Annotated in this window: 53 protein-coding genes (2 of these 53 only partly in view); 34 read left to right on the top strand and 19 right to left on the bottom strand. The window is 66.9% G+C overall.

What is annotated here, in order from left to right:
• Positions 1 to 62, bottom strand: partial view of a FadR/GntR family transcriptional regulator gene (locus AC1RM6_RS07085; RefSeq protein ID WP_493099460.1) — the 5' end (the start) only. It extends 640 nt beyond the left edge of the window; only the first 62 of its 702 coding nucleotides appear in the window; the start codon lies at positions 60 to 62; its stop codon lies beyond the left edge, outside the window.
• Positions 63 to 303: 241 nt separating this feature from the next.
• Between AC1RM6_RS07085 and AC1RM6_RS07080 the strand changes: the two genes are divergently transcribed.
• Positions 304 to 1,107, top strand: coding sequence for an SDR family NAD(P)-dependent oxidoreductase (locus AC1RM6_RS07080; RefSeq protein ID WP_493099458.1), 804 nt, complete (start codon positions 304 to 306; stop codon positions 1,105 to 1,107).
• 34 nt (positions 1,108 to 1,141) lie between these two features.
• On the opposite strand, the gene AC1RM6_RS07075 is transcribed toward AC1RM6_RS07080, so the two are convergent.
• Entirely contained in the window at positions 1,142 to 2,056 is a 915-nt protein-coding gene (locus AC1RM6_RS07075) for a LysR family transcriptional regulator (RefSeq protein ID WP_493099456.1), read from the bottom strand.
• A gap of 201 nt (positions 2,057 to 2,257) precedes the next feature.
• Between AC1RM6_RS07075 and AC1RM6_RS07070 the strand changes: the two genes are divergently transcribed.
• The 7 genes from AC1RM6_RS07070 to AC1RM6_RS07040 all read left to right on the top strand — a co-directional run bounded on the left by AC1RM6_RS07070 (position 2,258) and on the right by AC1RM6_RS07040 (position 10,163).
• Positions 2,258 to 3,394, top strand: a complete 1,137-nt coding sequence (locus AC1RM6_RS07070; RefSeq protein ID WP_493099572.1) for an HlyD family secretion protein — start codon at positions 2,258 to 2,260, stop codon at positions 3,392 to 3,394.
• Positions 3,391 to 4,941, top strand: a complete 1,551-nt coding sequence (locus tag AC1RM6_RS07065; protein WP_493099454.1) for a DHA2 family efflux MFS transporter permease subunit — start codon at positions 3,391 to 3,393, stop codon at positions 4,939 to 4,941. Before AC1RM6_RS07070 ends, AC1RM6_RS07065 begins: the two co-directional genes overlap by 4 nt.
• A 172-nt stretch (positions 4,942 to 5,113) precedes the next feature.
• On the top strand, positions 5,114 to 6,535 hold the full coding sequence (locus tag AC1RM6_RS07060) for an efflux transporter outer membrane subunit (RefSeq protein ID WP_493099452.1): 1,422 nt from the start codon (positions 5,114 to 5,116) through the stop codon (positions 6,533 to 6,535).
• 63 nt (positions 6,536 to 6,598) lie between these two features.
• On the top strand, positions 6,599 to 7,108 hold the full coding sequence (locus AC1RM6_RS07055; protein ID WP_493099450.1) for a cysteine hydrolase family protein: 510 nt from the start codon (positions 6,599 to 6,601) through the stop codon (positions 7,106 to 7,108).
• A 191-nt stretch (positions 7,109 to 7,299) separates the two neighbouring features.
• A complete protein-coding gene (locus AC1RM6_RS07050) occupies positions 7,300 to 8,802 on the top strand; it encodes a CoA-acylating methylmalonate-semialdehyde dehydrogenase (protein ID WP_493099448.1) in 1,503 nt (500 codons plus the stop codon).
• 356 nt (positions 8,803 to 9,158) lie between these two features.
• Positions 9,159 to 9,650, top strand: a complete 492-nt coding sequence (locus tag AC1RM6_RS07045; RefSeq protein ID WP_493099446.1) for a flavin reductase family protein — start codon at positions 9,159 to 9,161, stop codon at positions 9,648 to 9,650.
• Positions 9,651 to 9,728: 78 nt separating this feature from the next.
• Entirely contained in the window at positions 9,729 to 10,163 is a 435-nt protein-coding gene (locus AC1RM6_RS07040; RefSeq protein WP_493099444.1) for a DMP19 family protein, read from the top strand.
• 161 nt (positions 10,164 to 10,324) lie between these two features.
• Here AC1RM6_RS07040 and AC1RM6_RS07035 read toward each other — a convergent pair whose 3' ends face one another.
• A complete protein-coding gene (locus AC1RM6_RS07035) occupies positions 10,325 to 10,669 on the bottom strand; it encodes a hypothetical protein (RefSeq protein WP_493099442.1) in 345 nt (114 codons plus the stop codon).
• A 757-nt stretch (positions 10,670 to 11,426) separates the two neighbouring features.
• Between AC1RM6_RS07035 and AC1RM6_RS07030 the strand changes: the two genes are divergently transcribed.
• The 7 genes from AC1RM6_RS07030 to AC1RM6_RS07000 all read left to right on the top strand — a co-directional run bounded on the left by AC1RM6_RS07030 (position 11,427) and on the right by AC1RM6_RS07000 (position 18,955).
• Entirely contained in the window at positions 11,427 to 12,182 is a 756-nt protein-coding gene (locus AC1RM6_RS07030; RefSeq protein WP_493099440.1) for a helix-turn-helix domain-containing protein, read from the top strand.
• Positions 12,183 to 12,230: 48 nt separating this feature from the next.
• Complete coding sequence (locus AC1RM6_RS07025) at positions 12,231 to 13,079, top strand: PhzF family phenazine biosynthesis protein (protein ID WP_493099438.1); 849 nt, start codon at positions 12,231 to 12,233, stop codon at positions 13,077 to 13,079.
• Positions 13,076 to 13,534 (top strand): RidA family protein, encoded by a 459-nt coding sequence (locus AC1RM6_RS07020; RefSeq protein WP_493099436.1) that lies wholly within the window; start codon positions 13,076 to 13,078, stop codon positions 13,532 to 13,534. Before AC1RM6_RS07025 ends, AC1RM6_RS07020 begins: the two co-directional genes overlap by 4 nt.
• Before the next feature lie 3 nt (positions 13,535 to 13,537).
• The gene (locus tag AC1RM6_RS07015; protein WP_493099434.1) at positions 13,538 to 14,740 is read left to right on the top strand and encodes a serine hydrolase domain-containing protein; all 1,203 of its coding nucleotides are present in this window, start codon (positions 13,538 to 13,540) and stop codon (positions 14,738 to 14,740) included.
• A gap of 70 nt (positions 14,741 to 14,810) precedes the next feature.
• Entirely contained in the window at positions 14,811 to 15,563 is a 753-nt protein-coding gene (locus AC1RM6_RS07010; RefSeq protein ID WP_493099432.1) for a response regulator, read from the top strand.
• A gap of 59 nt (positions 15,564 to 15,622) precedes the next feature.
• Positions 15,623 to 17,779, top strand: coding sequence for a sensor histidine kinase (locus AC1RM6_RS07005; protein WP_493099430.1), 2,157 nt, complete (start codon positions 15,623 to 15,625; stop codon positions 17,777 to 17,779).
• Positions 17,780 to 17,902: 123 nt separating this feature from the next.
• Entirely contained in the window at positions 17,903 to 18,955 is a 1,053-nt protein-coding gene (locus AC1RM6_RS07000; RefSeq protein WP_493099428.1) for a hypothetical protein, read from the top strand.
• Positions 18,956 to 18,985: 30 nt separating this feature from the next.
• On the opposite strand, the gene AC1RM6_RS06995 is transcribed toward AC1RM6_RS07000, so the two are convergent.
• Positions 18,986 to 19,849: a helix-turn-helix transcriptional regulator gene (locus tag AC1RM6_RS06995; RefSeq protein WP_493099570.1), complete on the bottom strand. Its 864-nt coding sequence runs from the start codon at positions 19,847 to 19,849 to the stop codon at positions 18,986 to 18,988.
• A gap of 98 nt (positions 19,850 to 19,947) precedes the next feature.
• Here AC1RM6_RS06995 and AC1RM6_RS06990 point away from each other — a divergent pair, with 98 nt between their 5' ends.
• Positions 19,948 to 20,841: an SDR family oxidoreductase gene (locus tag AC1RM6_RS06990; protein WP_493099426.1), complete on the top strand. Its 894-nt coding sequence runs from the start codon at positions 19,948 to 19,950 to the stop codon at positions 20,839 to 20,841.
• A gap of 13 nt (positions 20,842 to 20,854) precedes the next feature.
• Here AC1RM6_RS06990 and AC1RM6_RS06985 read toward each other — a convergent pair whose 3' ends face one another.
• Both AC1RM6_RS06985 and AC1RM6_RS06980 read right to left on the bottom strand, forming a co-directional pair.
• Positions 20,855 to 21,193, bottom strand: coding sequence for a hypothetical protein (locus AC1RM6_RS06985; RefSeq protein ID WP_493099424.1), 339 nt, complete (start codon positions 21,191 to 21,193; stop codon positions 20,855 to 20,857).
• Between the two features lie 576 nt (positions 21,194 to 21,769).
• The gene (locus tag AC1RM6_RS06980; protein ID WP_493099422.1) at positions 21,770 to 22,231 is read right to left on the bottom strand and encodes a GbsR/MarR family transcriptional regulator; all 462 of its coding nucleotides are present in this window, start codon (positions 22,229 to 22,231) and stop codon (positions 21,770 to 21,772) included.
• Positions 22,232 to 22,342: 111 nt separating this feature from the next.
• Here AC1RM6_RS06980 and AC1RM6_RS06975 point away from each other — a divergent pair, with 111 nt between their 5' ends.
• A complete protein-coding gene (locus AC1RM6_RS06975) occupies positions 22,343 to 23,839 on the top strand; it encodes an aldehyde dehydrogenase family protein (protein ID WP_493099420.1) in 1,497 nt (498 codons plus the stop codon).
• A gap of 291 nt (positions 23,840 to 24,130) precedes the next feature.
• Here the strand turns inward: AC1RM6_RS06975 and AC1RM6_RS06970 are convergent, their stop codons facing one another.
• From AC1RM6_RS06970 to AC1RM6_RS06945, 6 genes are all read right to left on the bottom strand, one after another.
• Positions 24,131 to 25,759: an FAD-dependent oxidoreductase gene (locus tag AC1RM6_RS06970; protein WP_493099418.1), complete on the bottom strand. Its 1,629-nt coding sequence runs from the start codon at positions 25,757 to 25,759 to the stop codon at positions 24,131 to 24,133.
• Positions 25,760 to 25,886: 127 nt separating this feature from the next.
• On the bottom strand, positions 25,887 to 26,993 hold the full coding sequence (locus AC1RM6_RS06965; protein ID WP_493099416.1) for a Gfo/Idh/MocA family protein: 1,107 nt from the start codon (positions 26,991 to 26,993) through the stop codon (positions 25,887 to 25,889).
• A gap of 188 nt (positions 26,994 to 27,181) precedes the next feature.
• Positions 27,182 to 27,412, bottom strand: a complete 231-nt coding sequence (locus AC1RM6_RS06960; RefSeq protein ID WP_493099414.1) for a biotin/lipoyl-containing protein — start codon at positions 27,410 to 27,412, stop codon at positions 27,182 to 27,184.
• Positions 27,413 to 27,415: 3 nt separating this feature from the next.
• A complete protein-coding gene (locus AC1RM6_RS06955) occupies positions 27,416 to 28,441 on the bottom strand; it encodes an alpha-ketoacid dehydrogenase subunit beta (protein WP_493099412.1) in 1,026 nt (341 codons plus the stop codon).
• Positions 28,438 to 29,436 carry a thiamine pyrophosphate-dependent dehydrogenase E1 component subunit alpha gene (locus AC1RM6_RS06950; protein WP_493099410.1) on the bottom strand — a complete coding sequence of 333 codons (999 nt, stop codon included), beginning with the start codon at positions 29,434 to 29,436 and terminating at the stop codon, positions 28,438 to 28,440. The genes AC1RM6_RS06955 and AC1RM6_RS06950 overlap by 4 nt, the downstream gene beginning before the upstream one ends.
• A 140-nt stretch (positions 29,437 to 29,576) precedes the next feature.
• The gene (locus AC1RM6_RS06945; RefSeq protein WP_493099408.1) at positions 29,577 to 30,434 is read right to left on the bottom strand and encodes an alpha/beta fold hydrolase; all 858 of its coding nucleotides are present in this window, start codon (positions 30,432 to 30,434) and stop codon (positions 29,577 to 29,579) included.
• 249 nt (positions 30,435 to 30,683) lie between these two features.
• On the opposite strand from AC1RM6_RS06945, the gene AC1RM6_RS06940 reads away from it, so the two are divergent.
• The 6 genes from AC1RM6_RS06940 (at position 30,684) to AC1RM6_RS06915 (ending at position 36,820) form a co-directional block, all read left to right on the top strand.
• A complete protein-coding gene (locus tag AC1RM6_RS06940; protein WP_493099406.1) occupies positions 30,684 to 31,403 on the top strand; it encodes a TetR/AcrR family transcriptional regulator in 720 nt (239 codons plus the stop codon).
• Positions 31,404 to 31,545: 142 nt separating this feature from the next.
• Positions 31,546 to 32,529, top strand: a complete 984-nt coding sequence (gene acuI / locus AC1RM6_RS06935; RefSeq protein WP_493099404.1) for an acrylyl-CoA reductase (NADPH) — start codon at positions 31,546 to 31,548, stop codon at positions 32,527 to 32,529.
• Positions 32,530 to 32,564: 35 nt separating this feature from the next.
• On the top strand, positions 32,565 to 34,253 hold the full coding sequence (locus AC1RM6_RS06930) for a class I adenylate-forming enzyme family protein (RefSeq protein ID WP_493099402.1): 1,689 nt from the start codon (positions 32,565 to 32,567) through the stop codon (positions 34,251 to 34,253).
• A 39-nt stretch (positions 34,254 to 34,292) separates the two neighbouring features.
• Positions 34,293 to 35,063 carry a hypothetical protein gene (locus AC1RM6_RS06925; RefSeq protein ID WP_493099400.1) on the top strand — a complete coding sequence of 257 codons (771 nt, stop codon included), beginning with the start codon at positions 34,293 to 34,295 and terminating at the stop codon, positions 35,061 to 35,063.
• Between the two features lie 138 nt (positions 35,064 to 35,201).
• Complete coding sequence (locus tag AC1RM6_RS06920; RefSeq protein ID WP_493099398.1) at positions 35,202 to 35,936, top strand: SDR family oxidoreductase; 735 nt, start codon at positions 35,202 to 35,204, stop codon at positions 35,934 to 35,936.
• A gap of 158 nt (positions 35,937 to 36,094) precedes the next feature.
• Positions 36,095 to 36,820 (top strand): TetR/AcrR family transcriptional regulator, encoded by a 726-nt coding sequence (locus tag AC1RM6_RS06915; RefSeq protein ID WP_493099396.1) that lies wholly within the window; start codon positions 36,095 to 36,097, stop codon positions 36,818 to 36,820.
• Between the two features lie 45 nt (positions 36,821 to 36,865).
• On the opposite strand, the gene AC1RM6_RS06910 is transcribed toward AC1RM6_RS06915, so the two are convergent.
• Positions 36,866 to 37,666 carry an enoyl-CoA hydratase/isomerase family protein gene (locus AC1RM6_RS06910; RefSeq protein WP_493099394.1) on the bottom strand — a complete coding sequence of 267 codons (801 nt, stop codon included), beginning with the start codon at positions 37,664 to 37,666 and terminating at the stop codon, positions 36,866 to 36,868.
• Positions 37,667 to 38,225: 559 nt separating this feature from the next.
• Here AC1RM6_RS06910 and AC1RM6_RS06905 point away from each other — a divergent pair.
• The 4 genes from AC1RM6_RS06905 to AC1RM6_RS06890 are packed head-to-tail and all read left to right on the top strand — an operon-like array spanning position 38,226 to position 41,886.
• Positions 38,226 to 38,630, top strand: a complete 405-nt coding sequence (locus AC1RM6_RS06905; protein ID WP_493099392.1) for a Zn-ribbon domain-containing OB-fold protein — start codon at positions 38,226 to 38,228, stop codon at positions 38,628 to 38,630.
• A 2-nt stretch (positions 38,631 to 38,632) separates the two neighbouring features.
• Entirely contained in the window at positions 38,633 to 39,793 is a 1,161-nt protein-coding gene (locus tag AC1RM6_RS06900; protein WP_493099390.1) for a thiolase family protein, read from the top strand.
• 2 nt (positions 39,794 to 39,795) lie between these two features.
• Positions 39,796 to 40,551, top strand: coding sequence for a DUF2889 domain-containing protein (locus AC1RM6_RS06895; protein ID WP_493099388.1), 756 nt, complete (start codon positions 39,796 to 39,798; stop codon positions 40,549 to 40,551).
• Positions 40,552 to 40,581: 30 nt separating this feature from the next.
• A complete protein-coding gene (locus AC1RM6_RS06890; protein ID WP_493099386.1) occupies positions 40,582 to 41,886 on the top strand; it encodes an amidohydrolase family protein in 1,305 nt (434 codons plus the stop codon).
• Between the two features lie 199 nt (positions 41,887 to 42,085).
• Here AC1RM6_RS06890 and AC1RM6_RS06885 read toward each other — a convergent pair whose 3' ends face one another.
• Positions 42,086 to 43,030, bottom strand: coding sequence for an alpha/beta fold hydrolase (locus tag AC1RM6_RS06885; protein WP_493099384.1), 945 nt, complete (start codon positions 43,028 to 43,030; stop codon positions 42,086 to 42,088).
• Positions 43,031 to 43,326: 296 nt separating this feature from the next.
• Entirely contained in the window at positions 43,327 to 44,223 is an 897-nt protein-coding gene (locus AC1RM6_RS06880) for a LysR family transcriptional regulator (protein ID WP_493099382.1), read from the bottom strand.
• 221 nt (positions 44,224 to 44,444) lie between these two features.
• Here AC1RM6_RS06880 and AC1RM6_RS06875 point away from each other — a divergent pair, with 221 nt between their 5' ends.
• The 3 genes from AC1RM6_RS06875 to AC1RM6_RS06865 are packed head-to-tail and all read left to right on the top strand — an operon-like array spanning position 44,445 to position 46,612.
• Positions 44,445 to 45,179: an SDR family NAD(P)-dependent oxidoreductase gene (locus AC1RM6_RS06875; RefSeq protein WP_493099380.1), complete on the top strand. Its 735-nt coding sequence runs from the start codon at positions 44,445 to 44,447 to the stop codon at positions 45,177 to 45,179.
• Between the two features lie 48 nt (positions 45,180 to 45,227).
• A complete protein-coding gene (locus tag AC1RM6_RS06870; protein ID WP_493099378.1) occupies positions 45,228 to 45,980 on the top strand; it encodes an SDR family NAD(P)-dependent oxidoreductase in 753 nt (250 codons plus the stop codon).
• 32 nt (positions 45,981 to 46,012) lie between these two features.
• The gene (locus AC1RM6_RS06865) at positions 46,013 to 46,612 is read left to right on the top strand and encodes an NADPH-dependent F420 reductase (RefSeq protein ID WP_493099376.1); all 600 of its coding nucleotides are present in this window, start codon (positions 46,013 to 46,015) and stop codon (positions 46,610 to 46,612) included.
• A 247-nt stretch (positions 46,613 to 46,859) separates the two neighbouring features.
• Here the strand turns inward: AC1RM6_RS06865 and AC1RM6_RS06860 are convergent, their stop codons facing one another.
• Positions 46,860 to 48,209: a S41 family peptidase gene (locus AC1RM6_RS06860; RefSeq protein ID WP_493099374.1), complete on the bottom strand. Its 1,350-nt coding sequence runs from the start codon at positions 48,207 to 48,209 to the stop codon at positions 46,860 to 46,862.
• Between the two features lie 362 nt (positions 48,210 to 48,571).
• Here AC1RM6_RS06860 and AC1RM6_RS06855 point away from each other — a divergent pair, with 362 nt between their 5' ends.
• On the top strand, positions 48,572 to 49,402 hold the full coding sequence (locus AC1RM6_RS06855) for a 23S rRNA (adenine(2030)-N(6))-methyltransferase RlmJ (RefSeq protein ID WP_493099372.1): 831 nt from the start codon (positions 48,572 to 48,574) through the stop codon (positions 49,400 to 49,402).
• Positions 49,403 to 49,525: 123 nt separating this feature from the next.
• Here AC1RM6_RS06855 and AC1RM6_RS06850 read toward each other — a convergent pair whose 3' ends face one another.
• The gene (locus AC1RM6_RS06850) at positions 49,526 to 50,806 is read right to left on the bottom strand and encodes a DEAD/DEAH box helicase (RefSeq protein WP_493099568.1); all 1,281 of its coding nucleotides are present in this window, start codon (positions 50,804 to 50,806) and stop codon (positions 49,526 to 49,528) included.
• A gap of 280 nt (positions 50,807 to 51,086) precedes the next feature.
• Entirely contained in the window at positions 51,087 to 52,058 is a 972-nt protein-coding gene (gene tehA / locus AC1RM6_RS06845; protein WP_493099370.1) for a dicarboxylate transporter/tellurite-resistance protein TehA, read from the bottom strand.
• Positions 52,059 to 52,123: 65 nt separating this feature from the next.
• Between tehA and AC1RM6_RS06840 the strand changes: the two genes are divergently transcribed.
• A complete protein-coding gene (locus tag AC1RM6_RS06840; RefSeq protein ID WP_493099368.1) occupies positions 52,124 to 53,239 on the top strand; it encodes a hypothetical protein in 1,116 nt (371 codons plus the stop codon).
• A 45-nt stretch (positions 53,240 to 53,284) separates the two neighbouring features.
• Here AC1RM6_RS06840 and AC1RM6_RS06835 read toward each other — a convergent pair whose 3' ends face one another.
• On the bottom strand, positions 53,285 to 53,614 hold the full coding sequence (locus tag AC1RM6_RS06835) for a YciI family protein (RefSeq protein ID WP_493099366.1): 330 nt from the start codon (positions 53,612 to 53,614) through the stop codon (positions 53,285 to 53,287).
• Positions 53,615 to 54,007: 393 nt separating this feature from the next.
• On the opposite strand from AC1RM6_RS06835, the gene AC1RM6_RS06830 reads away from it, so the two are divergent.
• Complete coding sequence (locus AC1RM6_RS06830) at positions 54,008 to 54,772, top strand: SDR family NAD(P)-dependent oxidoreductase (protein ID WP_493099364.1); 765 nt, start codon at positions 54,008 to 54,010, stop codon at positions 54,770 to 54,772.
• 307 nt (positions 54,773 to 55,079) lie between these two features.
• Positions 55,080 to 55,667 carry the 5' portion of a LysR family transcriptional regulator gene (locus AC1RM6_RS06825; protein WP_493099362.1) on the top strand. The gene runs 318 nt beyond the window's last position, so only the first 588 of its 906 coding nucleotides appear in the window; the start codon lies at positions 55,080 to 55,082; its stop codon lies beyond the right edge, outside the window.

Below are 55,667 nucleotides of genomic sequence, written 5' to 3'. Positions count from 1 at the left end.
TTGTCGGCACTCGCCTGGACGAGGCGCTGCGGGGGGATTTTCTCGATGGCGGCGTCCTGCATTCATTCCCTGCGATGCGATGTTTCAACCGGTCTAGCACCGGCGATCGCGTCTGAACATGGTTCGCCGGGGCGATGTCCCGCGATCATAGGCGCATCTTATTGACCTGACCGGTGCCGCGGGCGACCCTCGATGGGACATGTCGGGCCCGTCGATGCGCGATTATAGGCACATGATCGCGCCGCGCATGCCCCCGATAATAGCACGCTGCATATAAGTCTTTTGCACATAAGGAGGATGGAGATGATCGGGAACGACCCGCTGGATCTGGGCGGCCAGGTGGCCTTCGTCACCGGCGCGGGGCAGGGTGCCGGCCGCGCGATCGCGCTGGCGCTCGCGCACCACAATGCTGGCGGTGTCGCGGTCAACGACTTCGTCCCCGAACGCGCGGCCGAGGTCGTCGCCGAGATCGAGGCATTGGGCGTCCCCGGCTTCGCCGCCCCCGCCGATGTCGGCGATCACGCCGCGGTGAAGGCCGCGATGGCGGCGACGGCAGAGAAGCTCGGACCGATCGGTCTGCTCGTGAACAACGCCGGCAATGCCGGTCCGAACATGCAGATGGGCCCGTCGCCTTTGTTCTGGGATACCGATCCGGGCGACTGGGACCGCTATTTCCACACCAATGTCCGCGGGGTGATGAACTGCTGCCACGCCGCGATCCCGCAGATGATCGGGCAGGGCAAGGGCCGGATCGTCACGGTGGTGTCCGACGCCGGCCGGATCGGCGAGGCGCGGCTCGCGGTCTATGCCGCCGCCAAGGCCAGCGCCGCCGGCTTCGTCCGGGCGATCGCCAAGGAAGTCGGGCGCTACGCCATCACCTGCAACGCGATCTCGCTGTCGGCGCTCGAACCCCCGCTCGACGAACCGACCAAGGCCGCCTTCCTCGCCAGCGACCAGGCCAAGGCGATTACCGCCCGCTACGCGATCCGCCGCATGGGCCGCCCCGACGACGTCGCGGCGATGGCGCTGTTCCTCTGCTCGGACGGCGCCGAGTGGATCACCGGGCAGACCTACCCGGTCAATGGCGGGTATAGTTTCGCGGTCTAGCAAGATCCTCCCCACGCTGCGCGCAGGGAGGATCTTAAGGACCACCCCGTCCCTCGATCTCCGCCGCGGTCTTCGCCATGATCCCGCGCAGCCAGCCATGCGCCGCGTCGGCGGTGGCGCGGCTGTGCCAGATCATCGACAGCGCGATATCGTCCTGGTCGCTGTTCTCGAGCACCTTGAGCCCCGCGCGGTCGCTGACGAGGCGGACGAGCTGCGCCGGCAGCAGCGCGACGAGGTCGCTGTTGGCGATGAACGCGCCGGCGCTCAGCGCGTCATGGATGATCACCGGATTGAGCCCGGGCTCGGCGCCCTCGGGCAGCGTCGCGATCCGCCGTTCGAGCGTGCCCAGCCCGCTGGCGGGCTCGGCCGAAGCCGCGCGGCTGCGCGCGACCGCCAGCCGCGCGCGGGCCCCGACCGGCCCGTCGGGGCCGTCGGCACGGCCGACCCAGACCAGCTTCTCCTTGTAGAGCGGCCGCATCACGAACCGCGACGGCACCTTGTCGAAGCTGCTGAAGGCGAGGTCGACCGACCCGTCCTCGATACCGCCCAGCGGATCGTCCCCCGGCGCAACGATCCGGAACTGGGCGAGCGGCGCCTCGCGCCGCGCCAGGCTGATCGCGCGCGGCAGCAGCGACACGCAGAAATAGCTGCTCGCCGCCAGCGTGAAGATCCGCGTCGTCGTCGCCGGATCGAACAGCGGATGCAGCACCGCGTCGCGCAGCAGCGACAGCCCCTCGCGCACCTTGGCGGCGATCTCGATCGCGCGCGGGGTCGGCCGCAATCCGCCCTGCGCGCGCACGAACAGCGGATCGTCGAGCTGCTCGCGCAATCGGCCCAGCGCATGGCTGACCGCCGACTGGGTGAGGCCGAGCCGGTCGGCGGCGCGGCTGACGCTGCCCAGCTCGATCAGCACGTCGAACACCCGCAACAGGTTGAGATCGGTCTTCATGAATCTGGCTCATACCATGTCGCCCGAATATTCATTAGGCCCGATGTGCCGCGCGTAATAGGGGAAATGAACATTACACTTCGGGCAGGGTCCGGGGTTTTCTGCGGCGAAGGCCCAGAGGTCGAAGGTGGGACAGTGGACAGGGCAGGCGCCGGGGTAGCGGCAACCGACAGGCAGGACGATCATGGCTATGGCCATGACATGATCGGCGACGAGCTGATCCCCGACGGTGGATCGGCCGCGGCGGTCAACGCCGCGGTTACCGACACGCAACGGCGGTGGAGCGGCCGCGCGCGGCTGCGCGCCTGGCTGCTGCTCGGCGGGCTGGCGGTGCTGCTGCTCGGCGCCTTGGCGGTCTGGCTCCATGGCGGCCGCTACGAGAGCACCGACAATGCCGCGATCCAGGCGGGGCAGGTCGCGATCGCCGCCAATGTCAGCGGCCAGGTCGTCGCGATCGCGGTCCAGGAGAACCAGGCGGTCAGGGCCGGCCAGATCCTGTTCCGGATCGACCCCAGGCCGTATCAGGCGGCGATCGACGAGGCCGCGGCCCGGCTCGCCGATGCCCGCGCCCAGATCCGCGCCCGCCGCGCCGACGTCCGCGAGGGCGAGGCCGGGATCGAAGCGGCGCGCGCGAAGCTCGCTTATGCGGTCGGCGAGGCCGCGCGCCAGAAACAGCTTCTCGCCGAGGGCATCTCGTCGCAGAACCAGTATGAACAGGCGGTGCTCGCGCTGCAGACCGCGCGCCAGGCGGTCGCCACCAGCGAGCAGTCGACCGAGAGCAGCCGCGCGACCCTGACCGGCGACGGCAGCGATATCGCGCCGGCGGTCCAGGCCGCCCAGGCGGTGCTCGACCGCGCCCGGCTCAACCTGGCCTATGCGACGGTGCGGGCGCCGCAGGACGGCGTCGTCACCCGCGTCGATCAGCTCCAGCTCGGCAGCTATGTCGCCGCCGCGCGACCGGTCTTCACCCTGGTTGGCCGGCGGATCTGGGTCGCCGCCAATTTCAAGGAGAACCAGCTGCGCTACATGCGGATCGGCCAGCGCGCGACGGTGAAGGTCGATGCCTTTCCCGACGTCGCGATCACCGCCCGCGTCGCCAGCTTCAGCCCCGGCACCGGCAGCAGCTTCGCGCTGCTCCCCGCCGAGAATGCCACCGGCAACTGGGTCAAGGTCGTCCAGCGGCTGCCGGTCCGGCTCGATCTCGACCGGGTGCCCGCCGGTCTGCCGCTCCAGGCCGGGCTCAGCGCCGATGTCGAGGTCGACACCGGCCATGTCCGGCGGCTGTTCGGCTCGGCAACGCCGCCGGAAACGTTGCCGGAAATGTCGGCCGCGCGATGAGCGGAGCGCCAGGTCGCGCGGGCGCCTATCCCGATCCCGTCCGGCGCCGTCTGATCACGATGACGCTGATGGCGGCGACGATCATGAGCGCGCTCGACACGACGATCGCCAATGTCGCGCTCCCGCACATCCAGGGCAGCGTCTCCGCCTCGCAGGAGGAGATCACCTGGGTGCTGACCTCCTATATCGTCGCCTCGGCGATCGCGATCCCGCTGTGCGGCTGGCTCGCCAACCGCTTCGGGCGCAAGCGGCTGATGCTGGTGTCGATCCTCGGTTTCACCGTCACCTCGGTGCTGTGCGGGATCGCGACCAATCTCGACGAACTGGTGATCTTCCGGCTGCTCCAGGGGGTGTTCGGGGCGGCTTTGGTGCCGATGAGCCAGGCGATCCTGCTCGACATCAACCCGCCCGAACGCCACGGCCAGGCGATGGCGATCTTCGGCATGGGGTCGGTGCTCGCGCCGATCGTCGGGCCGCTGCTCGGCGGCTGGCTGACCGACAGCCTGAGCTGGCGCTGGGTGTTCTTCGTCAACGTGCCGGTCGGCATCGCCACCTTCTTCGCGATGTCGGCTTTCGTCGCCGAGAGCCGCGACGAGCATGTCCGGCGGCTCGACTTTTTCGGCTTCGCGATGCTCGCGCTGGCGATCGCCTCGCTCCAGCTGATGCTCGACCGCGGCCAGCAGCTCGACTGGTTCAACGCGACCGAAATCTGCGTCGAGGCGGCGCTGGCGGGGTTCTTCTTCTACGCCTTCGTCGTCCATATGCTGACCGCCCGGCTGCCCTTCGTCGATCTCAAGCTGTTCCGCGACCGCAACTTCACCGTCGCCTGCTTCCTCGGCTTCATGGTCGGGGTGATGCTGTTCTCGGTGCTGGCGCTGCTGCCGTCGATGCTCCAGCAGCTGATGGGCTATTCGGTGATCCTGACCGGCTTCGCCACCGCCCCGCGCGGGGTCGGCACGATGCTGTCGATGCTGCTGGTCGGCCCGCTGATGCAGCGGGTCGATGCGCGGCTGCTGATGGGCGTGGGGCTCAGCATCACCGCCATCTCGATGTTTCTGATGTCGGGCTTCTCGCTGCAGATGGACGACGGCCAGGTGATGGTCTCGGGCTTCCTCAGCGGGATCGGCAACGGGCTGCTGTTCGTGCCGCTGTCGACGATGGCGTTTGCGACGCTGTCGCCGCATTTCCGCAACGAGGGCGCGGCGATCTACACCCTGATCCGCAACATGGGCTCGGCGGTCGGCATCTCGGTGCTCCAGACGATGACCTATCGCAACGCCGCCACCGTCCATGCCCGGCTCGTCGAGGGGGTGCGCCCCGACAACCCCGCGCTCGACCTGCGCCTCCCCGGCTTCGACTTCGACGCCCCCGGCGCGGTCGTCGCGCTCAACGCCGAGATCAGCCGCCAGGCGAGCATGGTCTCCTATGTCGACGGCTATTGGGCGCTGTTCGTGACGATGCTGGCGATCGCCCCCCTGATCCTGATGATGCGCCCGCCGCGGCGCCGGCGGGGCAATGACGAAACGGTGATGATGCATGTGGAATAGAGCCGAAACCATGCCCGTCGCCCCGGCGGAGGCCGGGGCCGCCCAAGGTAAGGACAGCATCAGCCGACGCGAACGCCGAGAGCATCCGATCCAGATCGGGTTCGCGTGCGGAGCCCGCGTGCTCTTGCCTTGGGCGGCCCCGGCCTCCGCCGGGGCGACGTTGGTTTCCGCCATGCTCCTCGTCGGCTGCACCGTCGGCCCGAACTTCGAACGCCCGGCCGCCCCCCCGACCACCGCCGCCTATCGCGCCCCCGACGACGCCACCGCTCCAAACCCCATCGCCCCCCAGGCCACCCTCGGCACCGCCCCCGCGCGCGCCTGGTGGAAGGCGTTCGGTTCGCCCGCGCTCGACGCGCTCGTCGACCGCGCGATCGCCGGCAACCCGAGCCTCGCCGCGAGCAATGCCACGCTCGCCCGTGCCCGCGCCCAGATCGCCGCGGTCGCGGGCAGGGGGCTGCCCCAGGTCGACGCCAATGCCCGGATCGAGCGCGAGCAGGTCAATCTCGCCGCGTTCGGCTTCGACGGCGGCGGCGTGCCCGGCGCGTCGATCGATAACCCGACCTTCAACCTCTACACCGTCGGCGGCGGGGTGAGTTACGATCTCGACCTGTTCGGCGCCAACCGCCGCCGGGTCGAACAGGCGCGCGCCCAGGCCGAGGCGCAGTTGCGCCAGACCGAGGCCGCGCATCTGACGATCGCCGGGCGGGTGGTCACCCAGGTGCTGACGATCGCCGCGATCCGCGCCCGCATCGCCACCGCCGAACATCTGCTCGACGAGGACCGCCATCTCGTCGACCTCACCGATGCCCGCCGCCGCGCCGGCGACGGCACGATGGTGGAGGTGCTCAACGTCCAGGCCCAGCTCGCCAATGATCGCGGCGACCTGCCCCAGCTCCGCCAGCAGCTCGACGAGGCGCGGCACATGCTGGCGACCCTGATCGGGGTGGCGCCCGCCGATCTCGGGCCGACCGATTATGATCTCGCCGGCTTCGCGCTGCCGGCCGACGTGCCGGTCGCGCTGCCGTCGCAGCTGGTGCGCAACCGGCCCGACATCCTCCAGGCCGAGGCCGATCTCCACGCCGCCACCGCCGCGGTCGGGATCGCCACCGCGCAGCTCTATCCCGATATCTCGATCGGCGCGACGATCAGCTATGCCGCCCCCGGTGCCGGCGACCTGTTCTCGAGCGGCTTTCGCGGCTTCGATATCTTCTCGGGGCTGACCGCGCCGATCTTCCATGGCGGCACCCTCAAGGCGCAGCGCCAGGCCGCGGTCGAAACCGCCCGCGCCAACGCCGCCACCTATCGCCAGACCGTGCTCGCCTCGTTCCAGCAGGTCGCCGACTTGCTCGCGGCGCTCCAGAGCGACCAGCGCTCGGTCGCGAACCAGCAGGACGCGGTCGACATCGCCGGGCGCAGCCGTGACCTGTCGCAGCGCAGCTTCAAGGTTGGCAATACGGGAATCCTGACCGTGCTCGACGCCGAACGCCTCTACCAGCGCGCCCGCCTCGCTTTGGTCGACGCCCGCGCCCGCCAATATCTCAATGTCGCGCGGCTCTATGTCGCGACCGCGGGCGGTTGGACCGGGCCGGCCTGAGCCGGGGGGCGCGCAACGCGAACCGACGCTTCCACCGACCGCGATATCGCCCTAAGCCGAACCATGACGGAGCTCTCCACCGACCACCTCACGCCCCGACGACAGGCCCTGCTGGTCGTCGACGTCCAGCCGAGCTTCGACGTCCCCGACACGATCGTCGCGCAGATCAGGACATTGGCGACCAGGCTCTACACCGTCGCGACCGTCGAACGGCATGACGAGGCGGCGACCCCGTTCGAGCGCCAGCTCGGCTGGAAACCGGGCGCAAACGACGACAGCCTCGTCGACGCCGACCGCATCTTCGTCAAACATGGCTATCTGCCGCCGGTTGCGCTGATCGATCATCTCCGGGCGCTCGCGGTCGAGCGCGTGTTCGTCTGCGGCATCCAGGCCGAGACATGCTGCCTCGCCGCGGGCTTCATGCTGTTCGACGCCGGTCTCCACCCGACCTTGCTCAAATGGCTGAGCGTCGGTTCGTCGCTCGACCGCTCCGCCAATCTCGGCGCCGATCTCTGGAAGCATCATTTCGGCAGCGTGCTCCACCGCGAGAGCGAGCTTCGACTGACGCCATAATCGCCTGATGGGTTTCGATATCGAGCGAAGCTGCGCGCCTTCGGCGTCATATTGCTCTTCGGATGACCATGATCGGTTCGATCCATCCCGACGGCGATATGTGTCGATCGGTGCGGACCCTCGCGGCGGTTCGCGCTTGCCTCGCCGCGAAAAGCGGAAGATTGGCATCGCCATTGTCACAGGAGGGCTTGATGGCCGGGATACGGGAATTGTCGCACAAGATCGCGGGCTCGCCCACGTTCGAGACCACGCGTTTTTCGGACGTGTTCAATCCGAACACCGGCCAGGTCCAGGCGCGGCTGACGCTGGGCAACCAGGCGGTGCTCGATGCGGCGGTGGCGGCGGCGCAGAAGGCGCAGCCGGCCTGGGCGGCGACCAACCCGCAGCGGCGCGCCCGGGTGATGTTCCGCTTCAAGGAACTGATCGAGAAGAACATGGACGAGCTGGCGGCGATGCTGAGCGCCGAACATGGCAAGGTGATCGCGGATTCGAAGGGCGACATCCAGCGCGGGCTCGAAGTGGTCGAGTTCGCCTGCGGTATCCCCCATGCCCTGAAGGGCGAATATACCCAGGGCGCGGGCCCCGGCATCGACGTCTATTCGATGCGCCAGCCGCTCGGCATCGGCGCCGGCATCACCCCGTTCAACTTTCCCGGGATGATCCCGCTGTGGATGTCGGGGGTCGCGCTCGCGGTCGGCAACGCCTTCATCCTCAAGCCCTCCGAACGTGACCCGTCGGTGCCGAACCGGCTCGCCGAGCTGTTCCTCGAGGCGGGGCTCCCCGAGGGGGTGTTCCAGGTCGTCCACGGCGACAAGGAGATGGTCGACGCGATCCTCGATCATCCGGCGATCGGCGCGGTCAGCTTCGTCGGCTCGTCCGACATCGCCCAATATGTCTACAGCCGCGGCGTCGCCGCCGGCAAGCGCGTCCAGGCGATGGGCGGCGCCAAGAACCATGGCATCGTCATGCCCGACGCCGATCTCGACCAGGCGGTCGAGGAACTGTGCGGCGCGGCCTTCGGGTCGGCGGGCGAGCGCTGCATGGCGCTGCCGGTGGTGGTCCCGGTCGGCCAGGACACCGCCGAGCGGCTGCGCGCCAAGCTGATCCCGGCGATCGAGGCGCTCAAGGTCGGCGTGTCGACCGACAAGGACGCCCATTATGGCCCGGTCGTCACCGCGATCCACAAGGCGAAGATCGAAGGCTGGATCCAGACCGGGGTCGACGAGGGCGCCGAACTGGTCATCGACGGCCGCGGCTTCAAGCTGCAGGGGCACGAGGAAGGCTTCTTCGTCGGCCCGTCGCTGTTCGACCATGTGAAGCCCGGCATGTCGGCCTATCGGGAAGAGATCTTCGGTCCCGTCCTGCAGATGGTCCGCGCCGACACGTTCGAGGAGGCGATCGCGCTGCCGAGCCAGCACCAATATGGCAACGGCGTCGCGATCTTCACCCGCAACGGCCACGCCGCGCGCGAATTCGCCTCGCGGGTCAATGTCGGCATGGTCGGCATCAACGTCCCGATCCCGGTGCCGGTCGCCTATCACAGCTTCGGCGGCTGGAAGCGCTCGGGCTTCGGCGATCACAACCAATATGGCATGGAAGGCGTGCGCTTCTGGACCAAGGTCAAGACCGTCACCCAGCGCTGGCCCGACGGCGGCGCCGGCGACAGCGCCTTCATCATCCCCACCATGGGGTGAGCCTGGGCGGGTGAGCTTGGGGCAGGGCGGTCGCCCTGCTCCAAATCGCCCGCCAATCTGTTCGGACGTGGCGCCATGGGCGCCAACTTACCCTCGTCATCCCGGACTTGATCCGGGATCTCTCTTCTTCTTTCGTTGCGAAAGGCAGGGAGATTCCGGGTCGAGCCCGGAATGACGGAGGAAAGGGAGGCCCAGACCCGTTCAGGTGAGCAACTGGCGGACACAGGCACCGAATCAGGCCCGTCATAACGAAAACTCATATGCCAATCGCGCGCAATCCCGCGCGAGGCCCTCTTGCGAAGCCGATCCCCCTCCGGCTACCGCCTTCACAACCACATCAGCGGAAAGAGCGACCGATGAGCAGCCCGAGCTTCGACAATGCGACCTTCCGGCGCGTGCTCGGCCATTACCCGACCGGGGTCTGCGTGATCACCGCGGTCGAGCCCGATGGCGAGGCCACCGGGCTGGTGGTCGGCTCCTTCACCTCGGTCTCGCTCGACCCACCTCTGGTCGCCTTCTTCCCCGACAAGCGCTCGACGAGCTGGCCGAAGATCGAGCGGATCGGCAAATTCTGCGTCAACATCCTGTCGAGCGAGCAGCAGGCGCTGTGCAAGATATTCTCGTCGAGCGGCGGCGACAAATTCGCCGGCGTCTCGCACCGCCACTCGGCCAACGGCTCGCCGATCCTCGACGACGTCGTTGCCTGGATCGACTGCACCCTCGACGCGGTCCACGAGGCCGGCGACCATTATATCGTGCTGGGCAAGGTCGTCGCGCTCGAGGTCGAGACACCGGGTCGGCCGCTGCTGTTCTTCCAGGGCGCCTACGGAGAATTCGCGTCGCTGTGAGGAGGAGTATACTTTAACAAAGAACTGTTCACGCTAGGCCTTGTTGACAAATCAGCCAAGTCGCTGCTTTGTGAGTAGATGATCGTGCTTGCCGCTCTCGATCCGGCGTTGGGCGTGCCGGATGCGCTTTATGAGGTGCTCCACTGGGAGCCGAGTACAGAGGAGGAGGAGCGCGCGGGACGCGTGCTGCGCGTGCACCGAGACTGGTTGAACGGCGGGCTTGAGCAGGCGCTATCAAATCTCGAAGCTATCGATGAGCCCGCCGAGGCGTATATCGACGCCTACCGGTTGCTCGGCCTCGCCGAAGAAGCCGATGTCGTTCAGGAAGCTGCGCATGGAGCTACCGGCAGCGGCTTCACCGAAGCGCAGTGGGACGCTTTGGACGACCGATATGACCATCTCACCTATGGCGATGACCGTGACCAGCCCGACGCCATAGAAGAAGCAGTGGTGCTCTTCGCCCAGCGTATGGCTGATCGGTTCAGGGAGGCCGTCGCGCGTGCGAACGGCTGAACCAAGTCGCTCTGCGAAGGCAAATCGGTAAAACGGTTACAGTGCAGTTTTTGCCGCGCCCGTTAAATCGCTGAGCATAACGGCGATCCAACGCAGCAAACACAAGAAATCCTGTTTATCCGCAATTAGTCAGCCGTTCAAAGCCAAGCCCATGTCTGCAGCTATCGATCTCGCAGATTGGTCGCATCATAGACCATCCGGACCGTTTGTCGAAAGCGACCACGATAACGTATCCCCGCACCCCCCTCTATGGTGTAGACATGTCCGTCGATCAATTTTTCGGGCGTCTTGCGCGTGGTGAATCCTCGTGGTGCCGTGCCGTATGTCAGAGGGAAATCGCCGCGACCCGAGCAGCTACGTTTCGGCGTCTCTTCGATAGCCCACACCACACGCGCTCCGTCGTTTACCGAGAAATCACTGATACACGGAGCCGGACCGAGCCAGCCACCGCCCTTCGAATCCAAAATCAGCTTGTCTCCCTGATAATGCGCATCCACTTCGTACATGTAGGAACAGCCGCAAAGCAGAAGGCAAAGCCCAGCGGCGATAAATGAGCACATGATCCAAGTATGAACAGATAGTGCTGACAATTGACCGAAGGATGATTCTTCTCGACGCATATTCGCAGGGTGGCTGAATCGCTGACACTGGGCAAGCCGCGCGAGCCCCATTGCAGCACCTCGCGGCCGAGACCCGCTATCCGGCGGGATCGAACCGAAGCAGATACTTCCCAAGCCAGAATAAGCGATTATGCAGTCAATCAGCTATCGTAAGCGGCGGTCACTTACGTCGGTGCAAACCGCCCAGATAATTCCGCACACGATCGCGCCCCCGAGACCCGCGCCAACGCGGAACAACGCGTCTCCGACTGACGCGATATGGACGCCCCCACGCACATAACAAATGCCGAAATAGACCACTATGAGGATTGCATAGGCTATCGCAGCCCCAACGACCTGAGGTGCGAGATATGCAAGGTAGCGTTTCACGCCAGCCTCTCGATCAGTTCATGCTGCAGGACGGGGGTCATTCCGTAATGCTGACAGGCACCCCGAATGTCTGCAACCAGCAAAAACGGTGGCAAAAACGTGACGGTGCGCTTTTAGCAGCGGATCAGTCGAGGCCACTTGCGATGACCGGGGCTGGATCACATCGCAAATGCAGGGACACTATACTGAATTCCCAGCCGCTCGACCGACCGGATTCGCCATTCCCCATCCTGCCAGTTCCCCGATCGTCCATCCTCGCTTATCGTGCCCCCCAATGGCAAATCACGCCGATCTCGACTGGACCGACCTAGGCAGGGCAGCGGACCGCTACTGCACCGGCTGGCACATGCACGACAGCGCCATGCTGATCATGCCGCAGATCGGCACGATGATCTGCCAGTTCGCCGAAGGGGCCGCGCCGCGGATGGTGCGTCCCGGCGAGGCGCTGATGGTCGCGCCGCGAATCATGCACCGCACGATTTCGCAGGACGCCGCCTCGCGCCATCTCGCCCTCTATCCCGCCACCTCCCGGATGGCGGGCTGGCTGATGGCCGACGAGATCTTCCGGATCGCGGCGGCGCCCGGGCCGCTGCCGTCGCTGCTCGCTTATCATGCCGCGCTGCCGCCGGGCTCGACCCGCGCGGCGTTGACCGAACGGCTGATCCTCGAAGAGGCGCTGACCGACATGCCCGCGCGCACCGGCGAGGATCATGGCCGTGCGCTCGCCTTCGCGATCGCCGCCTATCTCAAGGGCGGCTTGCGCGAAAAACATCGTCTCGATGCGCTGGCCGCGCGCTTCGGCCTGTCCCGCCGCCATCTCACCCGGCTGTTCCGGCGCCATGTCGGCGTCGGGGTGACCGACTATCTTGCGCAGCAGCGGGTCCGCGAGGCCGAACGGCGGATCGCGGCCGGCCAGGACGTCCTGGCCGCCGCGACCGCGGTCGGGATCGGATCGCCGTCGCACCTCGCGCGCCTGTTTCGGCGCCATGGCGGGCAGCCGCCGTCGATGGCCCGATCGCGCGCCAACTGAGTCCCGATCGGGCGCGCCGGGTCGCGGGCGCGCCGATAGGATCGGGCCATGATCCATTCGCGCGACATCGCCCATATCTCGGTCTTTCCGGCGGCCGAAGGCGGCGGCAATCCCTGCACCATCATCCTCGACGCCGACGGGATGGACGCCGCCGCGATGAAGGCGGTCGCTACGAGCGCCGGGCATGAATGCGGTTTCGTCTTTCCGCCCACCGACGCCGAACAAGCCGATCATCGCTTCCGCTTCTTCGTGCCCGAACATGAGATGGAGATGTGCGGCCATGCGACGCTGGGCGCGGCCTGGCTGCTGTTCGGCCGATCGCCCGCGCGCGCCTCGCTGCGCATCGAGACGCTGTCGGGCCTCGTCATCACCCGGCGCGGTACGCAGCATGTCGAGATCAGCCAGCCTGCCGGATACGGCCTGCCGGTCGATCCCGCACCGGCGCTGCGGGCGCTGGGCCTGACGATGGCGGACCTACATCCCGGCCACGCCGTGCTCAACGCCGCGACCAGCCGCATCAAGACATTGGTGCCGCTCGCATCGCCGGCGAAGCTCCACGCGCTGGCGCCGGACGGCGAGGCCGTGCGGCTTGCCTGCGATCGGATCGGGTCGACCGGCCTCTACCCCTGGGCGCCCGGCGATCCGGGACAGGTCCATGCCCGGCAATTTCCGCGCAGTTCGGGCTATCTCGAGGATCCGGCGACCGGGATCGCCGCGGCGGCGCTCTATCATGGGCTCGGCGCGCCGCGCGACGGACTTGTCGTCTTCCAGGGCGAGGCGATGGGCCGGCCGAGCGCGATCCACATCCGCCCCGATCCGGCGGGGTCGGGCTGCCTCCTGTCGGGGGCGGTCGTGCCCGACCACAGCGGTGGCGCCGCGCTGGAGCATCGGCGGTGAGCCTCCATGACCGGCTGCGGCAGTTGGGCCTGGTGCTTCCGCCCCCACCCGAACCGCAGGGTCTCTATCGCAGCGCGGTCGTCCGCGACGGCATCGTCCATGTCGCGGGCCAGCTCAGCCGCGACGGCGCCAGCGTCATCGAAGGCCCGGTGGACGACGACAGCGATCCCGCAACGATCGCCCGGGCCGCGCGGGCATGCGTGCTGCGCGCGTTGAGTGCGATCGCCGCCGTTATCGATCTCGACCGGATCGACCAGGTGATCTTCGTCCGCGGCTTCGTCCATGCCGTTCCCGGCTTCCGCGATCATTCGCGGGTCGTCGACGAGGCCTCCCGGCTCATCCTCGCGCTCTTCGGTGAGGCCGGGGCGCATGCGCGATCGGCGGTCGGGGTGGCGAGCCTGCCGGCGTCCGGCCTGCTCGAACTCGAACTTGTGGCCGGATTGAGGGAGGTCTGAACGATGATCGGGCGTCATAAGCGGACTATCGCGCTGATGCTGGCCGCGGGCCTGCTGCTGGGCGCCGCGTCGGAGCCGCCGATCGCCACGCTGCCGCAGATGTTCGATGGCGCGATGCGCCCTGACCTCGAAGTGGCGACCTTTTCGCGGATCGATCGGCTGTTTCCTTCTGCTACCGTGGCGAAGGGCGCTCGCTCTTCCGATCTGCCGCGATCGGGCAAGGCGTTTCCGGCAATCCGCTTCACCGATCGCGGCCGTAGCTTCGACATGAATGATTATCTCGCCGACAATCGGGTCGCCGGCCTGCTCGTCCTGAAGAAGGGCGAGATCAGGCTCGAGGATTATGAACTCGGCATCGGTCCCGACACGCGCTGGTCGAGCTTCTCGATGGCGAAGTCGGTGACCTCGACCCTGCTCGGCGCGGCGATCCGCGATGGCTATGTCCAGAGTATCGACGATCCGGTCACCCGCTATGTCCCGGCCTTTCGCGGCGGCGGCTATGACGGGGCCTCGATCCGCGACATTTTGACGATGTCGTCCGGAGCCAAGTGGAGCGAGACCTATACCGATCCGTCGTCCGACCGCCGCAAGCTGCTCGCCCGTCAGATGCTGTTCCGCCCCGGCACGATCGTCGACTATATGCGCGCGCTTCCCCGGGCTGCTGCGCCCGGCACCGTCTGGAACTACAGCACCGGCGAAACCTATGTGCTCGGCGCCGTCGTCGAGGCCGCCACCAAAAGGCCGCTGACCCGCTATCTGTCGGAAAAGATCTGGGCGCAGGCCGGGATGGAACGCGAAGCCCGCTGGTGGACCGAGAATGACGGCGGCCTGACCCTGGCCGGCGGCGGACTCGCCGCGACGCTGCGCGACTATGGGCGCTTCGGCCTCGTCGCCGCCAGCGGCGGCATGGTCGCGGGCAGGCGGATCGTGCCCGACGGGTGGTTCGAGGAGGCTGGGCGCCCGCGCCGGATCGGCGGCAAGCCGGTCGACTATGGCTATATGTGGTGGATTCCCGACCAGTCCGATCCCACCCATGACGGGGCCTATTATGCGACCGGCATCTTCGGCCAGTTCATCTATGTGAATCCGCGCGAGCAGGTGGTGATCGTCGTGCTGAGCGCGCGCCCCAAGCCGAGCCAGCGCTCCCGCCTCGAACTCGACGACTTCGCCTTCTTTGCCGCGGTCACGCGGGCGCTGCAGGAGTGATCGCGCCCGGATCATGGCCATGCGGATCGCCTGATCCTCTCGCTTTCCACCGCATCCCCAGAACAGGGGAGTGCCTCCCGCGGCAAATTCCCTTACGCCCGGCGCTGAAGACAGGCCGTCCGGACCATCGGACGAAACGCCATGGGGAAAGACTATCGAGGATCTGGCTGACACGAGGCAACTCTTCATCCTCGAGGATGTGCCGGCCACCCGCGACTGGCTGACCGCGCTCGTCAAGAGCGCCTGGCCGCTCGGTATCATCGCGACCGCAGGCAGCCTCGCCGAGGCGCGGCGCTGGCTCGCCACCGTGGCGGATGGCCAGGCGCCGCTGTGCCTGATCGATCTCGGCCTGCCCGATGGCTCAGGAGTCGACTTCATCCGCGAACTGCTCGCGCGCCTGCCGGCGGCCCGCCCGGTGGTGACGACCCTGTACGACGACGACGATCATCTGCTCGCGGCGATGGCGGCCGGCGCGCATGGCTATCTGCTCAAGGATCACGAACCCGCCGACATGATCCGCCGGCTGCGCGCGATGGAGCAGGGCGAAAGCCCGATATCGCCGGCGATGGCCGAACGCATCCTCGGCCATTTCCGCAACCATGCACGCCTGCTGACCGGCCAGTCCGCTCTCGCCGAACTGACCCCGCGCGAAACCGACGTGCTGCGGCTGATCGGGCGCGGGCTGAAAGTGTCCGAAGCCGCCGCCTCGCTCGGGATCAGCCATCTGACGGTATCGGGCTATATCAAGACCATCTACCGCAAGCTCGACATCGGCACCCGCGCCGAGGCTGCGGTCGAGGCGGTGCGCCGCGGGCTGGTGTGATCGCGGTCCATCGACAGCGCTGACGCGATGGCTATGCTTCTCCGTGGGGGGAATGGGGCATGACGATCGATACCGGGGCGTTTCGGGGCGGCACCCGCCTGTTCTCGCGTCCGCATCTGCTGCTGCGCGCCTGCGCCTTCGCGATCCTGTGCCTGACCCTCGGCGGCGTCGTGCTGATGCTCCGGATTCCGCTCGCCTCGGTCGATGCCGACATGGGCGACGATGGCGCGATCATCCTGTTCGACCGGTCGCGACAGGCGATCGTCGACGGAACATCGACCGTCGCTTTCCGTTCGCGGCGGACCGGCGAGCAGGTCGCGCTGCCGGCGTCGCTGTTGCCCGGCGTGACCGAACCGCGCGGCACCGCCGCCGAGAACGCGCTTTACTGGCATGATCGCGATCGGCTCGCCGCGATGATCGCCGCCGGCCCGGTCGATATCGTCGCGGGCGACGCGCGGTTCGTCGCCACCGCCCGGGCGCGCAGCCTGTCCGATCTCAGCGTCGGCTTCTGGCTGTCGATGATCGCCGGCGCCGCCGCCGCGCTGGTCGGCCTGTGGGTCTGGGTGCTGCGTCCGCGCGCCTGGGCGCCGGCGATGTTCGCGGCAAGCGGGATCGGGCTACTCGTCGGCTGCGCCACCACCGCGCTCAATATCTCGCCGGGCCTCGGCCTGAGCGGCCGCGTCGATCAGGCGATGCTGGTCGTCAATTATCTCAGTGGCCTGCTCTGCGCCGGAACCTTGACCGCCTTGTTCGCGCGCTTTCCGCTGCCATTGCTGCCGACACGCTGGCTGTGGCTGCTGGCGATCGTCAGTGGCGTCGTCGGCCTGATCGTCCTGTTCGACGCCGCGCCCAACACCGTCGACATCGCGATCCTCGTCGTGTCGCTCGAAAGCGTCGCGATCCTGCTGTTCGTCGGCTTGCAGGGCTGGCGATCGCGCGGCGATCCGGTCCACCGCGCCGGGCTGATGCCGATCGCGATCGGGACCGGCGTCTCGGTGCTGCTGTTCGGCGCCTTGACCCTGATCGGGCAGGTCGGCGGCGGGCGGCCGCTCGTCCAGCCCGACATGACCGCGCCGCTGCTGCTGCTCACCTATCTCGGGCTCGGCATCGCGATCACCCGCGCACGCCTGTTCGCGCTCGGCCGCTGGGCGCTGGGCATGCTGCTGTCGGCTTGCGCGATCCTGCTGTTCGTCGTCCTCGACGCGGTGCTGCTCGCGAAAGTGACCCAGCAACGCGATCTCGCCTTCTTCATCGCGGCGGTGGTGGGGGCCGTTTTCTATCTGCCCGCGCGCGAAGCGCTGCTGCGGCGCGCCGAGCGGCTGCGCGACGGCCAGACCCGCGACTTCCTGCAACATGCCGGCGACATGGCGCTGGCGCCCACCGCTGCGGCCGCGCAGGACGCCTGGCGGGCGGCGGCCGCGGCGATGTTCGATCCGCTCGAGGTCGATCCTGTCGGCTATCGCGACGCGCACCCCGCGATCCGCGACGGTGGCAGCGCGCTCTATTGGCCGTCGCCGATCGGGACGGCGGCCTTGCTGCTGCGCTATCCGGGGGGCGGCGCCCGGATGTTCGCGCCGCCCGATCTCGACATCGCCATCCGCTTCGCCGAGCTGGTCCGGCGGCTGATCGAGGCCCGCGACGGCTATATGCGCGGCGTGTCCGAGGAACGCAGCCGGATCGCGCGCGATCTCCACGACGATGTCAGCGCGCGGCTGCTGACCAGCCTGCACCGCACCGATACCGGCGCGATGCAGGAGGATGTGCGCGGCGCGATGGCCGACATCCGGACGATCGTCACCGGTCTTTCGGGCGAGGGGCAATCGCTGCACGCGCTGCTCGCCAATCTCCGGCACGAAACCCAGATGCGGCTCGAAGCCGTCGGGATCGCGCTCGACTGGCCGCTCACCTCCGCGGGCGAGGACCAGCGCCGGCTCGACTATGGCTGCTATCGCAACATCCTGTCGGTGGTCCGCGAGAGCGTGACCAACATCATCCGTCATGCGGCGGCATCGCAGGCGCGGATCCGCGTCGATCTCGACGAGGACATGCTGGTCATCGTCATCAGCGACGACGGGCGCGGCGTCGAGCGCGCGATATCGCCCGGCAACGGCCTCGCCAATGCCCGGCGACGCGCGGAATCGCTCGGCGGCAGCTTCATGATCGCCCCCGTCGAGACGGGGGGAACCGCGAGCCGGCTTCGCATCCCGCTGAAGTGACCGCGCGGAATGGCGCCCACATGGCCTGCCGCCCCCCTGTTCGAGGGGATGCGGGTGCGCGCTTCCGACCCTAGACGACAGCGCAGGGGCGGGCGCTCGCGCCCCGTCACGGGGAGGTACGCGTTGCATAAGCATATCATTGGGCTCGTCGCCCTGACCGGGCTGTTCGCCGCGACCGCGGCGCAGGCGGAAAAATATCCCAAGCTGATGAAGGAGGTCGCGTTCGCGCCTGCCGCCGATCATGCCGCCGACGCGGCCAGCCTGATCTGGGTCAACCGGCCCGGCGCGGCCAAGGGCGTCAAGACGGTCGTGATCCCGTTCTTTCAGGTGCAGTTCGTCGTCGACAGCGACGTCTCGGCCAATATCAGCGGCGGTTCGACCAGCAAGACGATGGTGCGGCTGGTCGGGCCGACAGCCGAGCAGATGCAGGCGATCACCGACCGGCTCTACGCGAAGCTGCTCGCCGATCTGGCCGCGGCGGGGGTCACCGTGCTGACGCCGCAGGCGGCGGCCGCCTTTCCCAACTATGTCGCGCTGCAGGCCGGCGGCAAGCCGAGCGGCACCAGCGTCGACGGCCATCAGGGCGTCAATTCCAAATTCTTCGTGCCCGCCGGCATGACCTATTATTATCTGCCGACCCAGGACATCGCCTATACCGGCGCGGGCAGCTTCGGCGGCTTCCAGACCGCGATGCTGCCGCCCAGGGAGCAGAAGCTGATGGAGGAATCGGGCGCGGCGGTGCTCGGCTTCCGCGCGGTGGTCGATTTCGCGAGCCTGAAGAGCAGCGACAGCGGCTTTCTCGGCCATTTCCGTTCGGTCGCGCGGACCAGCGGCGATGCCGCGATCGCGATCCGCCCGATCGCGACCCAATTATGGCTGATGACGCCTAACGCCAAACCCGGCGTCACCGACATGATGAACCGGATGCGCTTCGAGGTGCAGGCGCCGCTCGTCGTCGACACCCCCGCCATCCAGCAGATGAAGGACGCCCGCACCGGCGGCGACAAGACCAGCGAGGCGCTGGGCAATGCCGTCGGCCTGCTGCTCGGCGGCGGCATGTCGAAGACCCGCAAATATGATGTCATCGTCGATCCCGCGATCTGGGAACGCGACGTCGAAGGCGCCCTGCACGGTGTCGAGACGATGATGGTGACGCGCCTGGCGAGCGAACTCTGAGGCTGGCCTGCTAAGCGGGGCAGGGCGACCTCAGCTTTCGCCTGCCCCGCGATCGGGCGCCGCTGCCTGGTCCCGATCGCCTATGAACCTCGTGATCCGCTCCGCGACCTCCGCCGTCGCCGGATTATAGACCATCATGTTCAGGTCCGACCGCCCCTCGACCGCGAAGGTCGAAAATTCGAGTTCGATCGGCCCGATCTCGGGATGGTGGAGGCGCTTCAAGCCGTCGCCATGGCCGGCGATCTCATTGTCGCGCCACATCGCCTCGAATTCGGGGCTCGCCCGCGACAGTTCGTCGACGAGCTGCCTGATCTCCGCCCCCGCACCGGCGCGCGCCGCATCGGCCCGGAACGCGCCGACCACGAAGCGCGCGACGCTCAGCCAGTCGTCCTGCGCCGCGCGCACCCGCGAACTCGAAAACATCAGCCGCAATATGTTGCGCTCGTGCCGGGGCAGCTGGGCATAGTCGGTCAGCAGCAGCGCCGCCGGCCGGTTCCAGGCGATCACGTCCCAGGTCGCGGTCCGGATGATCGCCGGGCTGATCGGGATCGCGTCGAGCACCCGCTGCAACCGCGGGGTGACCCCGTCGGGCTCCCGATAGCGTGCCTCGGGCGGATGGCCGAAGGCGAGGATATGGAGATGCTCGCGCTCGGGCTCGGTCAGCATCATGCCGGTCGCGATCCGCTCGATCACGTCCGCCGACGGCGCACCGCCGCGGCCCTGTTCGAGCCAAGTATACCAGGTCGGGCTGATATGCGCGCGCTGCGCCACCTCCTCGCGGCGCAGCCCCGGGGTGCGCCGGCGCCCCGCCGGAAAGCCGAAGCTCGCCGGATCGAGCCGCATGCGGCGGTCGCGCAGGAAGGTGCCGAGCGCATTGTCGATATCGGGGAGCATCGCCAGCCTGTTGATCCTCATACCATGATGAAGTCACTACTTTAACAGGAAGAACATTAGCGCGAGACGGCTTTCCGAACAATGTCGGAGGGTCTTCCATGCATATCTTCCTCACCGGTGCGACCGGCTTCATCGGCACGCACATCCTGCCCGAACTGCTCGCCGCCGGCCATCGGGTGGTCGGCCTGACCCGATCCGCAGCCGGTGCGCAGGCACTCGCCGCGGCGGGGGCCGAGGCGCATCTCGGCACGCTCGAGGATCTCGACAGCATCCGCGCCGGCGCCGCCGATGCCGACGGCGTGATCCACACCGCCTTCGACCATGATTTTTCCAACTTCGCGGCGAATTGCGACAAGGACCGCCGCGTGATCGAAGCGCTCGGTTCGGTGCTCAAGGGCTCGGCGCGGCCGCTGCTGATCACCTCGGGCACCGGCATGGGTGACGCCGGCGATGGCCGGCCGGCCTCCGAAGATGTCATGAACCCGCACCATCCCAACCCGCGCGTCGCGTCCGAACTCGCCGGCGCGGCCCTGCTCGAGGCCGGCGTGAACATCTCCGTGATGCGGCTCCCGCAGGTCCACGACACCGTCAAACAGGGGCTGATCACCCCCTATATCGAGATCTGCCGCGCGAAAGGCGCCGTCGCCTATGTCGGCGAAGGGCTCAACCGCTGGCCCGCCGCACATGTCTTCGACGTCGCCCGGCTTTACGCGCTTGCCTTCGCCAAGGCCGAACCCGGCGCCCGCTATCATGCGGTCGCGGAGGAAGGCGTCACCGCCCGCGCGATCGCCGAAGTGGTCGCCAAGGGGCTCGATCTGCCGCTCGTCTCGCTGTCGCCCGAAGAGGCGGCCGGCCATTTCGGATGGTTCGCGATGTTCGCCGGCCTCGACATGCGCGCATCGAGCGCGAAGACCCGCGCCGGCCTGGGCTGGGATCCGCAGGGGCCGACCCTGCTCGCCGATCTGGCGGCGATGGACTATTTAACCGGGTGACGGGCAGGCGGGCTCAGCGCTGCGCCTCGACCTTCCCGCCCAGCACCCGATAGACATAGGCGGCGGGGTTGGGGGCGAGCGCGTCGCTGATCGGCATCCGTTCGGTCCCGCTCCTCGCGAAGAAGGTCGCGAAGGTCGCATCGAGATCGTCGGTCTCGATATCGTAGATCGCCAGATAGCGATAAGGCTCGGGACCGTCGCCGACCCCGCGGTCGAGCGCGAAGCGCTGCGCGCTGACGATCCCCGGGACGCTGACGACATCGTGCAGATGCTGCTCGTCATACCAGCGATTATACTCGTCCTCGCGGCCCTCGACCGGGTTGGTCATCACGACGAACTTGTACTGGTCCATGGTGTCGCTCTCCTGGGGTGCTGCGCGATGGGTTCGCGTCTTGAGCGGGATGCTATGACGGACCCGCACCAGCGGAAAGAATTTTCGTACGGTCGGGACGATAATACCGAACGGGGCTGGGCGAGGCTGTACCGTCTGGCGGATTCGGTTGCATCGTCCCTGATCGACCTGAGGCGCATGCTCGCCGTCTTCGTCACCCGGACCTGTTTCCATGGGCATGAACTTCGGCGCAACTCATGGAATTGCGGTGGTCATCCCTCCTCCGTCATCCTGATGGAAATCAGGATCCAGATCCGCAACGCTGTGCGTCCAGCCAGCGCGTTGCGTTCAGGTCCTTACTTGCGCGTCTGGATGCCGACCTCCGTCAGCATGACGGGTTCGGCCGCGGCGCCTGTGCTCTTATCCTGGTGTCTATGGGAACGCGTCCGGAGTGACGAGGTGGGGCAGGCTCGACCGTAGAACGAAATTGGAATGTGTCACTGTCTGGATATCGAGTCCGGGAAGACAAAAGGAAAGGCGATCGCCCCGCCACATCCCGCCGCGACGCGGCCAGGCACCGTCGCTGCGATGCGGCGTTTAGCCTTGCCTGTCGGTCGGCTCCGGGTCGATCACGTCCTGCATGGCCCGCTGCAGGCGCGCGTGGAAATGCGCGAGACGCACGAGCCGCGCGGCGGCTTCGCCCGTGGCGACCTGCGATGCCGATGCGGTGATCAGCTCGGACATCTTGCCGAGCGTGATCGCCTGCGGCCGCAACGGCGTGGCGGGATCGTCGCCGCAGACATAGACGATGCGCTTGCTGCCCCGGGTCGCAACGCCTCTGGCGTTGCCATGCGCCTCGAGCATCCGCGCTGCCGTGTGTGCGTGACTGCGACTGATCTCCAGATCGATCGCGATATCGTCGAGGCTCACCGGCTCGTTCATGATCTGCAGATAGCCGTAGAGCCGGGCGGCGTTGGGCGTAAGGCTCCAGGTCGTCAGCAAGCCGGTGAGACGATCGATGAACCGGGATTGCTCGGGCGTGAGGCGGCTGCTTGACATATCTTCTATCTACTGGATATAACGGACATAGGACATAACCAGCTATGCGGCTTGTTGGCGCGGGAATCAACCGCGCGGCAAAGCCAATCCTGGATAACGACGGAGAGACCGATGGCCACGCTTCCCGAACCAGCCCCGACGACGATGATCCTCCCCGAAGCGATGCTGCTCATCGACGGATGCCTGCGGCGTGCCAAGGGCGACAGAACCTATGACAATATCGGACCGTGGACGGGGGAGGTGGTCGGCGTGGCGGCGGATGCCTCGCCCGCGGACATCGAGGAGGCGATCGCCGCCGCCCGCCGCGCCTTCGATACGACCGACTGGTCGACCAATCACGAAAAACGCTTCGCTCTGGTGCAGAAACTCTACGACCTGTTCGTCGCCAATCAGGCGCGGCTGGTCGATATCGCGCGACACGAGGTCGGCGCGCCGATGGTTGCCGTCAACCGCGCCCAGGTCGCCAATTGCCTGAACAGCTGGCGCGATCTGATGGAAGTCTATCCCAGCCTCGCATGGGAGAAGGACCACGGCGTCCGCGCGACCGCGTTCGGCACCAGCCAGCGCACGTCCTTCTATGAGGCGATTGGCGTGGTCGCGGCGATCACGCCATGGAATTTCCCGCTCTACGTCAATGCCGAGAAGGTGGTTTCGGCGCTGCTCGCCGGCTGTACGGTGATCCTGAAGCCCGCGCCCGACACGCCGCTGGCCGGCGCGATTTTCGGCGAGCTTGCGGCAGAGGCCGGTTTCCCCGCCGGGGTGATCAACGTCGTCACCGCCAGCGATCCCGCCGAAGCCGGCGAGATGCTGGTCACCGACCAGCGGGTCGACCTGATCACTTTCACCGGATCCACCGCGATCGGCAAGCATATCGTGCGCCAGGGCGCCGAGACGATGAAGCGCGCCTTCCTCGAACTCGGCGGCAAATCGGTAAAGATCGTCCTCGATGACGCGCCGAACTTCGCGCAGGAGGTCGCGCAGTCGATCCTCGTTTTTCATGCGGGCCAGGGATGCGCGGTCCAGTCGCGGTTGTTGGTGCCGCGCAGCCGCTATGCCGAGGCCGTCGCCGCGCTCAAGGGCGCCTATGACGCCTTCGCCGACAAATGGGGCCATTTCGACGATCCGGCCTGCACGATGGGGCCGGTGGTGTCGAAGAAGCAGCTCGAGCGCGTGAAGACCTATGTCGATGTCGGCGTTGCCGAGGGCGCGACATTGCTCGCCGGCGGCGATCTGCGGCCCGACATCGGCAGCGGCTGGTTCATCGAGCCGACCTGCTTCGTCGACGTCACCAACGACATGCGCATCGCCCAGGAGGAGATTTTCGGCCCCGTTCTGGTCGTGATCCCGTTCGACGACGACGAGGACGCGATCCGCATCGCCAACGACAGCGTCTACGGCCTGTCCGGCGGCATCCATTCGGCCGATTTCGATCGCGCGCTGGCGATCGGCAAGCGCATCCGCACCGGCACCTTCGGCGTGAATGGCGGCGTTCCGATCAACGGCGACCTGCCGTTCGGCGGCTACAAGCATAGCGGGATCGGGCGCGCCTGGGGCGTCGAGGGCATCGAGGAATATCTCGAAACCAAGACGATGGCCTGGCCTGCCTGACATCGCGCGCCCTTCGTCGACCGTCCCGGACGTGATCCGATAGGCGAGAACCTCGCTTCTTCTGAAGCCTTCTCCCGCTCTTTGCGGGAGAAGGTTTGGATGAGGGTCTTCTTCTGCTAGTTCCTGCTGTGCAGATTCTCAACGCGTGCGCAGCAGGGAATGTGACTTGCGTTCGTTGGGGTCTGCCGGGGGCAGAACCGGCCGCCGCACGCGCCGCAAAGAGCGCAAGAGGAGCAGAAGAAGGGCTCTTGCGCCTGAGTTAAGGCCTATGGGATCGCGAAGCAAAGCTGATCAGCCCGCCACATCCTTCGCCGCGACATAGCCGAACACCGCTGACGCTGCGATGCTGAGCCCTGCACCGATATAATAAGGACCGGCGATCGGTGCGGTGCAGTTGCCCGCGGCGTAGAGCCCCTCGATCGCGGTGCCGTCGGCGCGCATCACCTGGGCGCGGTCGTTGGTGACGACGCCACCGCAGGTGCCGACGTCGCCGGGGACCAGCGGCGCCGCCCAATAAGGCGGCTTGGCGATCGGGCCGAGGGTCGGGTTGGGCCTGTTGGTCGGATCGGCGAAATAGCGGTCATAGACATTGTTGCCGCGCCCGAAATCATCGTCCTTGCCCGCCGCGGCGAAGCCGTTGAAGCGCGCGACCGTCGCCTCGAGCCCGGCCGGGTCGATCCCGCACTGGCGGGCGAGATCGGCGATCGTGTCGGCGACCTTGATATCGCCGCTGGCGACCAGATCCTTGGGGAAACCGCCCGGCGGGCGGGTGCCGAAGAAATAGCGCTTGCGGGCATCGGCGTCGCGGATGAGCCAGGCGGGGACCACGCCGCGTTCGAAACAGGCCTGGCCGATCTCCATATAGGACCCCGCCTCGTTGACGAAGCGCTGGCCGGCGGTGTCGACCAGGATGCCGCGCGGCTTGGCGAGGTCGGCGACGATCATGTCGATCGGCTTGCCCGGCGGCGCGAAGGTCATCGTCCACCAGCTTTCCCGCATCTGGGCAAGGTCGGCGCCGAGCGCCGCCATCGCCGCCAGCGCCTCGCCGGTGTCGCCGGGGTTGGACGAGGTCCAGGCGTCGGTGATCGGCCCGCGCTGATATTGCTCGCGCATCGCCTTGTTGTGCGAGAAGCCGCCGGCGGCGATCAGCACCCCGCGCCGCGCCGCGATCGTCTCCTGCCGGCCCGCGCTCGTCACATGGATGCCGGCGACCCGGCCGCCCGCCATGTCGAAGCCGGCAAAGGCGGTGCCGGTGCGGATATCGACCCCGAGCCGCACCGCGATCTCGAGCAGATTGCCCTGCAGCGCGGCGCCGCCGGTGTAGAGCGTCTGGCCCTTGAGCTTCGACAGCAGGAAGCGGCCGACCACCCGCGCCAGCGTCTTCTTGCCGCCCGGGGTCGCGGCGAAGGTCAGCATCGACGGGCCCTCGGAGGTGCGGACGGGCAGGGGCACCGCCGGCGGACGCAGCCGGTCCTTCCACTTGCCGAGCCGCTTGGCATTATAGGGCGGCACCTCGATCGACCGGCCCGCGGCGATTCCGCCAGGGCGGTCGTCATAATAGTCCGAATAGCCGGGGCAATGCTCGAAGCGCATGCCCTGCGCCTCGTACATCTCGATCAGCGGCTTCGCGGCATCGACGAAGGTCTCGCGGCGCTTCACCGTCGACCAGGCCGGATCGCCCTCGACGAAATTGGCGAGATAGATGAGGCCCGCCTCGCGCGAGTCGGCGACGCCTTCGCGGATCATCGGCGGGCTGTGCGGCAGCCACAACACCCCGCCCGACAGCGCCGACGACCCGCCGAGCAGATCGGTCTTCTCGATCAGCAGCGGCTCGAGCCCCGCCAGCTTCGCGGTGATCGCCGCGGTCAGCCCGCCGACGCCGCTGCCGACGATGACGAGGTCATAGATGGTGTCGGCCATGTGCGTTCCTTGTCCTGTCACTTAGGGCGCTTCATCGTCATCCCGGCGGAGGCCGGGATCTCGGTCGGCAAGCGCGCGCCCTATCCGCACGAGATCCCGGAACAGGTCCGGGATGACGCAAGCAAGCCTACCCAATCTCATCCAGCTTCACCCAGCGCCGCTCGGCCGACGACCGCCGGATCGCCTCCTGCGTCCGCTCGACCAGCCAGGCCTGCGCGAAATCGGGATGGGCGCGGCCGCGGCCCTCGATCGCGTCGACCATCGCCTGCATCGACATCGCCATGCCATGCGACGCCTGGATCGGCGTGTCGGCGTCGATGCCGAGCCCCGGCGAGCGCAGCAGATCCTCGGGAATCGCCACCGGCGCCAGCCCGGCGTCGCCGAGCTTGCCGGCCAGCAGCTGGGTGTCGCGGCTCGTCGGGAAGGACGGCGCCTCCATCCGGATGCGGCCGTCCGATCCGAACAGGTCGAGCGACCAGCCCGGCCCGAGCGGCGCATTCCACGACACCTGGAACTGGATCACCGCGCCGTTCCTGAAGCGCAGGATCATCGACGCGAAGTCGTTGGTCTCGGCCTTGACCGGTTCGGCATCGGGGCCGGTCCATTCGTCGAGCAGCCTGCCGTCATGCGCGACCAGCTCGTCGACCCCGCCGAGCAGGAAACTCAGCATGTGCAGCGCATGGCTGCCGAGATTGCGGACGGCCGACACGCCATGGCCGGCCTGCGCGAACCAGTTATAGGGGAAATAGGGGTTGAGCCGGTTGAACAGCGACATGTTGAAGACGCAGGTGCCGCCGAACGGCCGCCCGAGATAGCTCTGGTCGAGCATCGCCTTGGCGACCTGCAGCGCGGGCAGCCATTCCGAATAGGCGTCGACCACCCCGACCAGCCCGCTGCCCTCCCAGGCGTCGTGGATCCGGCGTGCGCCGTCGAGCCCGGCGGCGAACGGGATCGCGTTGTAGACATGCTTGCCGTTGGCCAGGCACGCCAGCACCATCGCCTCGCGGATCGCCGGGCGGGTGCCGCAGTCGACGATGTCGATATCGGGATCGGCGGCCATCGCCTGCGCATCCCAGAAGGGGCGGGCGATATCATGCTTGGCGGCGGCGGCCTCGGCGGTTTCCCGGCGCGACGTGCACACCGCGGTCACCTCGACCCCGGGCACCGCGCGCCACGCCGGCAGATGGGCGAAGGTGCCCCAGTTCGCACTGATGATTCCGACCCTGAGCGGCATGGCGTCTTCTCCTGGGCGCGGTTCTTTTTTTAATCCTCCCTAGCGAAGCTGGGGAGGGGGACCGCTCACAGAGCGGTGGAGGGGTCTCCACGCTATAGGCCGGTGGATCGGGCGAGCTTCTGCACCACCCCTCCACCACCTTCGGTGGTCCCCCTCCCCATGCAAGAGCATGGGGAGGATCGGGAAGGTTACTCGATCGTGCCCAGCACGGTGCCGACGACATAGGTCTCGCCGGCTTCGGCGGTGATGTGGAGCACGCCGCTCGCGGGGGATTCGACCTCGTTGGCCGACTTGTCGGCCTCGAGCAGGAACAGGGGCTGGCCTTCGGTGACGGTGTCGCCATCGGCGGCGAGCCATTCGGCGACGACGCCCTCGTTCATTGCGAAGCCGATCTTCGGAAGCAGGATTTCGGTGGCCATGACTTAAACGTTCCCCTTGACGATCTTGATGACGGCGTCGGCGATGCCGGCGGCGTTCGGAATATGGGCGGCTTCGAGCGGCTTCGAGAACGGCACCGGGTTGAACGGCGCGCCGACGCGGCCGACCGGGGCCTTGAGCTTGCCGAAGAAGCGCTCGGAGAGCACCGCGGCGATCTCGGCGCCGGCACCGAACGGCACCACCGCCTCATGGACGATCAGCGCGCGACCGGTCTTTGCGACCGACGCGAACACCGTCTCCTGGTCCCAGGGCGAGATCGTCCGCAGATCGATGATCTCGGCGCTGATCCCGGCCTCGCCGAGCGCCTTGAGCGCGCCGGCGCATTCGTTGATCATCCGCGAATAGCTGATGATCGTGATGTCGCTGCCTTCGGCGACGACGCTCGCCTTGCCGATCGGGACGCGGTGGCCCTCTTCGGGGGCGGTGCCCGGCGTCCAGTAATTGGGCATCGATTCGATCACCAGCACCGGATCGGGATCGTCGATCGCGCTGCGCATCAGGCCATAGGCGTCGGCGGCGTTCGAGGCGGCGACCACCTTCATGCCCGCGGTGTGCGCGAACCAGGCCTCGAGATAGTCCGAATGCTGGCCGGCGGTCGAAAAGCCCGCCCCGGTCATCGTCCGGATCACGATCGGGACATTGGTCTGGCCGCCCGACATGTAGCGAAGCTTCGCGGCATGGTTGACGATCATGTCCATCGCCACCGTGGTGAAGTTCATCAACATGATCTCGGCGATCGGCTTGTAGCCGACCAGGCTGGCGCCGATCGCCGCGCCGATGATCGCCTGTTCGGAGATCGGGGTCGAGCGCACGCGGTGCTCGCCGAACCGGGTCGACAGCCCCTTGGTGACGCCGCAGACGCCGCCGGCCTCGGGGTCGGCGACATCCTCGCCCAGCACCAGCACGCTTTCGTCGGCGGCCATCGCATCGGCGATTGCCCGGTTGGTCGCCTCGAGGACGGTGATCGGCTTGGCCTTCACCTCGGGCTTCTTGTCGATGACGTCGCTCATGCGGCTTCTCCATAGACGTCGCTGGACAGTTCCTCGAGCCCGGGGAAGGGCGAGGCCAGCGCAAATTCGACCGCCTCGTCGAGGCGGGTTTCGACATCGGCTTCGATCGCGGCGAGCTCTTCCTCGGTCGAGATCCCGTCGGCGATCAGCTTGGCGCGGAAGATCGGATAGGGATCGGCCGCGACATAGGCGGCCTTTTCGGCCGGATCGATATAGCTGTCGGAATCGCCGAAGACGTGACCGTGGAAGCGATAGGTCATCGCCTCGATCAGGGTCGGGCCTTCGCCGGCGCGGGCGCGCTCGACCGCCTCGCGGGCGGCGGCGTACATCGCGAACGGATCGTTGCCGTCGACATGGATGCCAGCCATGCCATAAGCGGCGGCGCGGTCGGCGATCCGCTCGATGTTGGTCGACTTGCGGAACGCGGTATGCTCGCCCCAGCGGTTGTTCTGGCACAGGAAGATGACGGGCAGCTTCCACACCGCGGCGAGGTTCAGCGATTCATGGAAGGCGCCGATGTTCGACGCCGCGTCGCCGAAGGTCGCGACCGCGACCCGGCCGTTCTTCGAAAGCTGCGATCCCCAGGCGATGCCGTTGGCGATCGGCATCGACGATCCGACGACGCCGGTGGTGACCATGATCCCCTTTTTCGGGTAGGTCAGGTGCATCGGACCGCCCTTGCCCTTGCAGGTGCCGTCGACGCGGCCGGCGATCTCGGCCCACAGATCCTTGAGCGGCAGGCCCTTGGCCAGCATGTCGTGGATGCCGCGATAGATGGTGCACAGATAGTCGTCGTCGGTCAGGTTCACCGACAGCGCCGACGGGATCACCTCCTGGCCGCGATAGCTGTAATAGGGCATCACGAGGCGGCCGGCGGAGATCACCTTCCGGCTGCGTTCGTCATTGCCCTTGAGCAGCGCCATGCGGCGGAAGATTTCCACCTGGGTCGCTGCATCGGGCGTGTAGGTGTTGGTGGTCAACGTCGCCTCCCGCATGATCAATTCTTGGAGCCTGTCGCCCCGGCAGGGCGCGGCATAATTGAAACAGCCTCGACTATCGGTGAAACGTCAGACCTGCTCAAGGCCGAGTTCCGGGTCGGCCGCGCTCATCGGCCCCGCGATATCCACAGGCGGATTCACTTTCCGTCGGCAAAGGCCAATATCTGCGGCGCGAGCAGCGGCCAGCTCGTGAACAGGCCGCGGCCGGTGGGGGCGGCGGCGAGCGCCTCCATCCATTCGCGGTCGCCCCAGGGCGGCTCGGCGATGTGCGCGCCGGGGATCAGCCGGTGGACCGCCTCGCTGGTTTCGCGGCTGTGGTGGAGGTCGGAGACGCCGCTGCGCAACACCGTCACCGGCACCGCGATGCCCGCCAGTTCGGCCGGGGTCAGCCCCGGCATCGGCGCGCCCTCGCGCGGGAAGAAGGCCTGGCACCAGTCCTGCATCTTGGCGACGAACGCCGGCGCCTCCCAGGCGAGCAGCCGCTCGCGATTGGCCGGAGTGCGCTCGATCAGGTCCTTCCAGCCGGGCAGTGCGGCGACCGCCTCCATACCGTAAGTGACCGCGGCGGTGGCGGCGTCGGCGCAGTAGAAGGCTGCGACCGAGGCGAGGCCGATCGGGCCGCCGCTGATCCACAGCACGAACAGCCGCTCGACGACATCGGGATGGCGGATCGTCGTCAGGATCGAATCGCGGGCGCCGCCCGAGCCGCCGACCAGCATCGCCGGCCCGAGGCCGAGCGCGCGCAGCAGGCCGGCGAGGGTGTCGGCATTCTGGACCGACTCGGTCGCGCCGTCGAAGCAGATGTCCGACCCGCCGGTGTTGGGCCGGTCCCAGATCAGCACCTTCTTGCCCGTCGCCGCCAGCGCCTCGGCGAGCGGCCTGACCCCGGTGGTGTCCTTCGAGAAGCGCCCGCCCGGGGTGATCGCGATCGCCTGCGGCCCGTCGCCGATGATCTCATAGGCGATGCCGATCCCGCCAATGTCGATATGCGCCATGTCCGCCTCTCCCGTCCGCTGCCGCCTGTTCTGTGCCATGGCTAGTCGCGCGAAGCATCGGGACGGTCAAGCCGCCGGGGCGATGATCGAAATCGCTGTCCCGAAGCGCCGAAATAGACAACATTGATGACGAACCGACGACGCAGCGCCAATGGGGTAAAAACGAGAAAATATGCCGAATTTCGCACTTGATGCCCGACGAAAGTCCCGGAAACACGCCATTTGCCTCGTGCGCGGATCCGCAGGTCGATGACCGCCGCCGATCCCGCCGAACCCGGTCGCAAGCGCCGCGCCCGCGACCCCAAGGCGACCCGCGAGGCGATCCTCGAGGCGGCGTGCACCCGGCTCGCGCAGGATGGTCCCGAGGGCCTCAGCCTCTCCGAGGTCGCGCATCTCGCCGGGGTCAACCGCGGCACCGCCTATCAGCATTTCGCGACCCGCGAGAAGCTGATCAAGGCGACCACCGACTGGGTCTCGGAGAAATTGTGCTTTGCCGCGTTCGGCGATCCCGAGACGATCGGCGAACGCCAGGTCGAGCAGGTCGACATGACCGCGATGACCGACCGGCTCGCCTCGTTCGCGATGGACAATCCGACGCTGTGCCGGGTCTGGTTCCTCCAGCTGCTGGTGTCGCCCGACCCGAGCAGCGATCCGTTCTGGCGCGAATATTCGGGCTCGTTCGACCGCTTCTCGAAGACCGACCTCGCCCAGCCCGGGGTCGATGTCGAGGTGCTGACCGTGATCATGCTCGCCGGCACCTTCCTGTGGCCGGTCTGGGCGCAGGCGCATGGCGGCGGCGACCGCGACGAGCAGAAACAGGCGCTGCGCTTCTCGAACGAATGCCTGCGGCTGTCGATGTTCGGCACGCTGCGCAGCGAGCGTTTTCCCGACATCGTCGAGCGGCTCGCGGGCGCATCGAAGTCCGGCGGCAAGGGCGGCGGACGCAAGACGGGAGGGGCGGGCGGCTAGACTTCATCGCCCCCGCGTGAAGATGGCGGCGGCGCCCGTCCGGCGCTTGCCTTCATCGGCTTCATGCGCTCTCAACCCGGGGTAAGCGACCGGCCTTTTGGGGTCCACGGCGTCCGTTTCTCAGGAACCTGGAGAGAAGATCATGTTTTCCGCCATTGTCATCGACAAGAACGACGCCGGCCAGACGGTCGGGCTGACCCAGCTCGACGAAGCGCAGCTCCCCGAGGGCAATGTCACGATCGACGTCGAATATTCGACGCTCAACTTCAAGGACGGCCTCGCCATCACCGGCAAGTCGCCGGTCGTCCGCAAATTCCCGATGGTCCCCGGCATCGATCTCGCCGGCACCGTCACCGACAGCAGCCATCCCGACTACAAGGCCGGCGACAAGGTCGTGCTCAACGGCTGGGGCGTCGGCGAGACCCATTGGGGCGGCCTGGCGCAGAAGGCTCGCCTCAACGGCGACTGGCTGGTGCCGCTGCCCGCCGCCTTCACCGGCCGCCAGGCGATGGCGATCGGCACCGCCGGCTACACCGCAGCTTTGTGCGTCGACGCGCTGATCGCCCACGGCGTCTCGCCCGAGCAGGGCGAGGTGCTCGTCACCGGCGCCACCGGCGGCGTCGGCAGCGTCGCGATCGCGCTGCTGGTCAAGGCCGGCTTCACCGTCGCCGCGTCGAGCGGCAAGCCCGCCGAGGCGGATTATCTCAAGGCGCTCGGCGCGACCACGATCATCGACCGCAACGAGCTGTCAGTGGCGGGCAAGCCGATGCAGAAGGAGCGCTGGGCCGGCGCGATCGACTCGGTCGGCAGCTTCACCCTCGCCAATGTCTGCGCCCAGACCAAATATCGCGGCTCGGTCGCCGCCTGCGGCCTCGCCCAGGGCATGGACTTCCCGTCGTCGGTGGCCCCCTTCATCCTGCGCGGCGTCAACCTGCTCGGCATCGACAGCGTGATGGCGCCCAAGGGCCCGCGCCTCAAGGCGTGGGAGCGGCTCGCCAAGGATCTCGACGCCGCAGCACTCGACACGATCGCGACCGAGATCGGCCTCGGCGAGGCGATCGACGCCGCCAAGAAGCTGATGGACGGCACCGTCCGCGGCCGCTTCGTCGTCGACGTCAACCGCTAAGATCCAAGGCAAGACGACAAGCACAGGAGAGCGCAGTGCCGTCCGGAACCGGAACCTCGCAGCCGTCGATCCTTCGCGGCATCCCGCTGAACGAGGAACCGGGGCTGGGCGCACTGACCATGCCCGGCTTCCTGCGCGAAGTGACCGAGCGCCACGCCGACCGCGAGGCGCTGGTCCTGCACGAGGCCGGCGGCACCACCCGCTGGAGCTATGCCGAACTGTGGGAGCGCTCGGTCGAGGTCGCCAAGGCGCTGCTCGCCTGCGGGATGGGCAAGGGCAGCCGGGTCGGGGTGATGATGACCAACCGTCCCGAGTGGATCTCGGCGGCGTTCGGCGCGACCCTGGCCGGCGGCATCGCGGTCACGATCAGCACCTTCTCTACCCCCGCCGAGCTCGAGCATCTGCTCGGCGCGTCGGGGGTGTCGGTGCTGCTGTTCGAGCGCCAGGTCCTCAAGAAGGATTTCTCGGCGATCCTCGGCGATCTGATCCCCGAGATCGGTTCGGCGGCGCCGGGCGAGGTCGAGAGCCTCGCTTATCCGTTCCTGCGCCATGTCGCGTGCGTGGGCGAGGGCGGCGGCGCGGTCGAGGACTGGGCGACCTTCCTCGCGCGCGGCCACGCCATTCCCGAGGCGCTGGTCGACGCCACCGCGACGACGGTCAAGCCGAGCGATCCCGGCGTGCTGTTCTTCTCCTCGGGATCGACCAGCAAGCCCAAGGGCATCCTCAGCGCGCATCGCGGGGTCAGCATCCAGCTGTGGCGCTGGGGGCGGGTGTTCGGGCTCGGCGACGATGTGCGCTGCTGGTCGGCGAACGGCTTCTTCTGGTCGGGCAATTTCGGCATGGCGATCGGCGGCACCTTGTCGCGCGGCGGCAGCCTGGTGCTGCAGCCGACCTTCGTCGCCGACGAGGCGCTGCGGCTGATGGAGGCCGAGAAGGTGACCTTCCCGACCGCCTGGCCGCACCAGTGGAAGCAGCTCGAGGATTCGCCCGCCTGGGGCGAGGTCGACCTGTCGAGCCTGCGCTATGTCGATCCCAGCACCCCGCTCGGCAAGCATCCGACGGTCTCGACCAGCTGGAGCGAGCCGATGGCCGCCTATGGCAATACCGAGACCTTCACGATCAACGCGATTTTCGCTTCGGACGTGCCGGCCGAACGGGTCGGCAAGAGCCATGGCGAAGCGCTGCCCGGCAATCTGATCAAGATCGTCGACCCGCTGACCGGACAGATCGTGCCGATCGGCGAGCGCGGCGAGATCGCGGTCAAGGGGCCGACGCTGATGCTCGGCTATATCGGCACCCCGGCCGACGAGACCCTCGACGACGAGGGCTATTTCCGCACCGGCGACGGCGGCTATGTCGACACCGAGGGGCGGCTGTTCTGGGAAGGCCGGCTCAACGACATCATCAAGACCGGCGGCGCCAACGTCTCGCCGCTCGAGATCGACGAGTGCCTCGCGGCGTTCCCGGGGGTCAAGCGCAGCCAGACCGTCGGCGTGCCGCACGAAACGCTCGGCGAGATCGTCGTCGCCTGCATCATCCCGTTCGAGGGCGAGTTGCTCGACGAGGCCGCGATCCGCGATTTCACCAAGGAAAAGCTCGCCAGCTACAAGGTGCCGCGCCGCGTGCTGTTCTTCACCGAACAGGATCTGGCGCAGACCGGCAGCGCGAAGATCAAGACCGCCGACCTGCGCAAGCTGGCGGCGGCGAAGCTCGACGCCGCCTGAGCGGCCAACGACCCGACAAGCGGGCAGGAGAGGGGACGCATGGCACTCTACACGACGATCCATCTGCACAATGTGGCCGCCGGCCGCGAGGCCGATTATGCGGCCTGGTTCGACGGCGCACACCGCGCCGACCTCGCCCGGCTGCGCGGCTTCGTCACCGCCGACCGCTTCGAGGTCGCGCCGCTGCAGATCATGCCCGACATCCCGCAGCCCTGGCGGTTCCTGAGCGTCTATGATTTCGACCTGCCCGATCCGAAGATCGACCTGCCGGCGCTCGGACCGCTGATCGCCGGCGCCCGCGACACCGGCCTCGTCGCCGCCGACGAGACCGAGCGGCTGTACAGCTATGCGATGTATTCGGACTGGAAGGTCGGCGCCAACTGGCAGCAGAGCGAGCCGCTGTCGGGGGTGAGCATCATCCTCGCCAACTTCATTCCCGGCCGCGAAGCCGAATATCACACATGGTATGACGACGTGCACAGCGGCGAGGTGATCGCCGTCCCCGGCCATGTCGGGATGAAGCGCGGCCGGCTGTCGGACCTGCAGATCGAGCCGAAGCAACATTGCCCGGGCGACCAGCTCGTGCTGTGCGCGCAGCAGACCGACGACCTGCTGTTCACGATCATGGACTTCGGCGCCCGTGCGCTCGGCAAGAGCCCGAGCGGCATCGCGATGCAGCCGCGCTCGTCGTCGGGATCGACCGCGCGCACCGTCCATTATTTCACCAGGGTGAGCGGCGACCGGCAATGGGCCGGCGGGATCGCCTATGCGGGGGATATGTCGGTCTATCCCGCGAAGGCTTCGAACTAATCGTCATCCCGGACTTGATCCGGGATCTCTTTGCCTTTGCCGTCCGATCGAAGAAGAAGTGAGATCCCGGATCAAGTCCGGGATGACGAATTTGAAAGCTTTCCCCGAGGAAGCTGAAAAAAGGAGAGGGACCAGCACATGGCCAAGACCATCGTCATCACCGGTGCCGGCGTCGGGCTGGGCAGGGCGCTCGCCCGCCGCTTCGCGTCGGAGGGCGAGACCGTCATCCTGCTCGGCCGCAACGCGGCGAAGGTCGAGGCGGCCGCCGCCGAGATCGGCGAGCGGGCGATCGCGATCGGCTGCGACGTGTCGTCGCCCGATGCGGTCCGCGCCGCCTTCGCGACGATCGCCGGGACCCATCCGAAGATCGACGTGCTGATCAACAATGCCGCGGTCTTCGAACCGTTCGAGATCGCCGACGCCACCGACGAGCAGATCGTCGGCGCGGTCGGCACCAATCTGATCGGGCCGATGCTGTGCGCGCGCGCCGCGATCCCGATGATGGAGCGCGGCGGCTACATCATCAACATCAGCAGCGAGTCGATCGACCTGCCGTTCCCGCACCTGATCGTCTATCAGAGCTCGAAGGCGGGGCTCGAGCGCTTCACCCTGGGCCTGCACCGCGAACTCGAAGCCTCGGGGATTCGGGTCAGCGTCGTGCGCGCCGGGCAGATGATGGAGGAGGGCAAGGTCTGGCAGGCCGACCCGGCCGCGCAGATGCGCTTCGCCCAGGCGGCCGCCGCCAACGGGCTCAACCTGCGCGCGCGGCCGATCACCCAGTTCACCTCGGTCACCCAGGTCTTCCGGTCGCTGATCGACCTGCCGCCCGACCTCCACGCGGTCACGGTGTCGCTGCACGCGCGCGCGTCATGATCGCGCCGGTCAGGCGCCCGCGTCCCGGGCGCGGACGGGATATTGTCACGAGTCGGTAATTTTGGGAGTCGCAGGCTGCCGCAATCGATATAAGGCGGCCACAGGGCGGGAGAGCGGCGGAGTCGCCGCCCGGATATGTGAATGACGGTGGGGGGACGATGTCGACCAGGCAACAGCAGACCAAGAAGGTCGCCAAGAGCGCGCCGCCGGCACCCGCCGACGGCGACGAGGCGCTGAGCCACAATCTGCTCGGCCAGCGGCTCGGTCGCAAGGGCCGCGACACCCGCGAGCGGATTCTGGCCGCGACCGACCGGCTGCTCGCCGATCCGCAGGGGATCCCGCTGTCGCTGAGCGCGGTCGCGCGCGAGGCGTCGCTGGCGATGACCACGCTCTATCTCTATTTCGGCGACCTCACCGAATTGCTGCTCGCGGTGCTCGATCCGATCATGGCGTCGGCCGAGGAAGCCTATGTCGCCCAGTTGCGCCGGCACTGGGCCGACGAGACGCTGGGTGATGAGTGCCTGGCCTTCGTCACCGCCTTCCACGCCTTCTGGGACCGCCACACCCGCATCCTCCATTTGCGCAACAGCTATGCCGCGGGGCTCGACCCGCGAATGGTGCGCCAGCGCGTCGCCTCGTCGAGCCCGCTGATCGCCTTGCTGGTCGCGCAGATGGACGGCGACCCCGCCGAGGCCGGCTCGCTCCAGCTGGCGATGGCGACCGCGCTGCTGACCGGCACCGAGCGCCTCGTCACGATCGCGACCGACACCGACCTCGCCAGCGCGATGGAGGACGAGATCGTTCCGAACGTCGCCAACCTGCTGCGCGGGCAGGCGCGGTTGCTGGAGCTGGGGATCCGGGATTGCCGGACGCGGCGAGGGTGAGATTTTAAGCCCCTCCCTTTCAAGGGAGGGGCTATTAGTAGCGGTTCAATCGCTTTTCTTGCCGAAGCCGCTCTTGAGGTAGCGTTCCATGCCCGCGAGATAGTCGGGGTTGAGCATCAGCGCACTGTTGGCCATGCGTTCGACATTGCGCGCCTGCGCCAGGCCGACATCATGAGCGAGTTCGATCGCGATCTTGGCGGTGCCCATCTGTTCGCCATTCTGCTGCGCGAGATGGCGGCAGAAGGCCATGACGTCGGCCTCGAAGCTCTCGTCGGGGAAGACGTCGTGGACCAGGCCCATGATCAGCGCGCGGTCGGCGTCGACCGGCAGATTGGCCATGATCAGATAGCGCGACCAGTGGGTGCCGATGATCCGCGCGAGCCGGCTGACGCCGTTCGAGGCGGGGAGGGTGCCGAACTTGCCCTCGGGAAAGGCATAGCCCGCGCTCTTGGCGGCGAGGCGGAAATCGCACGACAGCGACATTTCGAGGCCGCCGCCGACGCACATCGCCTGGTGGGCGACGACGATCGGCTTTTCGATATGCTCCATCTCGTCATAGATGCGGTGCATGCCGTGGAGCTTGAGCCGGTGCTGTTCGCGGATCGCCGAGCCGGTCTGGGTCGGGTTGGGGCTGCCTTCGCGCAGGTCGGCGCCCGCCGAGAAATAGCGGCCGGTCGCGCGGATCAGCATCACCTTCAATTCGGGCGTATCGCGGAATTTGTGGAGCGCCTGCTCGAACAGCCCCATCAGCTGGCCGCTCAGCGCGTTGAGTTTTTCGGGCCGGTTGAGCGTCGCGATCAGGATCGCGCCATCTTCCTCGACCAGCAGATGCGGAGCTTCGGACATTTTCTTCTCCCACTAACTTTCTTCTATCCCTCCCAGCCACGCTTGGAGGATCCGGATGATCAGGCCTCGGGCTTGCCCTTGTCGCGATAGATATCAGACATTCGCCCCACTCCATCCTGAACCGCCCCGGGGGCCTTCGCTCCCGATCCGGGTCAGCGATCATCTCGCGCCGGCGGCAGCGTTCCGCGCCCCGAAGGAGGCCCCGTCCGGCCCGGCGATCGGACGTCCGGCGTAACGGAGTCGCTCAACGCTAAGCAACCACAATATCCTCCCGATCGGCCGCCCCCGCGCACCCTCCGCATCACAATCGCCGGGGCGTTATTGGAATGGAATGCCCGGGCGGCGGCCAGTTTCGCATTGTGTTCGCAGGCCGTGGCGACAAGGTTGAAGCCGGAAAAGCCGCCCTCGGCCCGCCCGTCTGTCGGCGGCGCGGCGGGCGGCGATCGCACAAGGAACGGGGACAGGCGGCAGCGTCGAACCTCATCACAGGGAGTTTCGGATGTCAGATCTCGCAGCGGTCGGTCCGGCCCTTTTCATCTTCATCGGGTAATCGGACGACATGGCCACACCACGACCCCAGCCGCGCCTCGACGCGGACAATCGCGCCTTCTGGACCGGCGGCGCCGATGGCGAGCTGCGGATCAACCGCTGCCAGGATTGCGGCACCTATATCCACCCGCCCAAGCCGGTATGCCGCAAATGCCTGTCGGACCAGGTGCTGCCCGAGGCGGTCGCGCCGACCGCGGTGGTCGACACCTTCACCGTCAACTACCAGGCCTGGTTTCCGGGGATGGAGGTGCCGTTCGTGATCGCCCGGGTCGCGCTCGACGGCGCCCCCGGTGTGTATCTCACCACCAACATCGTCAATTGCCCGGTCGACGCGGTCGACATCGGCGACAAGGTGCAGGTCACCTTCGAGCAGCAGGGCGAGATCCATTATCCCCTTTTCGAGAAGATCGCCTGACCATGGCCGCCAAAGAAGCCTATATCTCCGGGGTCGGCCAGTCCGAGGTCGGCGTCCGCCTGACACGCCATCCGCTGCTGCTGACCCTCGACGCGGTCAAGGAAGCGCTGGCCGAGGCGGGCCTGACCATCGACCAGATCGACGGCGTCGCCACCTATCCGGGCAAGGCGCATGCGATGCCGGGCTTTTCGCCGATCGGCGCCGACGAGCTGATCGATGCGCTGGGCATTCGCGCGACCTGGCATATGGGCGGGATGGAGCTGACCGCGCAGCTCGGCGCGATCGGCGCGGCGGCGATGGCGGTCAAGGCCGGGGTCGCCCGCCACATCATCTGCTTCCGCACCGTCTATGAGGCGGCGGCGCTGGCGCGGCCCGACGAATATCCGATGCTGCGCGGCAAGACCGTCGACGGTTTTTCGCAGTGGTTCGCGCCGTTCAACGCGATCTCGGCGGCCTGCTGGACCGCGCAATATGCGATGCGCCACGTCAAGCGCTACGGCATGACCCGCGAGCAGCTCGCCCAGATCGCGATCACCGACCGCGCCCATGCCGCCTTGAACCCGCGCGCGCTGGTTCAGCAGCCGCTGTCGATGGACGAATATATGGCGGCGCGGATGATCACCTCGCCCCTGTGCCTCTACGACTGCGATCGTTTCACCGACGCCTCGACGGTGCTGATCGTGTCGGCCGGCGATGCGCTCGACGAGATAAAATGTACCCCGATCCGGATCGCCGCGCAGGCGGGCACGGTCGAGCGGCACAGCTGGGACCAGGCCGAATGGATGGCCTGCTACCCGACCGGCGAGGATCTGTGGAAGCGCACCGATTACACCGCCGCCGATGTCGACACCGTCCAATTCTATGACGGGTTCAGCTTCCAGGCGATCACCTGGCTCGAATCGCTGGGCTTCTGCGAGGTGGGCGAGGGCGGCCGCTTCGTCGAGGGCGGGCAGCGCATCGCGATCGGCGGCGAGCTGCCGCTCAACACCTTCGGCGGCCAGATCGGCGCCGGCCGCCTCCACGGTTTCGGCTTCGCGCATGAGGCGGTGACCCAGCTGCGCGGCAATGGCGGCGCCCGCCAGATCCCGGGCGATCCCAAGGTGGCGGTCGCGACCTCGGGCGGCGGCCCGCTCGCCGCCGCGCTGCTGCTCGCGAAAGACTGACGATGGCCTCGGCCCGCGCGCTTATCGACACGCTGCCCGGCTTCCGCCGGCGGTTCGTCGTGACTCCAAGCGAGGGCAGCGTGCGCACCGAGCTCGAGGATGATTATCATTGCATGCGCGTCACCGTCGCGCACCAGGGCGGGATCGCCACCATGGTCGACGGCTTCATGCTCCGTGCGCCCTGGACGACCTGCCCGGGCGCCGAGGCGCGGCTGCGCGAGACCTTCGCCGGGGTCGCGCTCGCCGATTTCGCAGCGCGCGGCGAGAAGACGACCAACTGCACCCATCTCCACGATCTCGCGACGCTGGCGGCGGCGCATGCCGGCGACAGCGCGCCGACCGTCTATGACGTGCTCGTGTCCGATCCCGGCCCGGACAAGCTGGTCCGTTCCGAACTGCGCCGCGACGGCGAGACGATCTTCGACTGGACGCTCAAGGGCTTCACGATCGTCGCGCCCGAGGCGGTGGCGGGGATCGACTTCGGCACGTTCAAGACGCTGCTCGCCACCCTCGATCCGATCGGCCAGGAGGCCGCGAAGATCCTGCGCTGGGGGATCATGGTCGGCAGCGGCCGCAGCATCCCGATCGAGCATCAGTCCGACGCCAGCAAGCTGCCGCCGGGCTGCTACACCTTCCAGCCCGAGACCGCCGCCCGGGCGAAAAGGGTCGGGGTGATACGCGACTTCAGCACTGGTCGCGCGTTTCCACTCGATGGTCGCGAACATGCCCGAGAATCGGTGCGTTCGAACGCAAACTGAATTATATAAAGTTTTTGAAGGAGAATTCGGATGGACATGAACGATCTGGTGATCATCAGCGTCGATGATCATATCAGCGAACCGCCGGACATGTTCGACAAGCATCTGTCGGGCACCGATCTGGAGACCGCGCCCAAGCTGCGGACCACCGACAAGGGCACCAACTACTGGGAATATTACGGCATGCGGATGCCCGCCGTCGGCCTGAACGCCGTCGTCGGCCGTGTTCCCGAGGAATATGGCGTCGAGCCGACCGCTTTCGAGCAGCTTCGCCCCGGCGTCTATGACGTCGACAAGCGCGTCGAGGACATGAACGTCAACGGCATCGCCGCCTCGCTCAACTTCGGCAGCTGCGTCGGCTTCGACGGCAGCGTGTTCCACAAGGTCGAGGACAAGGCCTCGGCGGTGAAGCATCTGCGCGCGTACAACGACTGGCATGTCGACGAGTGGTGCGGCAAGCATCCGGGCCGTTTCATTCCCTGCGGCCTGTTGCCGACCTGGGACATGGACGCGACGGTCGCCGAGGTGAAGCGTCTCGCCGACAAGGGCGTGACCGCGGTCTCGATCAACGAGAACCCGACCACCCAGAAGCTGCCCAGCATCCACAACGAATATTGGGAGCCGCTGTGGAAGGCGGTATCCAACGAGGACATGGCGATGTGCCTGCACATCGGCGCCGGCAACCCCGCACCGCATGCCTCGATGGAGACCCCGATCGAGGCGTGGATCAGCACGATGCCCATCTCGATCGTCGTCGGCGCGGCCGACTGGCTCAACCTCGAGGCGCTCGAGCGCTATCCGCTCAAGATCGCGCTGTCCGAAGGCGGCATCGGCTGGGTGCCTTATTTCCTCGAGCGTGCGAATTTCAGCCATGCCCGCCACAAGGCGTGGACCCATTCGCGGTTCAAGGACACGCAGCCGAGCGACGTGTTCAAGAAGCACTTCCTGAACTGCTTCATCGACGACGAGTTCGGCCTGAAGAATCTCGATTATCTCGGCGAGGACAATGTCGCCTATGAATGCGACTATCCGCATTCGGACACGCTGTGGCCGGAGGTGCCCGAGCATCTGTGGCCGACGGTCAAGCATCTGACCCAGAGCCAGATCGACAAGGTGACGCATCTCAACGCGATGCGTTTCTTCAACTACGACCCGTTCAAATATCACAAGAAGGAAGAGCTGACCGTCGGCGCGCTGCGCGCCCAGGCCGGCAATGTCGACGTGACGCCGAAGTCGTTCGGCGGCGCGACCCCGCTCGCCGCCGGCGAGGCGCCGCGTCCGGTGACCTCGGGCGACATCGCCAAGATGTTCATGGCGCAGGCGACGGCCGACTGATCGTCTCGCGCTGAGATCGAACGAACTGGGGCGGCCGATCCGGGAGACCGGGTCGGCCGTTTTGGTTATGATCGGTTCAGAGAAAATCCGCCGTTCAGGCGATCCCGAATGTTGCCGTTCGTTCCACCTATCCACCAAGCATCCGATTATGACGATCATCGTCAACTCGATCGTCACACGACGTCACGTCCGCCGAACGTCATTTGCGCTTGAGGAATCGCACGACGTCCCTGGTGAAGCGATCAGGCTGTTCAACGAACAGGAAATGCCCCGCGTCGGGATAGACGAGCATTCGACCGTGCGGCATTTGGGCGACCAGCGAAGCCACCGGTGCTGCGAAGGCTACGCCGTCGCGCGCTCCGGAAATCGCGAGGACCGGTATCGAAAGGGCGTTGGCTTTCGCGAACCGATATCCGAAACTCTCCTCCATAAGTGCGTTATGGGCAGGCCCGGAAATCTTGACGCCTTCGTCCTTATCGGCTTTTTCGAGACGATCGAGCGTGCCGGGCGCGTCCCCCAGCGATGCGTTGAAATAGGCCATGGCGGCCGGACCTTCATAGCCCATCATGGGAAAGCAGTTCGGACCGGGCATGCCCTCGGTCGCGGCCTTGGCCTTCGAATAAGCTGCAGCATCGTTCTGCTCAAGCTTACTGCACATCAGATCAAGCGCCGCTTCGACATCCGGCATCGCGCTGACCAGGACGATGCGGGACACATGTGTCGGGTATTTCGCCGCATATTCGAGCGCGAGCGTTGCCCCGTAGGAATGACCGATAAAAGCCATCTTGAGAACGCCCAGATGCTGGCGCAACTTCTCGATATCGGAAACGAGGATTGCCATCGAGTAGGCCGACATATCAGCCGGGCGATCGGAATGACCCGCGCCCCGCTGGTCGAGATAAACCATGCGCAGTTGTCGTTCGAGCGACGGCCCAATGGTGCGCGCAAAGCCCTGGCTTCCCTCGGCCGGGCCACCGTGAAGCAAGATGACCGGATCACCTCCGGCTTTGCCGGCTGCACGGTAGCGCAGCGTCACCGTGCCAGAGGCGAAGCTGTGAGAGCCGGTCGAAAGGGGACTCGGCACGTTGCTCGCACCGGTCAGCAGCAGGACCACCGCTAAGCAAAAAGGCAAACGTCCCGGCACGCGACACCTCCACAACAGACTTCGCGCCGCAACTTGTTATAAAAGCGAGGAGGCAGCAAGCTGGTCATTCTCAACTTGGAGATACTGCCAAGTGCTGTTGCTGCTCCTGGAGCATGTCCTGATCGGATTGATCGGGATATGCTCTAAATTGTCTTTGTTTTCCGCATTTTCCGACCCGCCAGGTGATTCCACCCGACTTGAGAATGCTCTAGAACCAGCGGCATGTTACGGCAGTTACTGCTGGCCCGCCGCCCGATGTGCCCTTTCGCATCCGCTCGCTCAGGGGGAACTGCGCATCATTCCCGCGACATGGATAGTCCCGCGAGAAGCGGAGCATAAGCGGCGAGCCTGCGGGATATGAACTCGGTGAAGAGCCGGACGCGGGCCGTCTTGCGCGTCTCCCCCTGGGTCAGAAGCCAGAGCGTCCCATAGAGGTGCAGATCGGTGCCCGGCACCCTCGCCAGCATCGGGTCGGCATCTCCGACGAAGCACGGCAGCGTCGCGATCCCGAGTCCCTGCCGTACGGCCACGATCTGTGCCGCGGCGTCGGTGGTCCTGAAGGGAACCGCCGTGGTGCGAACCTCCCCCTCGACCGCCCAATCCGGGATGCCGTGCATGCTGATGACGATCCACCGCATCGGATCGGGCGCGCCCGCGCGCCACGACTCCCGTCGATCGCGGGACATGTAGACGCCGCCGAACAGCTCCGGTCCCTTCATGCCGTGGAGATTGAGCGGCAGGGTCTTGCGATCATAGACGACGCGGATCGCCACGTCGGCCTCCCGGTTGGTCAGGTTGGCCAGTTCGCCGGACGTCAGGATGTCCATCTCGATGTCCGGATGCAGCCGCGCGAAATCGGCGAAGTCCGGGATGAGCAGATGTGTCGCGAGGATCGGTGTCAGTGTGACCCGCAGAAGCCCGCGCACGCTCTGGTCGCGCCCGAACACGCGCGTCTCCAACTGGTGCGATGACGCTTCCATCTGTTTCGCGAGTTCGAGGACCTCCTCGCCGGCTTCGGTCAGGCGGTAGCCCGAAGGCAGCTTTTCGAACATCCGCGCCGCGAGGCGCTCCTCGAGCTGGGCGATGCGGCGCAGCACGGTCGCGTGATTGACGCCGAGGTGCTTGGCGGCGGCCCGCACCGAGCCTTCGCGCGCGGTGGCGAGGAAGTAGCGAACGTCATCCCAGTCGATCATGGTGCATTCCCGCGCCGCCAGCCGTGCCTTCCGAAACCGCGCTCTAGCATATCGAGCGGCCATGTGCGCCATTGTCACAGCTCTCAATCGCCGGGCCGGATCGATTTCGCACCACCGATGTGCGTGATTCCGCACTCACCGCGCGCCTTCGGCGGACCCATGTTGAGGCTGTTCGCGGAACTCCCCGCACAGCCAGATATCCGAAACCAAGGATGCACGACATGACCAGATTGAATGGAAAGACCGCCGTGATCACCGGCGGCGCGACCGGCATCGGCCTGGCCGCGGCGAAGCGTTTCATCGAGGAGGGCGCCTTCGTCTTCCTCTTCGGCCGTCGGCAAGACGCGCTCGACGCTGCCGTGGCCGCGCTCGGGTCGAATGCCCGCGCGGTCAAGGGCTCGGTCTCGGACGAGGCCGACCTCGACCGGCTCTACGCCGCGGTGAGGGCCGAACGCGGAACCCTCGACATCGTCTTCGCCAATGCCGGGGTGGGAAGCCAGCTCAAGCTCGGCGAGATCACCGTCGAGCACATCGACGAAACCTTCGACGTCAATGTGAAGGGGACGATCTTCACGGTCCAGAAGGCGCTCCCGCTGATGGGCGAAGGGGGTTCGATCATCCTGACCGGGTCGAGCGCCGGCACCACGGGCGCTCCGGCGTTCACCGCCTACAGCGCCAGCAAGGCGGCGGTACGCAACCTCGCGCGGACCTGGGCGGAGGAGCTGAAGGGCACCGGCATCCGGGTGAATGTGCTGTCGCCCGGGGCGGTCGCAACCGAACTCGCAAAGGAAGCGCTCGGCCAGGAGGGGCTTGCGGCCTACGGCGCGATGACGGCGCTCCAGCATATGGGCGATCCGGCCGAGGTCGGCGCGGCGGCCGCCTTTCTCGCGTCCCCGGACAGCAGCTTCATGACCGCCAGCGAAGTCGCGGTCGACGGCGGCCTCGCGCAGCTCTGATCCCAACGTGGGACCATGCCTGGCCCCCGCATAGCCAAGGATAACATCATGAAAAAACTCGAAGGCAAGGTCGCCGTCATCACCGGCGGCAGCAGCGGGATCGGCTTGGCCACGGCCAGGCGCTTCGTGGACGAAGGCGCGCACGTCGTGATCACCGGGCGACGCGCGAAAGAGCTGGAAGAGGCCGCTGCCGTCATCGCGAACAACGTCACGACAGTCGTCGGCGATGTGGCGCGCCTGGACGATCTGGACCGGCTCTACGCCGTCGTGAAAGCGAAACATGGTCATATCGACATTCTCTTCGCGAACGCGGGGGCGGGGACCATCGCTCCGCTCGCGGCGGCGACGGAGGCGCATTTCGACCAGACCTTCGACGTGAACGTGAAGGGGCTTTTCTTCACGGTGCAGAGGGCCCTTCCGCTGTTCCGGGACGGCGGTTCGATCATCCTGACCTCTTCGGTCTCGAATGTGATGGGGCTGCCCGGGTTCAGCGCTTATGCCGCGAGCAAGGCCGCCGTGCGCAACTTTGCGCGCGCCTGGACGCTGGAGTTGAAGGACCGCAGGATCCGGGTGAACACGATGAGCCCGGGACCGATCGAGACCCCCGCTCTGGCGGCAACGACGGGCCTTACCCCCGAGCAGGCCGAGCAGGCGGCCGCCCAATTCGCCTCGCAGGTCCCGATGGGCCGCAGGGGCCAGCCAGAGGAGGTCGCGGCGGCCGTCGCGTTCCTCGCCTCCGATGAAAGTTCCTACGTCACCGGCGTCGATCTCGCGGTCGACGGAGGGCTCGCGCAAGTCTGACCCCTGGCATCACACATGATCGGAGAAATAATATGAGCTACGCAATTATCGGCTTCGGCGATATCGGCCGAACCTTGGCCAGGGCCTTCGCCCGCAAGGGCATCGAAATATCCGTCGCGACCACGCGCGACCCGGAAAGCTTTGCCGCTGACGCGGCCGCGATCGGCCCCACGGTCATTCCCAAAACGCTGGCCGACGCCGTCGAGGCGGACATCATCTTCCTGGCCGTTCGTTTCGGGGCGCATGCGGATGTCGCGAACGCGCTGGCCAACTGGCAAGGGAAGATCATCGTCGATGTGACCAACGCCTATGGCGTGCCCGAAGAAGACCTGGGCGGGCTGCCTTCCGCCAAGGTCGTCGCGCAGGCCTTTACCGGCGGCAGGCTGGTCAAGGGCTTCAACCATCTGGTCGCGGCGGTCCTCGACCAGGATCCGGCCGTCCAGGGGGGCAGGCGGGTCGTGTTCCTGACGAGCGACGATGAGGGTGCCGCTGACGAGATCGCCGTGCTCTCGGAAGATCTCGGCTTCGCGCCGATCAAGCTTGGCGGGCTTGCGGCAGGTGGCCTGCTTGTGCAGGCGCACGGGAATGAATGGGGCCGCCTGATCTTCAAGGACCTGGTCGCGTTCGACTGACCAGCACGGCGTTTCCACCGTCGGGAACATGGGGCATGCGATCGGATCGAACGCGATCCGATCGCAACGCGCTGCGCGGCCAGCCCGGCCATGTCGACGTCAGCCCGAAGCCGTTCGACGGCGCGCCCGCGCTCGCCGCCAGCGAGGCCCCACGTCCGATACTCGGGCGACATCGCCATTGTCGGTGGCGTGCAATGTGGCAGCTTTTGGGAGGCAGATGGCGATAGCTGCCGTCCCGGAAGAGAAATTACTGGCCAGGCTCGAGCGGTAACAACGCTGACGCCTCTTCGATTATACCTTCATCCCCTATCGCAATCTGAATGTTTCTCTGACCATAAGCGAACGCCAGTTTATACACGTCGCCGCCCTGAAATCGGGCCACTCGGTAGAAATTCACCGAACGCAACTCTCCGAGTTCGGCGAGTTCGGCGCGGAGCTGAGGAAGCATCTGCTCAAAATGGGGATCAAGTTCCGGTGCCAGGATGGCCTTGACCGTGGTTCCGCTGGTGATCGCGCCGAGCAACTTGCGCACCGCCGCCTCCGTTCCGGGCAGAGCAATCGTTCGCGGCGTAAAAACCCGCTGTGTAGACGCGGTGGCGATGTCCATGGCGGGTTTCGACCCTGCTGTCGATAGCGCTACGCTCAGGGCTGAACCGGTGGGAACGGCCATGTCGGGTCGAACACCAACGCCGTCCCAGTTGGTCCTGGTTATCGGATTTTCCGGTCGGCCGAACGGGATGAAGGCGATGACACCATGACCGAGGTCGCTCGTGCCCGCGGGATTGGCGCCACCCCCGGTTGTTTCGCCAATCAGGGTTCCCCGCTTGAGCGCTTGAATGTCGTAGGCGAACTCCTCGCCGCCCGAAAAAGTGTCTTTGCTGGTGAGGACGTAGACAGGCACCTCAAGGAAGGACACCGGCGTGTGAACGCTTCGGAAGCTCCGCCGGGTTATATCGTTCGTTTTCGCGGTTCGCATGAGAAAGTCGTTGATTGGTCGATCAGGCGGAACCAGGAAGCTCACCAGGTAGGTGACCGATTCCGGATCACCGCCAATATTCCGCCGAACGTCGATGATGAGCGCACGGCTGCCGGAAAGGCCGGACATCGCAGCATCGATCACGCGCTTGAAACTGCTCAACGATGGGAAGCTCCTCACTTCGATATAGCCCACGCCGCCTGCCAGCTTGTCCGCCCGAGTTATCCCTGCCTCGGCAGCTTCCATCGGGGGTGGCGGCCCCTTGGCCTGTGCAGCGGGCGGCGCCGGCGGCGCTCCTCGTGGGCCAAGAATTTCCAGGTGCATGTCGTGGGTGATAGCCGACGCGTCGGCAGACAATCTGTGCGCGAGTTCTGTCGTCGTCGTGGCATCGTCATATTTGCCCGACGCCAGCGCCGCCGCTACCTGTGCGGCCACCTGCTCGCCTCGTTCCGGAAAGACATAGTGCTCGCGCATCGCGCGGGCGAATGCTTCTACGATCTCACGACGTGCGGCTGCGTCGAGAGTCGAGGCCGGTGGAGGCGTTTGAGCATTGGCAGTTAGCGGCACCGATATAGCGAGCAACGGGAGGAACATCATAAAGGCATGGCGACGACAGGACATCGATGCTCCTTCAGTTCGGTTGAGGGTGCTTGGCCGGCCCCCCACGGGATCATCGTATCGCCGCATCGAATGTCCGCAAGCAGAGACGGAACAAGTTGGGGCCAATGTCGGCGATGGGGCGATTTGCGGTAATGCAAGTCGCATCCGGCTCCTCGATGATCGAACATTCCCATGCGCCCGGCGCCTTCCGTCTCCGCCTCTGGTGACGCTCGCTAACGCGGGTTTGAGGCATCGCGCAAAACTGCTTTGAAGGCTTCCGCCCGACTCTATACGAGCACCGAATTGGTTACTTCAATCGCCCCGCGCTCGGCTTCCGCGCCCAGCAGCTCGAAAAAGGCAGATCGACAGGATTCCGAATAACAATGAATTATCGCCATTCCTTCCATGCTGGTAATAGCGCCGATGTCGTGAAGCACAGCCTGCTGATCGCGCTGGTACGGGCCTTGCAGCACAAACAGAGCGCGCTGACCCTGATCGACACCCATGCCGGCTGCGGGCTGTACGACCTTGAAGGCGAGGCGGCCCAGCGCACCGGCGAGTCCACGCAGGGCGTTCTGCGGGCCTTTGCCGACCCGAACCCCTTGCTGAACGACTATCGCGCCGCCGTACAGGCGGTGAATGTCGGGGCCGAGCCGCATCTCTACCCCGGCTCGCCGCAGATTCTGGCGCAGCTTCTGCGCCCGCAGGATTTCCTGATCCTGAACGAAAAACATCCCGAGGACGTCTATACCCTGCGCGGCGTGATGCGCGACACATCCTCTGCCATCCATGAGCGCGACGCCTACGAGCTTTGGCTGGCGATGCTGCCGCCCCGCACCGCGCGCGGCGTGGTGGTGGTCGACCCGCCTTACGAGCAGCCGGACGAACGCGCTCGCATCACAGCCACTCTCGCCGCAGCTTACCGCAAATGGGCGCATGGCGTGACGGTGATCTGGTATCCGCTGAAAGACCGCGCCACGCATTTGCGGTGGAAGGCGCAGTTACGCAAGCTCGGCATCCCGAAATTTCTGTGGCTGGAGCATTGGTTGTACGATGACGATCAGTCCGGCATCTATAACGGCGCGGGCCTATATATCGTCAACCCGCCCTACGCCTTCACGCAGGCGTTGCCGCCTCTGCTGGAAGCCCTGCGCGCCGCACTGGCGCTCGAAGGGCATAGGGGCGAGATCGCAGCCGATTGGTTGGGCGATTAGAGCATTTTCAAGTCAGGCGGAATCACCTGGCGGCTCGTAAAATACGGAAAATAAAGGAAGTTTAGAGCATGTCCTGATCAATCTGATCAGGACATGCTCCGGAATGCCCAATCCGCCGCCTTGTCAGCCAGCCCTTGCCGCTTCCCGCGCGGCGAGCTTCTCTTCCTCGGTCCAGACCTTGCGAACCCGCTCTTTCGGCGGCTTGACCTGCTTGGCCGGGCCGCCGCCGAGCACGGGGGCGCGGCGGGTCGAATGGCGCGCGACTTCGCAATGCCAGGGGTGATCGGCCTGCACCGTCAGGGTGCGGCCGATTTCCCGCTCGACGTCGCGCAGCCAGGCGCGCTGATCGGCGTCGCACAGCGTGATCGCGAAGCCGCTGCGCCCGGCGCGGCCGGTGCGGCCGATGCGGTGGACATAGCTTTCGGGCAGGCTCGGCAGATCGTGGTTGAAGACATGGGTCACCGTGTCGACATCGATGCCGCGCGCGGCGATGTCGGTCGCGACGAGCACCTGCACGGTCCCGGCCCGGAACGCGTCCAGCGCGCGCTCGCGCTGGCCCTGCGACTTGTTGCCGTGGAGCGCCTCGGCGGTGATGCCGCCCTCGCTGATGAACGCGCAGACTTCGTTGGCGATGTTCTTCTGCAGCGTGAAGACGACCGCCTGGCCGATCTCCGGGGTCTGCAGCAGCGCCAGCAGCGCCGCCTTCTTGTCGGCCGCGTCGAGGAACATCACCGACTGCTCGATCCGGTCGACGGTGGTCGACGGCGGAGCGATCTCGACCTTGGCCGGATCGCGCAACAGGCTTTCGGCCAGCGCGGCGATCGATTTCGGCATCGTCGCCGAAAACAGCAGGGTATGGCGATCCCGCGGCAGCGTCGCGACGATGCGCTCGATCGGCTTCGCGAAGCCCATGTCGAGCATCTGGTCGGCCTCGTCGAGCACGAGCGCCTCGAGGGCGGACAGGTCGCAGACGCCCTGTTCGATCAGGTCCAGCAAGCGGCCCGGCGCCGCGACGATGATGTCGACGCCGGCCTTGAGCGCATTGGCCTGATGGAATGGGCTGACGCCACCGAAGATCGTCGTCACGCGCAGCGGCAGATGGCGGCCGAAGCTTTCGAAGCCGGCGGCGATCTGCGACACCAGTTCGCGGGTGGGCGCGAGCACCAGCACGCGGGCGCCGCCTTTGGGCGCCGGGCGGGGATCGGCGGCGAGGCGATGCAGCAGCGGCAGTGCGAAGGCGGCGGTCTTGCCGGTGCCGGTCTGCGCCATGCCGAGCATGTCGCGGCCCTGGAGCAGCAGCGGGATCGACTGGGCCTGGATCGGGGTCGGGCTGGCATAGCCCTGCTCGGCCAGCGCCTGCAGCAGGAACGGCGCCAAAGCGAGATCGTCGAACGTCATGGTCATGGTCACGCGGCGCCTCCAGCGCGGGCAAGGCTGCGCCTGATTGGGCTTAGCTTGATTGAGAGCGCGGCCTGTTAGGTGCGATGCTGCACCGCGTCAATGGCGAAGGCCGGAACGCCCGCAATTCCATGCCGAAATCGCATAAAACCGCTCAAATCCGCCTGAAACCGGATGCCCCACTCCACGTCGCGCGCATTTCGCAGCGGCTCATATGCGATCTCGAAGACGCCGACACATTCCCGATCGATTGGTCCGCCAAGACGCCGTTCCGGTCGTGTCCCGGTCAGGTCGCAGGCGTCACCGGCCGCGGCAGCAGCCGGCCCTGGGCGAGGCGCCGGACCGTCCCCGCCGCGACGAGCAGCACGACGAGGTTGGCGAAGCCGAACAGCAGCGGTGCGAGCCAGGTTATGACGCCCTGGTCGCCGCGCACCACCAACCGGATCGGCGCGGTCGCGAGTGCGGTCGCGCCGAAGGTGAAGGCCCAATAGCCGGCCGAGAAGGGCTCTTCGAGGATCCAGGGCAGCAGCCGCAGCAGGATCAGCGCCTGGAACAGGCCGTAGCCGATCATCGCATGCACGACCCAGGTCGGCGCCTGCGGCACCGCCGCCATCAGCGCGACCGCGCCGACCACCGGCGGCGCGAGCTGGACGCCGAGGGTGGGCCGCAATGCGCTCGGCATGGCGGGGGCGGTGAGCAGCCGGTGGAGCAGGACGGACTCGATGGCGAGCCAGCCGAACAGTCCCATGCCGAAGAAGAAGCTGGCGCCGTCGGCAAGACCAAGGCCGCTGCCGACGATCGCGGCGACGAAGCTGCCGGCGACGCTCGGCAGATAGAGGATCGGGGTGCTGTGACCGGGGTCGCGCCCGCCCAGCCAGAGCCCGCCGGTCCGCCAGACCGCGAAGCCGATCGTGAACAGCAGGCCCAGGCCATAGAGCGCCAGCGCGAGCGGGTGCGCATAAGGCGCGGCGGCTCCGGCGATCAGCATCGTCGACACCCCGGCGAGACCGATGAAGCAGCATTGGACCGGATGCGCGAGTTCGGCGAGCGCGGCCTCGCGCGCGACGATCCATTTGAGGCCATAGCCGATCAGGACGATCAGCCAGACCAGCGCCGCGACCGCCATGATCGCCTCGCCGACCAGGGCGGGCAGCGCCCAGGCGGCGTGCGCGCCCCGCCAGGCGCCGCCGAGCCCGGCCAGCCCGAGCACCATCCCGAAAAAGGCCGCCGGCACCGGCGGGATGTTCGAACGCGTCATGATCTGTCCCCACCCGACGACCGACCGGTCCGACGCCCGCGACGCGCTTTCCGGTCAGCCTGTCGATGTACCAGATGGCATCGGCGATGAAAGGATCATCGATGCACACGCCCGTTGCGCGCATGGCGATGACGCGGCGCGATGGATCACGCGAAGCCGGCCTGTGGCCCGGACCGGCGGGTCATTGCGTTCGCCGACGCGAGCGCTATCCTCGATCGCGGATAGTGACGCCGATCGCCATTCGGGGGAGGACTGCCATGGACCATGCGATGCTCGTTTCGAAAACGGGGCAAGGCGTCCAGCGGTCGCCCGAGCCCGCAGGCCGCCAATCGGGTCCGACCGCCCAGCTCGTGAACGCAGGCCCCGCGGTCCGCCGGCTGCAGGCGCTGGGGGCCGCGATCAACGCACGCCCGGGCAGCGGCACGGTCGGCGCGCCGGTTCAGCGGGTCATGATCGGCGAGACCGACGTCAGCGCGGCCACCTCCCGGGAGGCGATCATCGCCGCGCTGCAATGGACGAGCCTGCTCGGCCTGGGAGTCCATCTCGGGCTGGACGCATGGCGGGAGGTCAAGGAGATCCTCGAGGCAAAGGGAGGTTGCGGCGATATTCTCGAATGTGTGGATGACAAGATCGAGGACCTCGAAAATCCCGAAGAGGAAGAGGGGAGCGATTCCGAGGATGGCGGGGCTGATAGCGAGCCTTTTGTCGATCCGCTCGTCGAAGCGGCCGAAGAGCGCAAGCGCACCGCCGATGCGTTCGGCTGGGAACATTATCCGGCAAAGGTCGGCGAATATGTGAAGATCGGTGTTCATGAGACCCATCCCGACAGGGTTCTCAGCCTGACGACGACCGGCCCGGCGGCCGACCGTTTCGACACCGGCAGCGGGCTGGGCAAAGGCCGCGGTTTCTACGTGACCCATGTCGGTAACAAGACGCTCTATTCTGCGGTCAAGGACGTGACCTATGCGCATGCCTTCGTCGCGATCTATGCGCCGGAGACCCTCGAGAAGATCGTCTCGCCCAGCGACGACAAGAACCACGTCGCCCAGCTCGATGCGCTGCACGGATCCAAGATGTGCTATTATGTCATGTCCGGCGGGTCGGAAATCGTCGTTCCGGAACGCGCGCTCGGATTGATCAAGCCGGTCTCGAAACTCGACCAGCTCGAAGCGCTCAGATGACCCGCCGATGCCGCCGGTCCGGTGCCGGCGGGGCATCGGCCGCGATCAGCCGTGGAACGGCACCCAGAACATCCTGACCTCGACATCGAGCAGCCCCGACTTCACCGTCGGATCGTCGGTGGCGATCCGGTTGGCTTCGTCGATGTCCGCGGCCTTGAAGATCGTCATGCCGCCGTCGGCGAGCACGCCGTTCAGCCCGCCGGCCTTCTCCATGAACGGGCCGCTCATCACGGTCAGGCCCCGCTCGGCCATCTCGGTCATATAGCCGACATGGTCGAAGAAGCCGGGCTGTTCGTTATATTTGACGCCCTGCACCCAGTTCGGGCCCGGGCTCTGGAAGGCCACGAAATAATGGGGGCCATTTTCGTCGATCATCGGAACGTCTCCTGCGGGAGTTCGGCGGCGGCGGCTGCCGTTGCCCTGTGCCACGGCATGTCGGCGCTTTGAGCGCCTGCGGGGAGTGCGAGATTTCGGATAAGTAAGATGCGACGGGCGAATGGATCCCGCGTTCGATGGTCGGTGCCGGCCCGTGCGGCGAGAGCCATGGCCCCCGTAACAGCTGTGGTACCAATAGCCGAAACTTTTAACCCGTTCGTGTCGAGCGAAGAAGGGGAGTAAGGGATTGCGCCCGTCGGTGTGAGGCGATGAACAAGCAAGAGCGGCGCTGCGAATGACTGTTATTCGAAATCCGCCGCTTATCGCCGGCGCTGGGCGCGCCATCTTTGTCCCCGACGGAAGGCATTTGGCGCTTCCGAGGAGGACCGTGACATGAACAGACTTATCGGCCAGATCGCGCTGGTGACCGGCGGCAGCAGCGGCATGGGCCGGGCGACGGCGAAGCAATATGTCGCCGAAGGCGCCACCGTGATCATCACCGGCCGCCGGCAGGACCGGCTCGACGAGGCGGTCGCCGAAATCCGGGCCGAGACGGGTGGGGCGATCGAGGGTTTCCAGGGCGACATCGCCGATCTGGGCGATCTCGATCGGCTGCGGGCGTATATCGCCGACACATATGGCCGGCTCGACGTGCTGTTCGCCAATGCCGGCGGCGGGACGCTGGGCGCGTTCGGCACGGTCACCGAGGCCGAATATGATCGCATCATGGCGGCCAACCTGAAGGGAGCCTTCTTCTCGGTGCAGACGCTGTTGCCGCTGATCCCCGACGGCGGTTCGATCATCCTCAACGGATCGATCGCGGCGAGCAAGGGATTGCCGGGCTTCACCGTCTATTCGGCGGCCAAGGCGGCGATCCGGTCGTTCGCCCGCACCTGGACGACCGATCTCGCCGCGCGGCGCATCCGCGTCAACACGCTGGCGCCGGGCACGATCGTCACCCCGATCATGACCGAGCAGGCGGGGTTCAGCGAGGAAGAGGCGGCGGCCTTCTACGCACGGCTCGCCACCGAGACCCCGCTGGGGCGGACCGGCACCGTCGACGAGATCGCGTCGGTCGCGACCTTCCTGGCGTCGTCGGAGAGCAGCTATATCGCCGGGGTCGAGCTGCATGTCGACGGCGGCTATGCGCAGGTGTGAGCATCATAGCCCCGGCTGAAGCCCTGTATCTTATGCCTGCTTCTTCTTCGTCATCCTGACGGAAGTCAGCATCCAGACGCGCAACCGTGAGAATCCATGCGCAGCGCTGAGGCTGGACGCGCAGCGCTGCGTGTCTGGATCCTGATTTCCATCAGGATGACGGAGGAGGGCGCCTCCACTCCCCCACAGTGCGATTATGTTGGCGCCTATGGGAACAGGTCCGGGGTGACGAAGGAGAAGGGCTCAGGCGCGCGCCACAGCGCGGATGGCCGCGCGGCGCGATACCGGCTAGCAAGGGGGGATCGACATGGCCAGCGGGGTCCCCGGTTTGAGCGATCAGTTCCAGGCCCTTCGGCTGTTCGTGCAGGTCGCGCGCACCGGCAGCTTTTCCAAAGGCGCGCGCGAGATGAAGCTGTCGCAGCCGACCGCGTCGCGGATCATCGCGCTGCTCGAGGAACAGCTCGGCACGTCGCTGTTCGCGCGATCGACCCGGGCGCTGACGCTGACCGATGCGGGGGCGGCCTATCTGGCGCGGGTCCGGCCGATCCTCGACTCGCTCGAAGAGGCCGACAATGCGATCCGCGGCGGCGACGACCTGCGCGGCACATTGCGGGTCGGGGTGACGTCGGTGCTCGCCTCGCGGACGATCGTGCCGCGGCTCGGCGCGTTCATCGCCCGCCATCCGCATCTGCAGGTCGAACTGGCGGTCGACGACCGGCGGCAGGACCTGATCCAGGAGGGGATCGACGTCGCGATCCGCTTCGGCAAGCTCGCCGATTCCAGCGCGGTGGCGCGGCTGATCGGGCGTTGGCCGCTGATCGCCGCGGCGGCGCCCGCCTATCTCGCGATCCATGGCACCCCCGCGGCCCCCGAAGACCTTGCCGGCCATATGTTC

This window comes from Rhizorhabdus sp. GW822-FHT03C02, assembly GCF_058801765.1.
Note: the sequence above shows the minus strand (reverse complement) of the source record. Positions and strands in the feature narration are given on the sequence as shown.

Excerpts from the sequence above, each read along its gene's own strand:
- AC1RM6_RS06955 (WP_493099412.1), bottom strand. The coding sequence starts at position 28,441 with ATGAGCGACGTCATCGACAAGAAGCCCGAGGTGAAGGCCAAGCCGATC.
- AC1RM6_RS06880 (WP_493099382.1), bottom strand. The coding sequence starts at position 44,223 with ATGATCGACTGGGATGACGTTCGCTACTTCCTCGCCACCGCGCGCGAA.
- AC1RM6_RS06975 (WP_493099420.1), top strand. The coding sequence starts at position 22,343 with ATGGCCACGCTTCCCGAACCAGCCCCGACGACGATGATCCTCCCCGAA.
- AC1RM6_RS07035 (WP_493099442.1), bottom strand. The coding sequence starts at position 10,669 with ATGTACGAAGTGGATGCGCATTATCAGGGAGACAAGCTGATTTTGGAT.
- AC1RM6_RS06865 (WP_493099376.1), top strand. The coding sequence starts at position 46,013 with ATGAGCTACGCAATTATCGGCTTCGGCGATATCGGCCGAACCTTGGCC.
- AC1RM6_RS06920 (WP_493099398.1), top strand. The coding sequence starts at position 35,202 with ATGGCCAAGACCATCGTCATCACCGGTGCCGGCGTCGGGCTGGGCAGG.
- AC1RM6_RS06950 (WP_493099410.1), bottom strand. The coding sequence starts at position 29,436 with ATGCGGGAGGCGACGTTGACCACCAACACCTACACGCCCGATGCAGCG.
- AC1RM6_RS06895 (WP_493099388.1), top strand. The coding sequence starts at position 39,796 with ATGGCCTCGGCCCGCGCGCTTATCGACACGCTGCCCGGCTTCCGCCGG.
- AC1RM6_RS07015 (WP_493099434.1), top strand. The coding sequence starts at position 13,538 with ATGATCGGGCGTCATAAGCGGACTATCGCGCTGATGCTGGCCGCGGGC.
- AC1RM6_RS07080 (WP_493099458.1), top strand. The coding sequence starts at position 304 with ATGATCGGGAACGACCCGCTGGATCTGGGCGGCCAGGTGGCCTTCGTC.
- AC1RM6_RS06980 (WP_493099422.1), bottom strand. The coding sequence starts at position 22,231 with ATGTCAAGCAGCCGCCTCACGCCCGAGCAATCCCGGTTCATCGATCGT.
- AC1RM6_RS06990 (WP_493099426.1), top strand. The coding sequence starts at position 19,948 with ATGCATATCTTCCTCACCGGTGCGACCGGCTTCATCGGCACGCACATC.
- AC1RM6_RS06900 (WP_493099390.1), top strand. The coding sequence starts at position 38,633 with ATGGCCGCCAAAGAAGCCTATATCTCCGGGGTCGGCCAGTCCGAGGTC.
- AC1RM6_RS06985 (WP_493099424.1), bottom strand. The coding sequence starts at position 21,193 with ATGGACCAGTACAAGTTCGTCGTGATGACCAACCCGGTCGAGGGCCGC.
- AC1RM6_RS06915 (WP_493099396.1), top strand. The coding sequence starts at position 36,095 with ATGTCGACCAGGCAACAGCAGACCAAGAAGGTCGCCAAGAGCGCGCCG.
- AC1RM6_RS06905 (WP_493099392.1), top strand. The coding sequence starts at position 38,226 with ATGGCCACACCACGACCCCAGCCGCGCCTCGACGCGGACAATCGCGCC.
- AC1RM6_RS06840 (WP_493099368.1), top strand. The coding sequence starts at position 52,124 with ATGTACCAGATGGCATCGGCGATGAAAGGATCATCGATGCACACGCCC.
- AC1RM6_RS06940 (WP_493099406.1), top strand. The coding sequence starts at position 30,684 with ATGACCGCCGCCGATCCCGCCGAACCCGGTCGCAAGCGCCGCGCCCGC.
- AC1RM6_RS06855 (WP_493099372.1), top strand. The coding sequence starts at position 48,572 with ATGAATTATCGCCATTCCTTCCATGCTGGTAATAGCGCCGATGTCGTG.
- AC1RM6_RS06945 (WP_493099408.1), bottom strand. The coding sequence starts at position 30,434 with ATGGCGCATATCGACATTGGCGGGATCGGCATCGCCTATGAGATCATC.
- AC1RM6_RS07060 (WP_493099452.1), top strand. The coding sequence starts at position 5,114 with ATGCTCCTCGTCGGCTGCACCGTCGGCCCGAACTTCGAACGCCCGGCC.
- AC1RM6_RS06995 (WP_493099570.1), bottom strand. The coding sequence starts at position 19,849 with ATGCTCCCCGATATCGACAATGCGCTCGGCACCTTCCTGCGCGACCGC.
- AC1RM6_RS06890 (WP_493099386.1), top strand. The coding sequence starts at position 40,582 with ATGGACATGAACGATCTGGTGATCATCAGCGTCGATGATCATATCAGC.
- AC1RM6_RS06835 (WP_493099366.1), bottom strand. The coding sequence starts at position 53,614 with ATGATCGACGAAAATGGCCCCCATTATTTCGTGGCCTTCCAGAGCCCG.
- AC1RM6_RS06910 (WP_493099394.1), bottom strand. The coding sequence starts at position 37,666 with ATGTCCGAAGCTCCGCATCTGCTGGTCGAGGAAGATGGCGCGATCCTG.
- AC1RM6_RS07005 (WP_493099430.1), top strand. The coding sequence starts at position 15,623 with ATGACGATCGATACCGGGGCGTTTCGGGGCGGCACCCGCCTGTTCTCG.
- AC1RM6_RS07065 (WP_493099454.1), top strand. The coding sequence starts at position 3,391 with ATGAGCGGAGCGCCAGGTCGCGCGGGCGCCTATCCCGATCCCGTCCGG.
- AC1RM6_RS07025 (WP_493099438.1), top strand. The coding sequence starts at position 12,231 with ATGATCCATTCGCGCGACATCGCCCATATCTCGGTCTTTCCGGCGGCC.
- tehA (WP_493099370.1), bottom strand. The coding sequence starts at position 52,058 with ATGACGCGTTCGAACATCCCGCCGGTGCCGGCGGCCTTTTTCGGGATG.
- AC1RM6_RS06965 (WP_493099416.1), bottom strand. The coding sequence starts at position 26,993 with ATGCCGCTCAGGGTCGGAATCATCAGTGCGAACTGGGGCACCTTCGCC.
- AC1RM6_RS06960 (WP_493099414.1), bottom strand. The coding sequence starts at position 27,412 with ATGGCCACCGAAATCCTGCTTCCGAAGATCGGCTTCGCAATGAACGAG.
- AC1RM6_RS06870 (WP_493099378.1), top strand. The coding sequence starts at position 45,228 with ATGAAAAAACTCGAAGGCAAGGTCGCCGTCATCACCGGCGGCAGCAGC.
- AC1RM6_RS06875 (WP_493099380.1), top strand. The coding sequence starts at position 44,445 with ATGACCAGATTGAATGGAAAGACCGCCGTGATCACCGGCGGCGCGACC.
- AC1RM6_RS06970 (WP_493099418.1), bottom strand. The coding sequence starts at position 25,759 with ATGGCCGACACCATCTATGACCTCGTCATCGTCGGCAGCGGCGTCGGC.
- acuI (WP_493099404.1), top strand. The coding sequence starts at position 31,546 with ATGTTTTCCGCCATTGTCATCGACAAGAACGACGCCGGCCAGACGGTC.
- AC1RM6_RS07050 (WP_493099448.1), top strand. The coding sequence starts at position 7,300 with ATGGCCGGGATACGGGAATTGTCGCACAAGATCGCGGGCTCGCCCACG.
- AC1RM6_RS06830 (WP_493099364.1), top strand. The coding sequence starts at position 54,008 with ATGAACAGACTTATCGGCCAGATCGCGCTGGTGACCGGCGGCAGCAGC.
- AC1RM6_RS07070 (WP_493099572.1), top strand. The coding sequence starts at position 2,258 with ATGATCGGCGACGAGCTGATCCCCGACGGTGGATCGGCCGCGGCGGTC.
- AC1RM6_RS07075 (WP_493099456.1), bottom strand. The coding sequence starts at position 2,056 with ATGAAGACCGATCTCAACCTGTTGCGGGTGTTCGACGTGCTGATCGAG.
- AC1RM6_RS07040 (WP_493099444.1), top strand. The coding sequence starts at position 9,729 with ATGATCGTGCTTGCCGCTCTCGATCCGGCGTTGGGCGTGCCGGATGCG.
- AC1RM6_RS06850 (WP_493099568.1), bottom strand. The coding sequence starts at position 50,806 with ATGACCATGACGTTCGACGATCTCGCTTTGGCGCCGTTCCTGCTGCAG.
- AC1RM6_RS07045 (WP_493099446.1), top strand. The coding sequence starts at position 9,159 with ATGAGCAGCCCGAGCTTCGACAATGCGACCTTCCGGCGCGTGCTCGGC.
- AC1RM6_RS06925 (WP_493099400.1), top strand. The coding sequence starts at position 34,293 with ATGGCACTCTACACGACGATCCATCTGCACAATGTGGCCGCCGGCCGC.
- AC1RM6_RS07030 (WP_493099440.1), top strand. The coding sequence starts at position 11,427 with ATGGCAAATCACGCCGATCTCGACTGGACCGACCTAGGCAGGGCAGCG.
- AC1RM6_RS06860 (WP_493099374.1), bottom strand. The coding sequence starts at position 48,209 with ATGTCCTGTCGTCGCCATGCCTTTATGATGTTCCTCCCGTTGCTCGCT.
- AC1RM6_RS07055 (WP_493099450.1), top strand. The coding sequence starts at position 6,599 with ATGACGGAGCTCTCCACCGACCACCTCACGCCCCGACGACAGGCCCTG.